The 54884-nt window shown below is 40.3% G+C and carries 60 protein-coding genes, 1 tRNA gene and 3 pseudogenes; 36 read left to right on the plus strand and 28 right to left on the minus strand.

Annotated features, from left to right (window positions below; translation table 11 throughout):
* Positions 1-58 precede the first annotated feature (58 nt).
* From HWQ43_RS27965 to HWQ43_RS27985, 5 genes and pseudogenes are all read right to left on the minus strand, one after another.
* On the minus strand, positions 59-274 hold the full coding sequence (locus tag HWQ43_RS27965) for a hypothetical protein (RefSeq protein WP_292739733.1): 216 nt from the start codon (positions 272-274) through the stop codon (positions 59-61).
* A gap of 14 nt (positions 275-288) precedes the next feature.
* Positions 289-711 (minus strand): hypothetical protein, encoded by a 423-nt coding sequence (locus HWQ43_RS27970; protein ID WP_292739734.1) that lies wholly within the window; start codon positions 709-711, stop codon positions 289-291.
* Positions 712-1233: 522 nt separating this feature from the next.
* Positions 1234-1602 carry a DUF5615 family PIN-like protein gene (locus tag HWQ43_RS27975; protein WP_292739736.1) on the minus strand — a complete coding sequence of 123 codons (369 nt, stop codon included), beginning with the start codon at positions 1600-1602 and terminating at the stop codon, positions 1234-1236.
* Complete coding sequence (locus HWQ43_RS27980; protein ID WP_292739738.1) at positions 1599-1883, minus strand: DUF433 domain-containing protein; 285 nt, start codon at positions 1881-1883, stop codon at positions 1599-1601. Before HWQ43_RS27980 ends, HWQ43_RS27975 begins: the two co-directional genes overlap by 4 nt.
* 76 nt (positions 1884-1959) lie before the next feature.
* Positions 1960-3303 (minus strand): annotated as a pseudogene (locus tag HWQ43_RS27985) (site-specific integrase); the annotation flags it as partial.
* Positions 3304-3553: 250 nt separating this feature from the next.
* On the opposite strand from HWQ43_RS27985, the gene HWQ43_RS27990 reads away from it, so the two are divergent.
* The 13 genes from HWQ43_RS27990 (at position 3554) to HWQ43_RS28050 (ending at position 12942) form a co-directional block, all read left to right on the plus strand.
* Complete coding sequence (locus HWQ43_RS27990) at positions 3554-3658, plus strand: nitrogenase molybdenum-iron protein subunit alpha (protein ID WP_084227069.1); 105 nt, start codon at positions 3554-3556, stop codon at positions 3656-3658.
* 205 nt (positions 3659-3863) lie between these two features.
* The gene (gene nifK / locus HWQ43_RS27995) at positions 3864-5399 is read left to right on the plus strand and encodes a nitrogenase molybdenum-iron protein subunit beta (protein WP_292739743.1); all 1536 of its coding nucleotides are present in this window, start codon (positions 3864-3866) and stop codon (positions 5397-5399) included.
* Positions 5400-5557: 158 nt separating this feature from the next.
* On the plus strand, positions 5558-5905 hold the full coding sequence (locus tag HWQ43_RS28000; RefSeq protein ID WP_292739745.1) for a Mo-dependent nitrogenase C-terminal domain-containing protein: 348 nt from the start codon (positions 5558-5560) through the stop codon (positions 5903-5905).
* Positions 5906-6060: 155 nt separating this feature from the next.
* A complete protein-coding gene (gene nifE / locus HWQ43_RS28005; RefSeq protein WP_292739747.1) occupies positions 6061-7443 on the plus strand; it encodes a nitrogenase iron-molybdenum cofactor biosynthesis protein NifE in 1383 nt (460 codons plus the stop codon).
* A 154-nt stretch (positions 7444-7597) separates the two neighbouring features.
* The gene (gene nifN / locus HWQ43_RS28010; RefSeq protein WP_292739749.1) at positions 7598-8935 is read left to right on the plus strand and encodes a nitrogenase iron-molybdenum cofactor biosynthesis protein NifN; all 1338 of its coding nucleotides are present in this window, start codon (positions 7598-7600) and stop codon (positions 8933-8935) included.
* Positions 8936-9234: 299 nt separating this feature from the next.
* On the plus strand, positions 9235-9648 hold the full coding sequence (nifX, locus tag HWQ43_RS28015) for a nitrogen fixation protein NifX (protein ID WP_292739751.1): 414 nt from the start codon (positions 9235-9237) through the stop codon (positions 9646-9648).
* Positions 9645-10121 carry a NifX-associated nitrogen fixation protein gene (locus HWQ43_RS28020; RefSeq protein ID WP_292739753.1) on the plus strand — a complete coding sequence of 159 codons (477 nt, stop codon included), beginning with the start codon at positions 9645-9647 and terminating at the stop codon, positions 10119-10121. The genes nifX and HWQ43_RS28020 overlap by 4 nt, the downstream gene beginning before the upstream one ends.
* A gap of 97 nt (positions 10122-10218) precedes the next feature.
* A complete protein-coding gene (locus tag HWQ43_RS28025) occupies positions 10219-10419 on the plus strand; it encodes a CCE_0567 family metalloprotein (protein ID WP_292739755.1) in 201 nt (66 codons plus the stop codon).
* Positions 10416-10733: a nitrogenase-stabilizing/protective protein NifW gene (gene nifW, locus HWQ43_RS28030; protein WP_193947837.1), complete on the plus strand. Its 318-nt coding sequence runs from the start codon at positions 10416-10418 to the stop codon at positions 10731-10733. Before HWQ43_RS28025 ends, nifW begins: the two co-directional genes overlap by 4 nt.
* A 10-nt stretch (positions 10734-10743) precedes the next feature.
* Complete coding sequence (locus tag HWQ43_RS28035; RefSeq protein WP_292739757.1) at positions 10744-11547, plus strand: HesA/MoeB/ThiF family protein; 804 nt, start codon at positions 10744-10746, stop codon at positions 11545-11547.
* Positions 11548-11672: 125 nt separating this feature from the next.
* Positions 11673-12044: an iron-sulfur cluster assembly accessory protein gene (locus HWQ43_RS28040; RefSeq protein ID WP_094327427.1), complete on the plus strand. Its 372-nt coding sequence runs from the start codon at positions 11673-11675 to the stop codon at positions 12042-12044.
* Positions 12045-12278: 234 nt separating this feature from the next.
* Complete coding sequence (locus HWQ43_RS28045; protein ID WP_185580871.1) at positions 12279-12578, plus strand: 2Fe-2S iron-sulfur cluster-binding protein; 300 nt, start codon at positions 12279-12281, stop codon at positions 12576-12578.
* 145 nt (positions 12579-12723) lie between these two features.
* Complete coding sequence (locus tag HWQ43_RS28050) at positions 12724-12942, plus strand: FeoA family protein (protein ID WP_292739762.1); 219 nt, start codon at positions 12724-12726, stop codon at positions 12940-12942.
* A gap of 234 nt (positions 12943-13176) precedes the next feature.
* Here the strand turns inward: HWQ43_RS28050 and HWQ43_RS28055 are convergent, their stop codons facing one another.
* On the minus strand, positions 13177-13386 hold the full coding sequence (locus HWQ43_RS28055; protein ID WP_292739764.1) for a molybdopterin-binding protein: 210 nt from the start codon (positions 13384-13386) through the stop codon (positions 13177-13179).
* A 323-nt stretch (positions 13387-13709) separates the two neighbouring features.
* Here HWQ43_RS28055 and HWQ43_RS28060 point away from each other — a divergent pair, with 323 nt between their 5' ends.
* The 5 genes and pseudogenes from HWQ43_RS28060 (at position 13710) to HWQ43_RS28080 (ending at position 18223) form a co-directional block, all read left to right on the plus strand.
* The gene (locus HWQ43_RS28060; RefSeq protein ID WP_292739766.1) at positions 13710-14591 is read left to right on the plus strand and encodes an AAA family ATPase; all 882 of its coding nucleotides are present in this window, start codon (positions 13710-13712) and stop codon (positions 14589-14591) included.
* 35 nt (positions 14592-14626) lie between these two features.
* Positions 14627-15766 (plus strand): homocitrate synthase, encoded by a 1140-nt coding sequence (gene lysS, locus HWQ43_RS28065; protein ID WP_292739768.1) that lies wholly within the window; start codon positions 14627-14629, stop codon positions 15764-15766.
* Between the two features lie 326 nt (positions 15767-16092).
* Entirely contained in the window at positions 16093-16581 is a 489-nt protein-coding gene (locus HWQ43_RS28070) for an ankyrin repeat domain-containing protein (RefSeq protein WP_292739770.1), read from the plus strand.
* Positions 16544-17830: pseudogene (locus HWQ43_RS28075) on the plus strand (SagB/ThcOx family dehydrogenase). The gene HWQ43_RS28070 and the pseudogene HWQ43_RS28075 overlap by 38 nt, the downstream one beginning before the upstream one ends.
* Positions 17831-17848: 18 nt before the next feature.
* Positions 17849-18223 carry a hypothetical protein gene (locus tag HWQ43_RS28080; protein WP_292739772.1) on the plus strand — a complete coding sequence of 125 codons (375 nt, stop codon included), beginning with the start codon at positions 17849-17851 and terminating at the stop codon, positions 18221-18223.
* Positions 18224-18242: 19 nt separating this feature from the next.
* Here the strand turns inward: HWQ43_RS28080 and HWQ43_RS28085 are convergent, their stop codons facing one another.
* The 4 genes from HWQ43_RS28085 to HWQ43_RS28100 all read right to left on the minus strand — a co-directional run bounded on the left by HWQ43_RS28085 (position 18243) and on the right by HWQ43_RS28100 (position 20026).
* Positions 18243-18713, minus strand: coding sequence for a hydrogenase maturation protease (locus HWQ43_RS28085; RefSeq protein WP_292739774.1), 471 nt, complete (start codon positions 18711-18713; stop codon positions 18243-18245).
* 63 nt (positions 18714-18776) lie between these two features.
* Positions 18777-19136: a DUF5615 family PIN-like protein gene (locus tag HWQ43_RS28090; protein WP_292739776.1), complete on the minus strand. Its 360-nt coding sequence runs from the start codon at positions 19134-19136 to the stop codon at positions 18777-18779.
* Positions 19137-19138: 2 nt separating this feature from the next.
* Positions 19139-19363 (minus strand): DUF433 domain-containing protein, encoded by a 225-nt coding sequence (locus HWQ43_RS28095; protein ID WP_292739778.1) that lies wholly within the window; start codon positions 19361-19363, stop codon positions 19139-19141.
* 240 nt (positions 19364-19603) lie between these two features.
* On the minus strand, positions 19604-20026 hold the full coding sequence (locus tag HWQ43_RS28100) for a hypothetical protein (RefSeq protein WP_292739780.1): 423 nt from the start codon (positions 20024-20026) through the stop codon (positions 19604-19606).
* Between the two features lie 256 nt (positions 20027-20282).
* Between HWQ43_RS28100 and HWQ43_RS28105 the strand changes: the two genes are divergently transcribed.
* Entirely contained in the window at positions 20283-20951 is a 669-nt protein-coding gene (locus tag HWQ43_RS28105) for a DUF1294 domain-containing protein (RefSeq protein WP_292739782.1), read from the plus strand.
* Between the two features lie 121 nt (positions 20952-21072).
* Entirely contained in the window at positions 21073-21246 is a 174-nt protein-coding gene (locus HWQ43_RS28110; RefSeq protein WP_292739785.1) for a type II toxin-antitoxin system HicB family antitoxin, read from the plus strand.
* 14 nt (positions 21247-21260) lie between these two features.
* Here the strand turns inward: HWQ43_RS28110 and HWQ43_RS28115 are convergent, their stop codons facing one another.
* From HWQ43_RS28115 to HWQ43_RS28135, 5 genes and pseudogenes are all read right to left on the minus strand, one after another.
* Positions 21261-21656: a PIN domain-containing protein gene (locus HWQ43_RS28115; RefSeq protein ID WP_292739787.1), complete on the minus strand. Its 396-nt coding sequence runs from the start codon at positions 21654-21656 to the stop codon at positions 21261-21263.
* On the minus strand, positions 21653-21892 hold the full coding sequence (locus HWQ43_RS28120) for an antitoxin family protein (protein WP_292739789.1): 240 nt from the start codon (positions 21890-21892) through the stop codon (positions 21653-21655). Before HWQ43_RS28120 ends, HWQ43_RS28115 begins: the two co-directional genes overlap by 4 nt.
* 119 nt (positions 21893-22011) lie before the next feature.
* Complete coding sequence (locus HWQ43_RS28125; RefSeq protein WP_292739791.1) at positions 22012-23607, minus strand: nickel-dependent hydrogenase large subunit; 1596 nt, start codon at positions 23605-23607, stop codon at positions 22012-22014.
* 94 nt (positions 23608-23701) lie between these two features.
* Positions 23702-24664, minus strand: a complete 963-nt coding sequence (locus HWQ43_RS28130) for a hydrogenase small subunit (protein WP_292739793.1) — start codon at positions 24662-24664, stop codon at positions 23702-23704.
* Between the two features lie 151 nt (positions 24665-24815).
* A pseudogene (locus HWQ43_RS28135) lies at positions 24816-25100 on the minus strand (DUF2887 domain-containing protein); the annotation flags it as partial.
* Positions 25101-25564: 464 nt separating this feature from the next.
* Here HWQ43_RS28135 and HWQ43_RS28140 point away from each other — a divergent pair.
* The 11 genes from HWQ43_RS28140 to hypB all read left to right on the plus strand — a co-directional run bounded on the left by HWQ43_RS28140 (position 25565) and on the right by hypB (position 36542).
* Positions 25565-26533, plus strand: a complete 969-nt coding sequence (locus HWQ43_RS28140) for a hypothetical protein (RefSeq protein ID WP_292739794.1) — start codon at positions 25565-25567, stop codon at positions 26531-26533.
* A gap of 96 nt (positions 26534-26629) precedes the next feature.
* The gene (locus HWQ43_RS28145; protein ID WP_292739796.1) at positions 26630-26896 is read left to right on the plus strand and encodes a hypothetical protein; all 267 of its coding nucleotides are present in this window, start codon (positions 26630-26632) and stop codon (positions 26894-26896) included.
* An 8-nt stretch (positions 26897-26904) separates the two neighbouring features.
* Positions 26905-27129: a hypothetical protein gene (locus HWQ43_RS28150; RefSeq protein WP_292739798.1), complete on the plus strand. Its 225-nt coding sequence runs from the start codon at positions 26905-26907 to the stop codon at positions 27127-27129.
* Between the two features lie 62 nt (positions 27130-27191).
* Complete coding sequence (locus HWQ43_RS28155) at positions 27192-28037, plus strand: NifU family protein (RefSeq protein WP_292739799.1); 846 nt, start codon at positions 27192-27194, stop codon at positions 28035-28037.
* Between the two features lie 772 nt (positions 28038-28809).
* A complete protein-coding gene (locus tag HWQ43_RS28160) occupies positions 28810-30036 on the plus strand; it encodes a hypothetical protein (RefSeq protein ID WP_292739801.1) in 1227 nt (408 codons plus the stop codon).
* Between the two features lie 140 nt (positions 30037-30176).
* Positions 30177-32525, plus strand: a complete 2349-nt coding sequence (hypF, locus tag HWQ43_RS28165) for a carbamoyltransferase HypF (RefSeq protein WP_292739803.1) — start codon at positions 30177-30179, stop codon at positions 32523-32525.
* Between the two features lie 81 nt (positions 32526-32606).
* The gene (locus tag HWQ43_RS28170; RefSeq protein ID WP_292739805.1) at positions 32607-32867 is read left to right on the plus strand and encodes a HypC/HybG/HupF family hydrogenase formation chaperone; all 261 of its coding nucleotides are present in this window, start codon (positions 32607-32609) and stop codon (positions 32865-32867) included.
* 94 nt (positions 32868-32961) lie between these two features.
* A complete protein-coding gene (hypD, locus tag HWQ43_RS28175) occupies positions 32962-34143 on the plus strand; it encodes a hydrogenase formation protein HypD (RefSeq protein WP_292739807.1) in 1182 nt (393 codons plus the stop codon).
* An 86-nt stretch (positions 34144-34229) separates the two neighbouring features.
* Positions 34230-35333: a hydrogenase expression/formation protein HypE gene (hypE, locus tag HWQ43_RS28180; RefSeq protein ID WP_292739808.1), complete on the plus strand. Its 1104-nt coding sequence runs from the start codon at positions 34230-34232 to the stop codon at positions 35331-35333.
* 19 nt (positions 35334-35352) lie between these two features.
* A complete protein-coding gene (gene hypA / locus HWQ43_RS28185; protein ID WP_292739810.1) occupies positions 35353-35694 on the plus strand; it encodes a hydrogenase maturation nickel metallochaperone HypA in 342 nt (113 codons plus the stop codon).
* Positions 35685-36542 (plus strand): hydrogenase nickel incorporation protein HypB, encoded by an 858-nt coding sequence (hypB, locus tag HWQ43_RS28190; RefSeq protein WP_292739811.1) that lies wholly within the window; start codon positions 35685-35687, stop codon positions 36540-36542. Before hypA ends, hypB begins: the two co-directional genes overlap by 10 nt.
* Positions 36543-36787: 245 nt before the next feature.
* Here hypB and HWQ43_RS28195 read toward each other — a convergent pair whose 3' ends face one another.
* From HWQ43_RS28195 to HWQ43_RS28220, 6 genes are all read right to left on the minus strand, one after another.
* Positions 36788-37162: a hypothetical protein gene (locus HWQ43_RS28195; RefSeq protein WP_292739813.1), complete on the minus strand. Its 375-nt coding sequence runs from the start codon at positions 37160-37162 to the stop codon at positions 36788-36790.
* Positions 37152-38159 carry an LLM class flavin-dependent oxidoreductase gene (locus HWQ43_RS28200; RefSeq protein WP_292739815.1) on the minus strand — a complete coding sequence of 336 codons (1008 nt, stop codon included), beginning with the start codon at positions 38157-38159 and terminating at the stop codon, positions 37152-37154. The genes HWQ43_RS28195 and HWQ43_RS28200 overlap by 11 nt, the downstream gene beginning before the upstream one ends.
* Positions 38160-38307: 148 nt before the next feature.
* Complete coding sequence (locus tag HWQ43_RS28205) at positions 38308-38670, minus strand: hypothetical protein (RefSeq protein WP_069068421.1); 363 nt, start codon at positions 38668-38670, stop codon at positions 38308-38310.
* 341 nt (positions 38671-39011) lie between these two features.
* Positions 39012-39323, minus strand: a complete 312-nt coding sequence (locus HWQ43_RS28210) for a hypothetical protein (protein ID WP_292739817.1) — start codon at positions 39321-39323, stop codon at positions 39012-39014.
* 2 nt (positions 39324-39325) lie between these two features.
* Entirely contained in the window at positions 39326-39613 is a 288-nt protein-coding gene (locus HWQ43_RS28215; protein WP_292739819.1) for a hypothetical protein, read from the minus strand.
* Positions 39614-39648: 35 nt separating this feature from the next.
* Complete coding sequence (locus tag HWQ43_RS28220; protein WP_292739821.1) at positions 39649-40071, minus strand: hypothetical protein; 423 nt, start codon at positions 40069-40071, stop codon at positions 39649-39651.
* Positions 40072-41092: 1021 nt separating this feature from the next.
* Between HWQ43_RS28220 and cysK the strand changes: the two genes are divergently transcribed.
* The 4 genes from cysK (at position 41093) to HWQ43_RS28240 (ending at position 45261) form a co-directional block, all read left to right on the plus strand.
* On the plus strand, positions 41093-42052 hold the full coding sequence (cysK, locus tag HWQ43_RS28225) for a cysteine synthase A (RefSeq protein WP_292739823.1): 960 nt from the start codon (positions 41093-41095) through the stop codon (positions 42050-42052).
* 592 nt (positions 42053-42644) lie between these two features.
* Complete coding sequence (locus tag HWQ43_RS28230; protein ID WP_292739825.1) at positions 42645-43340, plus strand: NYN domain-containing protein; 696 nt, start codon at positions 42645-42647, stop codon at positions 43338-43340.
* Between the two features lie 116 nt (positions 43341-43456).
* Positions 43457-44167, plus strand: a complete 711-nt coding sequence (locus HWQ43_RS28235; protein WP_094353493.1) for a response regulator transcription factor — start codon at positions 43457-43459, stop codon at positions 44165-44167.
* 5 nt (positions 44168-44172) lie between these two features.
* On the plus strand, positions 44173-45261 hold the full coding sequence (locus HWQ43_RS28240; RefSeq protein ID WP_292739827.1) for a HAMP domain-containing sensor histidine kinase: 1089 nt from the start codon (positions 44173-44175) through the stop codon (positions 45259-45261).
* 306 nt (positions 45262-45567) lie between these two features.
* Here HWQ43_RS28240 and HWQ43_RS28245 read toward each other — a convergent pair whose 3' ends face one another.
* Entirely contained in the window at positions 45568-46449 is an 882-nt protein-coding gene (locus HWQ43_RS28245; protein WP_292739829.1) for a CoA-binding protein, read from the minus strand.
* 297 nt (positions 46450-46746) lie between these two features.
* The gene (locus HWQ43_RS28250; protein WP_292739831.1) at positions 46747-47973 is read right to left on the minus strand and encodes a succinate--CoA ligase subunit beta; all 1227 of its coding nucleotides are present in this window, start codon (positions 47971-47973) and stop codon (positions 46747-46749) included.
* 645 nt (positions 47974-48618) lie between these two features.
* On the opposite strand from HWQ43_RS28250, the gene HWQ43_RS28255 reads away from it, so the two are divergent.
* Positions 48619-50367, plus strand: coding sequence for a hypothetical protein (locus tag HWQ43_RS28255; RefSeq protein ID WP_292739833.1), 1749 nt, complete (start codon positions 48619-48621; stop codon positions 50365-50367).
* A 182-nt stretch (positions 50368-50549) separates the two neighbouring features.
* On the opposite strand, the gene HWQ43_RS28260 is transcribed toward HWQ43_RS28255, so the two are convergent.
* From HWQ43_RS28260 to rsmA, 5 genes are all read right to left on the minus strand, one after another.
* Positions 50550-50621, minus strand: a tRNA-Gly gene (locus tag HWQ43_RS28260).
* Positions 50622-50792: 171 nt separating this feature from the next.
* Positions 50793-51404, minus strand: a complete 612-nt coding sequence (locus HWQ43_RS28265; protein WP_292739835.1) for a GerMN domain-containing protein — start codon at positions 51402-51404, stop codon at positions 50793-50795.
* A 396-nt stretch (positions 51405-51800) separates the two neighbouring features.
* Positions 51801-52130 (minus strand): DUF3082 domain-containing protein, encoded by a 330-nt coding sequence (locus HWQ43_RS28270; protein WP_292739837.1) that lies wholly within the window; start codon positions 52128-52130, stop codon positions 51801-51803.
* Between the two features lie 178 nt (positions 52131-52308).
* Positions 52309-53280 carry a 4-(cytidine 5'-diphospho)-2-C-methyl-D-erythritol kinase gene (gene ispE, locus HWQ43_RS28275; protein ID WP_292739839.1) on the minus strand — a complete coding sequence of 324 codons (972 nt, stop codon included), beginning with the start codon at positions 53278-53280 and terminating at the stop codon, positions 52309-52311.
* A gap of 82 nt (positions 53281-53362) precedes the next feature.
* On the minus strand, positions 53363-54187 hold the full coding sequence (gene rsmA / locus HWQ43_RS28280; RefSeq protein ID WP_292739841.1) for a 16S rRNA (adenine(1518)-N(6)/adenine(1519)-N(6))-dimethyltransferase RsmA: 825 nt from the start codon (positions 54185-54187) through the stop codon (positions 53363-53365).
* Positions 54188-54884 lie beyond the last annotated feature (697 nt).

Below are 54884 nucleotides of genomic sequence, written 5' to 3' on the forward strand. Positions count from 1 at the left end.
CCCAGCCATACACAGATACACCCCTCTCATACGAGAAGTAGATTACCATATTTCGGTATTAGTGGGATAGGTTCAAATGAATATCACCAATCAAGAAGTAATCAATTTTTCCAAATGAAGACTTTATGCGAGTAACGTACTCGTCCCTTGCCGCTTTTTTTGCTTGAATAGACACCGGAGATCCTAGAATTTTAAATTCAAGTGAGCCAAATGGTGAAGCCTCTCTTCCACCATTCGCAGCCTCCAGTGCTTTGATCAGTTCATCATCACTCATCTTTGTATTGAAAATCAATATAATTCATTAATCAGGTTTTTTAAAATGTCTAAATCTGAATAATCTATCTGCTCTAAATTAGAAGGTATATTAACAAAATTACTTAATTCTTTAATTTGTTTTAAAGCCATAGCATTTTGCTTAATAAGATTGTTGGTTATTTTCTGCTGCTCCAGAAGTTGGGTTGTGGTAGATTCTAATTCCCTTTGAAGTTTGAGTAATTGCAACTCAACATCTTGGTATTTAGAGCTAATGGGATTTGGTTCCATATCCAAATCTGGAATATAAGTAAAGATTTGTTTGATTCTTCTCCACTGTTGTTTCAGCTTATTAATTTCATTACTTCGGTTGCTGCCAAGCTTTAATTCTATGAACTTATGAGCAGCAATAGCTTCAAGAAATCCTTTACGTAATTCTTCTAAATCATCTTCTTGCATAGTTTATAATTTTGTTGGAATTTATTAAAGCTTAAACTTAAGATAGCTGACTGGCATCAGTAATTATATCAAACCTAGTCAAATGCACTTAGCTAGTAGGGTGCATTGTAGCGCAGTGCAATGCACTACATCCTCAGTAGTAAATATTATAAGTGAGTCTGCATTATGGGTGACTATTAGGGTTTTCAATCATTAATCCCTCACTTACAACTGCTGCATTCAACTCATTATCTGCGGACACAAAGGTAATAGGAGGTAATCCATTAGCAATGGATAATGGTGTTGACTACATGACCTACTGCTAGTTGGATAGCATCATAACCTCTTAAACCATAAGTTTCAGATAATACCATTCCAGAATTAATGATATTTTCTGTGATTTCAACAATTTGATAGTCTTTCTGTAAATCAATTTTGAACTGATTGCGTGTTATTGTCGCATCTGTAATGCTAATACTTCCACTGCGCGATCGCCTGGTAATTGCTGCGATAATTTCTACACTAGCGATAGTACTACTATATTTATATTTCTCCAGGATAAGTACTGAGAAATACCAATTGATTTATCATCTCTTCGGCTGACTTGGCTGCTATCAGCTTGAGTACTCTTCGCATTTGTTCACCAATCGAGTAATCCTGCGATGAAATTATAATCCCTGCATGACTACGCTTATCTTGTATGTATATACTGTGCAACTGGCAAAAATCACCAACATTGAATGTGTATAAAACTCTTTGCAGTTCAGTAGCTAAAGTCAGTTGTTCCTTATCGCTAGAGCTGATCGTTTCAACCTCACCAACACTTGTAACATCTACCCCCCTCGCTCTCAATGCTTTGATAAATCGCTGATCCATTGAGTCTTCATCAATAAATAATCGAATTTGACTCATATTGCTTGTCCCATTTCTGTAGCTAATCGCTTGTAATCTGCTCTTTCAGCAGAAATATACATCTCAATTTCTTCTCGATTAGCGTGATAATAAGTTAGAGCAGCATAGACTTGTGTAAGATTTACGTTTCCCATGCGTTCAGCAATTTCTTCTGCATTCAGCCCAAGTTTATACCAAGCTGTAATGCGTTGAACAGAAACTCTAGTACCAGCAATGCGGGGACGACCCCCTAAAGTTTCAGGTGACTTAACAATCAGTGTTCCAATGTCAGTAGCCGACATAAATATCTTAATGGGTTTATTTGGATGATTTTTCACCCATAAATCATAGCAAATTATCTAAAATTGGTATGATTTATCAGTAAATTTGGCTTTGCTTATAAACCATTTCCATTCTCAACTTTTCAACCTCCAATCTCAACTTATCATTCTCCATCCTCAACTTTGCATTCTCCTCTCTAATCAACTCAACTTCATTCCTCTTACTCAACGCCTGATTAATCGCCAATTTCCGCATATCTAGCGAAAACCAACGCTGATAAGTTTGGGTATGAACCTGCACACTATGCCCCAAATTATCCGCCGCCGCTTTAATTGGTATTCCCAAAATATGCGCCCGAATTGCCCAAGCGTGACGTAAATCATAGGGTTTAAAATCTAATCCTATCTTGCGAAACCACCAACTAACTCGCTGTGTTAACGCCGTTATCTCAGCATGATTTGTGTTATCTTTTTTAGCGATCGCACTTCTCAACATCTCTAAATATTTCGGATTTCTCAAATCAAAATCCTCAATCCATTGCCGATGTAATGGTAATGCTTGTCTCTCACCAGTCTTAGAATCTTTATGAACTTTCCATGTCAAATCTAAATTTTCTTGACTCAACCACCAATCAATATCAGGATTAATAAAAAGTTCCCGTGGACGTAAACCAAAAACTGCTAACATTCCATACGTCCAGCGCCAAATTTGCCAGCTATCTTGAACATTTTGATTAACTTGATTACCTCTATTATTTTGGTAATCTTCAAACTTAATAATTCCCTCAGATATTTCTGCATCGGTCGGTATATTCCGAGAATTACTCTCCGGCATTTTGGAATATTTCGATAAATCAATTTCGATATTGAATGTCACACAAAATGCTGCGATCGCTCTAGCTGCATTATATTTAGCCCATTCCTTATCGATTTGTTCAATTGAACTTATCAGATTTTCAGCAGTTGCCAAATCTTGAGGATTGGTAAATCTCTTGGTACGGGAAAAGTAATAAAAAAAAGTATGTTCGCTTTTAGTTGTGCGTTTGTGAGTTTTAAAATACTCTTCTTCAAATTTTTCAAGTAATTCTCCTATAGATTGAAAATCTTTTCTAATTGCCTCATTTCCCAAATATTTATCATTCCATTCAAAAGTTTTACGAGCAATTAACTTTCCTAATTCATAAGCTTCTTCCTCAGCCGTCTTGAGTCCATCCAAGTTAGCGGGAATATTCAAACTGAGATTGTATTGCTTTCTCCCAGTACCGTTGCTATCTTTGTCTCCCGGTTTAATTGGTAACGTCGCCCGTAATTGCAGACTTCCATTCGATTCTCTAATTGTCACCTTTGCTTTTGCAGACTTCAAACGCAGATTAACTTTCTCTAATCCTAGTAGTACATTCGTTCTCATGTGTTCTTTTTGCTGCTGTGCTTGCAGAGATGAGCAAAAAAATGGGCGATTTTTTAATTGCCCTGGCTCAGGACAACATTTAAATGATGCGTGAGTCCTGAACCTGATTATGCTGTGTTTTTAGCCTATATTTAGGCTAAAAATAAATGTGTTCTTAGAAAACAATGTTTAGCAGAGACATTGCTTACTGCAAACATTAAATAGTTGAAAAAAATTAAACCACAAAAAGGATTACTCCGGCCCTTATCACGGTTATGACGGCTTCGCCATCTTCGCTCGTGATATGGACTTGGCACTCAACAGCCCAACCTGGTCATTAATTGGCGCTCCTTGGAATGAAAAAGCTCAGGCTAAGAAGGCTGAAGCTAAGGCTAAGGCTGCCGTCTAGGGAAATGGGAGAGAGCGATAAGTAAGGATAACCTGGGGCTAAAACCCCAGGGGGGAGTTGGGAATCCAAAATTCAAAACTGAAAAATTAAAAATTTCTTTTGATTTTTGCATTTTGAATTTTGAATCATATTCCCATCTCCCATCCCCGCCTCAAATCCTTATTCCTCAATCAGTAAAGAATTCAGTAAGCTTGGAGATCCAGAAATGCCTCAGAATCCAGAAAAAATTCAAGACCACGTTGAGTTATTCCACCAGCCTGAGTACCAACAGCTATTTGAAAACAAAAAGCAGTTTGAAAATGGTCACGAACCCGAAGAAGTAACACGGGTTGCAGAGTGGACAAAGGGTTGGGATTATCGTGAAAAGAACTTCGCTCGTGAAGCTTTAACCGTTAACCCTGCTAAAGGTTGTCAACCATTGGGAGCAATCTTTGCTGCTGTTGGTTTTGAAGGTACTCTACCTTTCGTTCAAGGTTCTCAAGGTTGCGTTGCTTACTTCCGCACCCACTTAACCCGTCACTACAAAGAACCATTCTCTGGTGTATCTTCTTCAATGACTGAAGATGCAGCCGTGTTTGGTGGTCTGCAAAACATGATTGACGGCTTGGCGAACTCTTACCAACTCTACAAGCCCAAGATGATCGCTGTCTGCACCACCTGTATGGCAGAAGTAATTGGTGATGACTTGCAGTCTTTCATCAACAACGCCAAGGAAGCTGGTTCAGTTCCTCAAGATTTCCCAGTACCTTACGCTCACACCCCTAGCTTTGTCGGTTCCCACATCACTGGTTACGACAACATGATGAAGGGAATTCTTTCTAACTTGACCGCAGGTCATAAGAAAGAAACCAGCAATGGTAAAATCAACTTCATCCCAGGTTTTGACACCTACGTAGGCAACAACCGCGAAATCAAGCGGATTGCTTCTTTGTTCGGCTTTGACTACACAATTCTAGCCGACAACAGCGACTACCTCGATTCACCCAACACAGGTGAGTTCGATATGTACCCAGGTGGTACAAAGCTAGAAGATGCAGAAGATTCAATCAATGCGAAAGCAACGATCGCTCTGCAAGCACACTCTACACTCAAAACCCGCGAGTACATCGAAAAAGAATGGAAGCAACCAACCTCAGTTTCCCGTCCTTGGGGCATTAAGGGTACTGATGAGTTCTTGATGAAACTCAGCGAATTGAGTGGTATCCCCATTCCTGAAGAATTGGAAATCGAACGCGGTCGTGCAGTTGATGCCATGACTGACTCCCACTCATGGATTCACGGCAAGCGCTTCGCTATCTACGGCGAACCAGATTTAGTATACAGCGTAGTTGGCTTTATGCTAGAAATGGGTGCTGAACCTGTGCATGTCTTGGTTCACAACAGCAACGAAGTATTTGAAGCAGAAATCAAAGAATTGCTTGCTTCTAGCCCCTTTGGTCAACATGCAACTGTTTGGCCTGGTAAAGACTTGTGGCACATGCGTTCATTGTTGTTCACCGAACCAGTAGACTTCTTAGTTGGTAACACCTACGGTAAGTACCTGTGGCGCGACACCAAGATTCCCCTCGTGAGAATCGGCTACCCCATCATGGATCGCCACCACTTACACCGCTACGCCACCATTGGTTATCAAGGTATAATCAACCTCCTCAACTGGACTGTAAACACCCTGTTTGAAGAAATCGATCGCAACACCAACATTCCTTCTAAGACAGATATTTCCTACGACTTGATTCGTTAGAAATTGCGTAGAAACACAACGTGTTAATTAAAGGGTAAAGAAGGGGAGTAGGGAATAGGGAATAGGGAATAGGGAAATATCCAAATCCAATGCCCAATGTCCAATTCCCATCCCCAACTCCCCTTTTTCTTGATAGCATTTACCCAAGGAATTGATAAATGGAAACCATCAATCACACTCACGAACACACTCACACTCATCCTCATCCTAATTACCATCCACCTAACCAGAAAAAACGAGGGTGGTTCCACAATCTTCTTAATCCGTTGCGCCGTGTAGTGGATGGAATTCAGGTTAAAAATAATCGCTTCGCTCATCTAATTTGCCAAACAATTCCTTGTTGTTGTCCCTTTGAGCGACAAATTAAATTATTTGGGAAGTCTATTGATATTCCACCACTATGTAAACTCAATCCTTTATATGACGAATTTGTAGGATTGCGTTTCCGCGCTCTATCTTACCTCGCTGATGTATGTGGAGAGGATGTCACAAGATACATTTGTTAGTCATTGGTCATTGGTCATTAGTCATTAGTCATTAGTCATTGGTAAAGACGCGATTATACTCTGCGAGAAGCCGCTCTTCGAGCGTCTACGCGTCTGTACAATAGTCAATTCAAATGACAAATGACAAAGGACAATTAACAATTAAGAGAAGAGAGATGAAAAGCACCCAAGGCAAAATCAACGAGCTGCTGACTGAGACAGGATGCGAACATAATCAGCACAAACAAGCGGAAAAGAAAAACAAGTCTTGCGCCCAACAGGCACAACCTGGCGCGGCTCAAGGGGGCTGCGCTTTTGATGGTGCAATGATTGCTCTAGTGCCGATCGCAGATGCTGCTCATTTAGTCCACGGGCCGATCGCCTGTGCTGGTAATTCCTGGGGCAGTCGTGGTAGTCTGTCGTCTGGCCCGCAACTCTACAAAATGGGCTTTACTACTGACTTGGGTGAAAATGATGTCATCTTCGGTGGCGAAAAGAAACTCTACAAAGCAATTCTGGAACTCAAAGAGCGCTACCAACCAGCAGCAGTATTTGTCTATGCCACTTGCGTTACAGCCTTAATTGGCGATGATATGGATGCTGTCTGCAAAGCGGCGGCTGAGAAAATTGGTATTCCTGTTGTTCCCGTCATTGCCCCAGGATTCATTGGCAGTAAAAATCTCGGCAACCGTTTTGGCGGTGAAGCTTTATTAGAATATGTTGTCGGCACAGCAGAACCGGAACATACAACGCCTTATGATATTAACTTAATCGGTGAATACAATATAGCCGGTGAAATGTGGGGAGTAACACCACTGTTAGAAAAATTAGGCATCCGTATTTTGTCTAAAATTACGGGCGATGCTCGCTACGATGAAATTCGCTACGCCCACCGCGCCAAGCTCAACGTCATGATCTGCTCACGAGCGTTGCTGAATATGGCAAGAAAGATGGAGGAGCGTTACAACATCCCCTACATTGAAGAGTCTTTCTACGGCATCGATGATATGAATCGCTGTCTGCGAAACATTGCTGCTAAATTAGGCGACGCTGATTTACAGGAGCGGACAGAAAAGCTAATTGCAGAAGAAACGGCTGCTTTAGATTTGGCATTAGCTCCCTATCGCGCTCGACTCAAAGGTAAGCGAGTTGTGTTGTATACAGGTGGTGTCAAGAGTTGGTCGATTATCTCGGCTGCTAGAGACTTAGGCATTGAAGTTGTTGCTACCAGTACTCGGAAAAGTACTGAAGAAGATAAAGCCAAAATTAAGAAGTTGATTGGCAACGATGGCATCATGCTAGAGAAAGGCAACGCTCAGGAATTGCTACAACTGGTTAAAGACACTCGCGCAGATATGCTGATTGCTGGTGGACGTAACCAATATACTGCTCTGAAAGCTCGAATTCCTTTCCTTGATATCAACCAAGAACGCCATCATCCTTATGCAGGTTATGTGGGAATGATTGAGATGGCGCGGGAACTGTACGAAGCTTTGTATAGCCCGATTTGGGAACAAATACGCAAACCCGCTCCTTGGGAAGAAGAGGAGGAAGTTTAATGGCGGCTGTACCATCGTTCCCAGACTCCGGCTGGGAACGCATTCCTGAAGGGCTGCTGCCCTTCTTTGTAGAGCAGATGAGGCAGAGCCTCATTGTCAGCATTCCCCGGCGGAGCCAGGGAACGAGAAAGTCCGCCCTGGAGGAGGTAGTTTAATGGCGATCGTTACTGTTTCCAATAAATCACTGACAGTTAATCCCCTCAAGCAAAGTCAAGCTTTGGGCGCAACCTTAGCCTTTCTGGGATTGAAAGGGACGATGCCCTTATTCCACGGTTCTCAAGGTTGTACTGCTTTCGCTAAAGTTGTCCTTGTGCGGCATTTCCGGGAAGCGATTCCTTTAGCTACCACAGCGATGACAGAAGTCACGACCATTTTGGGTGGTGAAGAGAATGTGGAGCAAGCAATTCTGACTCTGGTAGAAAAGGCTAACCCAGAAATTATTGGTTTATGTAGTACTGGGTTGACTGAAACTAGAGGCGATGACATTGAGGGTTTTCTGAAAGAAATCCGCGATCGCCATCCAGAATTGAATGATTTGGCGATCGTTTTTGCACCGACCCCAGATTTTAAAGGTGCGTTGCAAGATGGTTTTGCTGTCGCTGTGGAGAGCATAGTTAAGGAAATTCCTCGCGTAGGTGGACTCAGAACTGAACAAGTCACGATTTTGGCGGGTTCTGCTTTCACACCTGGGGATGTACAGGAAATTAAAGAGATAGTGACCTCCTTTGGATTAGTGCCGATCTTTGTACCTGACCTTGGTGCTTCTCTAGATGGACATTTAGAGGATAATTATAGTGCGGTTACAGTCAGTGGAACTACCTTAAAACAGCTACGAGAAGTAGGTAGTTCTGCCTTTACCCTAGCATTGGGTGAAAGTATGCGTGGTGCTGCCAAGATTCTGGAAGAACGCTTTGGCACACCTTATGAGGTGTTTGGCGAACTGACGGGATTAGAACCAGTAGATGAATTTATCCAAGCATTGGCGATTCTGAGCGGTAATAGCGTACCCGAAAAATACCGCCGCCAACGTCGTCAGTTGCAAGATGCGATGCTGGACACCCACTTTTACTTCGGTGCAAAACGAGTTTCCCTCGCGCTGGAACCAGACTTGTTGTGGTCAACAGTGCATTTTCTGCAATCGATGGGAGCGCAGATTCATGCTGTGGTGACAACCACGCGATCGCACTTACTAGAACAACTCCCGGTAAAAAGTATCACCATCGGCGATTTAGAAGACTTTGAGAGTCTAGCGGGCGGTTCTGATTTGCTGATTGGTAACTCAAATGTTGGTGCGATCGCAAAACGCCTCTCAATTCCTCTTTATCGTCTAGGATTGCCCATTTATGACCGCTTAGGTAATGGTCAATTTACCAAAGTTGGCTATCGAGGCACGATGGAGCTTTTATTTGGTATCGGCAACCTGTTTTTAGAGGCAGAAGAAGCGAGAGTTAAACAGTTCCAAGAGTTCGGAATTGTGAGCGCAGAGTTTTGAATTCACACTTGAAATTCAAAACAGTTCAGTTAAGAATTGATCCTCCCTAACCCTCTTTTTTAAGGCGTGTATACACAAGTCGAATTACCCCCCTTAATCCCCCCTTATAAAGGGGGGAAATAAATCAAATCTAGTTCCCTCCCCTTTATAAGGGGAGGGTTAGGGTGGGGTAAAAGCTTGGTTAATCAGCTATTTCAGACTTGTGTATCGTAGCTTTTTAACGGTGAGCTTCCGAGGCTAAATATTACTAACTGAACCGTATTGCTTCAAAATTCAAAACTTTAGAGAGGAGAATTACAATGAAAATAGCCTTCACGACGAGTGACCGAGTTCATATTAATGCTCACTTCGGATGGGCAAAAATGATTGACGTTTACGAAATTACCGATGAGGGATATCACTTCGTAGAAACCCTCACCTTTGAAGGCGAACTCAAAGAAGATGGTAATGAAGACAAAATCACCCCAAAACTTGACGCGATCGTTGACTGTACGATTGTTTACGTAACAGCAATTGGTGGTAGCGCCGCCGCTAAGTTAATCAAGAAAGGTGTCACCCCAGTGAAGGCGCGATCGGAAGAAGAAGAAATTAGTGAAGTGCTAAACAAGCTAGTGAAAACCCTCAAAGGTAATCCTCCACCTTGGTTGCGTAAAGCTTTACAGCCCAAAACCACAAACTTTGCCGATGAAATTGAAGACGAAGCAACAGTATGACCGCAAATAATAGTGTTAACGGAACCGCTACAACTGAAGTCTTGAACTCACCTTTTCTTAAGGTATTAATTAAACAAATCCGTGGTCAAGACAGCTATGGAGTTTATCGTACTTGGTCGGATGAGTTGATTCTCAAACCCTTTATTGTCACCAAACACAAGAAACGGGAAATTTCCGTTGAGGGCGAAGTTGATGCGGTAACTCAAGCTCGGATTATGGCATTTTTTCGAGCTGTAGCGGCTGGGATTGAACAAGAAACAGGTTTGATATCCCAGGTTGTAGTTGATTTGAGTCATGAAGGATTTGGCTGGGCGCTAGTTTTTTCTGGTCGTCTTTTGCTAACTGTGAAAACCCTGCGAGATGCTCATCGTTTTGGCTTTGACTCGCTAGAGAAATTAGCAGAAGAGGGAGAAAACTACGTCAAAAAAGGCCTTGATTTGGCGAAGCGCTTTCCTGAAGTTGGCAAAATTTAATTAGTCATTAGTCATTGGTCATTAGTAAAAGACAAATGACTAATGACATAGACGCGCCAGCGGCTTCCCGCAGGGTAGGACAAAGGACGAAGGACAAATGACAATTGAGGAACTACAAGCAAAAATCAGACGCCTCAACAGCAAAGCAGGTCAAATGAAAATGGATCTGCATGATTTAGCTGAAGGTCTGCCAACAGATTATACACAACTTATGGATGTTGCCGCTGCAACTTATGAAATCTATCGCCAGTTAGATGAACTTAAGCAACATCTGAAACAATTGGAGAATGCTAAATGACTGGAACTATTGATGAATTCAAGAAGCTCGTAGATGCAGAAGAATTTTTTCAATTCTTTAATATGTCCTACGACTTAGAAGTTGTGAATGTGCATCGTCTACATATTCTGAAAAAGTTTTCTCAACACATGCAGGAAATTGATGATAATTCTCCTGACTTGAGTCAAGAAGAGAAATTAAATCAATATTCTTTGGCTTTGCAAAAAGCTTATCAGTTATTTACCGAATCGACAGCTTACGAACAAAAGCTGTTCAAAGTGTTTAACGACAAGCCGAAAAATGTAGTCACACTGACAGAAATCACTTCTGATTAGGAGGTATAAATTGGTTAACCTGACGCCTACCGAATTAGAACGCTATCGTCGCCAAATGATGCTTCCGAATTTTGGCGAAACAGCACAGAAACGCCTGAAGTCAGCGACAGTTTTGGTTACAGGTGTGGGAGGATTAGGCGGTACGGCGGCGCTTTACTTAGCAGTAGCAGGCGTTGGGCGGCTAATCCTAGTCCGGGGTGGTGACTTACGGCTAGATGATATGAATCGTCAGGTTCTCATGACTGATGATTGGGTAGGTAAGCCAAGGGTATTCAAAGCTAAAGAAACTCTGGATGCGATTAATCCTGATGTCCAAGTGGAAGCTGTTCATGATTACATCACCCCGGAAAATGTAGATTCGTTAGTGCAGTCGGCTGATATGGCTCTTGATTGCGCCCACAACTTTACAGAGCGCAATTTGTTAAATGAAGCCTGTGTGCGATCGCGTAAGCCAATGGTGGAAGCCGCAATGAATGGGATGGAGGCTTACCTGACGACGATTATTCCTGGTGTGACTCCTTGTTTATCTTGTCTGTTTCCAGAAAAGCCTGAGTGGGATCAGCGCGGCTTTTCAGTTCTAGGCGCTGTTTCTGGGACACTAGCTTGTTTAACAGCTTTGGAAGCTATCAAGCTGATCACCGGGTTTAGTCAGCCTCTATTGTCGCAATTGCTGACAATCGACTTAAATCGGATGGAATTTGCTAAACGCCGTTCTCACCGCGATCGCTCTTGTCCAGTATGCGGCAATAGTGCGCCTTGGAGACACGCGCAATCCAATTCGATGGAACCCACAGGTATTGCACAAAATACTTAATTTTGTCATTGGTCATTAGTCATTGGTCATTAGTGAATAACAAAAAACAACTGACAAAAGACAAAGGACAAATGACAACCCCACCTGAAATCAGAACAACTAATCGCTACAAATCAGGAGACTTAATGGCTGTTATTTTATCAGAAAAAGCAGAATTTCATCTGCGGGCATTCCTCAAAGGTTCCGCACCCGATGCTAATGGCGCAACTAAAGGTGTCCGCATCTCGGTAAAAGATGGTGGTTGCAGTGGCTATGAATATGCGATCGATATCACCAGCAAACCCCAACCAGATGATTTAGTAAGTCAGCAAGGCAAAGTACTGGTTTACGTTGATGCCAAAAGTGCGCCGTTATTAGACGGAGTTATCGTTGACTTCGTTGAAGGTGTGATGGAAAGCGGTTTTAAATTTATCAACCCCAATGCAACTGATACCTGCGGTTGTGGAAAGTCCTTTAAAACAGACGACGGTACGCCTACTGGTGTACCTTGCAGCTAAAGCTAACATCATTTCGTTAGTGCTAAGTCAATTGTAGAGATTTCCCATAGACACACTCCGCAGAGTTTCAATGCTCTTGAGGTAGGTTCTAGTTCGCTTTGCATCCCTTACCCCTATAGAGAAGCTGACTAAACTTAGCATCTCTGTAAGAAGAAGGGAAGCAAAAAGTAGGATAGGTTGCTCAAAAACTTCAGAAATTACACCAACTGTATAACGTTTGAGGAGAATCGGAAAATGGCTTCCTACCAAGTTAGATTAATCAACAAAAAAGAAGACCTCGACACCACAATTGAAGTTGAAGAAGATACCACCATCTTAGAAGCAGCAGAAGAAAATGGGATTGAGTTGCCCTTTTCATGTCATGCAGGATCTTGCTCTAGCTGTGTAGGTAAGGTTGTTGAAGGTGAAGTTAATCAAGAAGATCAAAACTTCCTGGATGACGATCAGGTTTCTAAAGGATATGCTCTACTTTGTGTAACTTATCCTCGTTCTAATTGCACAATTAAGACACATCAAGAAGCATATCTAGTCTAAACTAGACTTTGGTTGCTGCCTTAAGTAACCAAAGAAAAAATGAAGGATGAAGGATGAAAATATACTTCCTTCTTCCTTTCACAATTTCTAATTTATAATTAAAATGTTTACAAACTTTAGTGTTACTGGCTGTTCATTATAATTATTGAGAACGGGAGAGCGAGGAATCGTAGCTTTCTGTAAAAGCCAGGATAAAATCATTTTGGAAAAGCTTATATCAATGGGAATAGTAACAGGAACTCATATCACTTTAAAACAACGCGTTCCCTCTATAATTATCAATATTGAAAACATAGATTTTTTCCTAGACTTAGAAAGTGCCCGAACTATTTATGTTCGCATTACTGATAGTTCCATTAATTAATCTTGATGTATAGCCTTACCTAATTATTTCTGAAAAATAAAATATCCGAATTTTTAAATAAGTCGGGTATCTATGATTTTCAATTTGTAAAAATCTAATATGATTGCTATAATTACGCTGCATTAAGCTACTGCACTCTTTTTATAACTACTTATAGGAGTTAGTCACTAAATTATATAAGTGCAATTTGATATGAACAATAGAGTGGCTTGCAAAAGAAGCCAACTCTATTTTTTAATCAATAGCCACTATCACATCTGATGATTTAATCACAGCATAAGCCTGCTTACCTTCTGCAAGTGATAGCTTTTCTGCTGATGATTTTGTGATGATTGACACTAGCTCTACTCCTGGCGCTAGTTCTAAAGTTATTTCAGTATTAACTGAACCATGTACAACTTTTTTGACAGTACCTTTAAGAGAATTACGAGCGCTAATTTCCATGTTTTTACTTCGCTAATTTGAACTATTTATACTTTAGTAAGTTAGCAACTTTTGATTTTAAAAACACCTTTTTTTAAGATATCTTAATAATTGTGAAATAATCCTCATTTACTTAACAGTGTTACATCTGCTTTAAGAGCATTACAAAAATGGGTGGGGCGGTCATTTTCTGCAAAAAGTAATATAAAACAATATAAGACAACTAACTATTGATGGATATTATCATCAATTTAATATTTAATAAGCTATTTGCTTATGTGTAAATACTGAGATTATAACATATTTACGTATTTATAATAACTAAAATAAAAGAGGTTCATATTGTGTACGATCGAGTTAATACAACAAGGCCAAATCTATTTTTTGAACAATTAAGTCCCGTTGTAGGTGTAGGATTTCCTGTTCCTAAAGACTGGTTGCCAATAACAAGTTTTCCCTTGCTAATTATAGTAGGTATGACTGGCGTGGGAAAAAGCACAATCACAAAAGCGTTGGTTGAAGAAGGCTTGGATTTCACACTTTTACCTAATCGTCGTATTTTAACCGAACGCATAATAATTGCGCCAATGTTAAAAATACAAGAGAAACTCGTGCAACCTCATTGCCGGATTAAACGCCTAACTTATACTCGCCTTTATCGAGAATACTTTCCTGGTGGAATGGGTCATATTTTAGCTTCGCTACACCTTAATCCACAAGAAGTCAACTCTATGTTAGTTTTCGATAGTTTGCGTGGTGAAAATGAGGTTCGCTATGCAGCTAGAGCTTTAAAAAATGCTAAATTTGTAATGTTGACTGCACCAAATACAGTGCGTTTAGAGAGACTTTTGAAACGTCATGATTCTTTTGATTGGATTGCTAGTCAAGAGTTAGATGATAATAGGCAAACTGTCCCAGAAGCACTGACAAACTTTGCTAGCTTGGGCGTACCAGAGGCTTCTGCTTATTTTACTGCTAAAGAAGAACAAGAAATCTTAGAACTTGTAAAAAAACAAGTTGTTACAGGTGTAGAATTGCGGGACAAACTAAAAATATTTGTCGAAGAGAGTCAGAACTATGATTCGGTTCCTACGAAACAGGTTTTAGAAGCGATGGATACAAGCGATCGCTCTCTTATAATTGATACTATAACCAGTCCCCAAGAATCAGCCAAAGCAATTATTTCTCGATTATACAAATCTGTTAATATAAAAACTAATAAGTAAATATAACTAGTAAGGGTTAGCACAAGGGTTGCTCAATGTCGCTATCTGAATTTGCAATTGTAGAAAGTACTCTCCGTGAAGGCGAACAATTCGTCAAGGCCAATTTTTCTTCAGATGATAAAGTCGAAATCGCTGAGGCCCTTGCTGCATTTGGAGTGGAATATATAGAGTTAACGTCACCAATCGCTTCACCTCAATCTAGACAAGACTGTGAACGATTAGCTAGGTTAGGCTTGCCATCAAAAATATTAACTCACATTCGCTGTCACTTAGAAGATGCTAAAGTCGCTTTAGCCACAGGCGTCGCTGGGATTAATTTAACTATTGGTAGTTCTTCTTTGATGCGTCAGTTCAGTCATGGTAAAAATATTAATCAAATTATTGATTTAGCATCTGAAGTTTTAACTTTTATTCATCAACAAGCCCCCGATATTGAGTTACGGTTTTCGGCTGAGGATTCGTCACGCACTTCCATAGAAGATTTAATTACAATTTATTCGGAGATTGAAAAGTTAGGAGTTGTCAAACGCATAGGAATTGCCGATACAGTAGGAATTATTACGCCAATGCAAGTATTTGAATTAGTGAAGACTTTGCGCCAATTCACTAATTTAGATATTGAGTTTCATGGTCATAATGATACAGAATGTGCAAATGCTAACAGTTATACAGCACTGGAAGCGGGAGCAACTCATATTGATACTTGTGTTCTGGGTATTGGTGAACGCAATGGTATTACCTCACTAGCTGGATTTATTGCGAGATTATATGCTACAAATCCAGAGCAGATTAAGTCTAAATATCGCTTGGAAGAACTTGGTTACTTACATGAATTAGTTGCGAGAAAAGTTGGAGTTTCTATTCCTTTTAACCACTGTGTTTTTGGTGAAAGTGCTTTTAGTCATAAAGCTGGCATTCATACTAAAGCTATGCTCAATAACTCGGAGACTTATGAGGCTATTAATCCCCGGAGTTTTGGTGTAACGCGCTCAATTTTAATCAATCATAAATTGGCTGGAAAACAGGCGGTTAATCACCGAGCTAATGAATTAGGACTTTCCTTTAATTTATCGCAGCTTAAAGATATTACCCATAGATTGAAAGCTTTAGCTGATAACCAAAGTCTTACCATCGAAGATGTAGATAATATTTTATATTCTTATCATTGTCAGTAAATTTGAAAATATACACACTTACTGTCCAAGTGCAGATCCCCGACTTCTTGAAGAAGTCGGGGATCTAAATCCATCTATATCTGCTATTAATGTATCTTATGGAAGAAAACTGTAAAAATTACTGCTTTTCCATTATTTTTCAAGCTTTTTTAAGAAGAATATTTGCTGTTCTTTATAAATCATTCATAATTTAAACTTATAAAGTTGATAGCATATATGTAAGTTAAAAGGATTTAAATAACATTTTTGCAAAAATGGTGAGTATTGCTCACCATTCTATTTGCCAAGCAAATTTATATTAGTAAAAAATTAACTAAGGAGTAGTGATGAATCGAATCAACAGTCAAATTTTGAGTGAAGCAACAACTCAATGGCTAATAGCAAAAGGCTATAATCCTGGTGATTTAAATCAGACAGGTGAAAATGGTGATACAGCTTTAATGAAAGCGACAAGAGAAGGAGTTTATACAGTCGTCAAAGAACTAATTGATGCTGGTGCGGATATCAATGCTCGAAATAGCGATCGCAACAATGCTTTGTGGTTTGCTTGTTTTGGTAATCACTACGATTTAATTAATTTACTGTTGTCTGTCAACATTAACATTGACAATCAAAATGATAATGGTGCAACTGTTTTAATGTATGCAGCATCAGCCGGAAAGACAGAAGTAGTTAAGTTACTTTTACAACATCAGCCTAATTTATATTTAAAAAACTTAGACGATTATAAAGCGATAGATTTTGCTAGCAATGTAGAAGTCTTAAGGATAATTAAAAATGCCATCAAGTCAGATATCGGGCAAAGCTTATCATGACGCTACCAAGCATTCTTACTTATCGGTACAACTCGATCCAAATTATGTAGATGCCTCAACCCAGCCATCTGCATTTAAAGTTTATCCCAAGTTTTATCGGAGAGTGAAATTAAATCTCAATAATCCTGTTCACTCTTTTATCTCATTAACCAGTGCAATAACACTGGAAAAAGTATATAAAGATGGCCCTTATAAACTGCGGGTGAATCCATCAGCAGGCGCTCTGTATCCTACGGAAGTTTACGTACAGGTTCGCGGGATTGAGGGAATGATAAATGGTATATACCATTTAGAAGTTGAGAATAATTGTCTAACTCTCATCTATGAATTAATTGATGATGGGTTAGAGAATTATATTATACCTGGTAAATGTATCAACGGATTCATCTTTTTAATTAGTTGTGTTTATTATAGGTCTAGCTGGAAATATCAAAACAGAAGCATAAGATATTGCTTCTTAGATAGCGGACACCATTTAGGTGCGTTCGCCTCTGGCGTGGCGGAGCCTCTCGCAGCTTCAGCTTATCTCTACAACCGAGATATACAACTAATTTTCGACTTTGATAAACTTGCTCTCAATTCAGATTTGGGATTTGAGAATAAAGAGTTTATTACTGCTTGTGCGGTGTCAGGAGAAATACAAGACAAGAAAATCAGACGCTTAAGGCTGAAAGTTCCTTTTGTCTCTGGTACTGATTATTTTGAATCGAATCAATTTATTGAAGATGCTTATCAAGCAACTACTCTACAAAAGAGTCGCCAGCAGAAATTAGAGTATCCTCAATTTGATTTTGATCGGGATAGACGTTCTATTAGACGTTTCCGGAAAGAGGCTATTTCTCAAGAAGATTATTTATATGTAGTGCAACAACTTCAGCAGTCAATACCGACAGAAAACTATGAGGAAATATAAATTTACTCAGTGGCGCATCGAGTAAAAGGAATGACACCTGGATTATATAAAGGTACGTATCTGGTTAAAGCGGGTAACTTTAGTGAAAAGACAGGTTACTTATGTATTAATCAAGCTATTGCTAGAGATGGCGCTGTAACTTTATTTTTTGTGTCAGATTATTTAAATTATCAAACTGCTATGCAAATAGCTGCTTTTCTGGGACAGAGACTTTATTTAACTAGTAATTATTTGGGAATTCAGTGTAGTGGAATTGCTGCGTATTATGATGACGAAACCCAAGAATTATTAGAAACAAATAAAGATGTACTTTATGGAATGGTGATTGGAATATAAGCAGGAAGCTGAAGAAAGATGGCTAGAAAGATGTATTACTTCAATGGTGATGACTCACATCCGATGCAACCGACATCTGCGGATATTATACTGCGGCAACAGCTAGAGGATTCTATTAGCAGATACTTTTATGATGCGTGCGATCGCACCATTCAAAATCTGCTGTCTGATTGTCGGTGGTATGTCACAACCCACGCCAATGCTCTGACATTGGTAATTGAATGTCCCGAGCAAGTTATTAATTGGCGTGTTTTACAAAAAATTGTGCCAATGGGGACATTGCTATATGGAATTGTTAACAGTGCTAAAATCCGTGTTTGTCCCCCAGAAAGTCAAGGCATACCTTTTGAAATGAGGGTAGATGAACTTTCTGTTTATCGGGATTGGGCGTGATTCGATTTTGGATTTTGTATTAGTTAATATTCTGTTTGATAAGTGCAGCTACCTCTTCAAAAACCAAATCAGCAGAATGTTTGACAACAGGACTTAACTCTAGTCCCAAACCAAGATTTGCCGCTTCAATTAAATAAACTATGACATCTTCGGGAAAGTCATTTTGAAAGATTTTCCGTCCGGCGGCTAAAGCATTATCCCAACGAAAATCGTGCAAGTTATAACTAGGTTCTGGTAAAGCTTCCAGTTCTTTTCCTGGAACTTTAAATACAGCACCCGGTTCAGAACCAGTTGAACTTGCATCAATAATTACTAATTGTTTACTACCTCTAGCTTGAAACATTACTTCCATCCCTGCGGTGCCACAGTCATAAACATGCACATGAGGATGAGGATTTTCAGCTAGATATTTTTGTAAGCGTTGGGCAATGATTACACCTACTGCGTCGTCATTGCGATTGAGATTGCCGCAACCGATAATAGTTAGCATGGGATGAGATATCTAACCTCACTTTCGACATCTACAATCATTAAAATAATGCACTTTAAACTTTTATAAAGATACTTTTCTAAACCTGTGCCCATCTGGTTGTACAACTACAAATGCCCCTACTAATTCGACTTCAGAGTAAGTTTCTATAACTCGTACCAGCTCGTTATGAACTTTATTTACAGTTGTAGGTAGGATTCGGAGATAAATGACTCCAGATCCCATTGCTCTCACAAAAACAAGATTTCCATAGTCTCTATCTCGCGTGATAAGAATACGGTTCTGTTCCTGTGCTGTTCTAAGTATTTCTTCATCACTTGCTTGCGAAAGACCAATCTGAGCAACAAGAACTACATCATGTCCGCTATCAACTAGAAATCTTGCTGTCACAGCATACACATCTTGATCTAGTAATAATCTCATACTCAAATAGATACTAGGCGTATGTCTTCAGCTGCCACTAGAGCGATCGCATATCCTAAGCAGGCACGAATGTCTTCGATTTTTAGGTCTGGATAGTAGTCTCGGATAATTTCTTCAAATGAAAGTCCGTCATTAAGTAGTTCAAGAATACTCTGCACAGTGATGCGTGTTCCTGCGATGCAAGGTTTACCGAAATGAATGTGAGAGTTAACTACGATTCTGTCCATTTAACTATAAACTAATAATATGTTTCTTAAATTATAAAATAAGAAGCCGTACTGTATCTATAAATGCAGTGAAACTTACTTTAAAGCTTAAGGTCATAGTAAAGGTATAAGATTAAGAACAACTCATTATCAAGCTTCTGCTGATTGTGATTATTTCGAGTTTGTGCCATAATCTGCAAAATACGAGGCTCTGACTGATGGGACAGACAAAGCCTCTGAGAATAAATTATCAGTAAGAAACTATAAAGCTACACCATGTTTCTTGGCAACTTCAGTCAGTTTTTCATACTGATGTTGTGATGCTTGAGTTAATATCTCTTCAGCCTGTTCTTTAGTACTTCCCTCTTTAGGAATTAAATACTTGACATAAAGAGATACAAAATCGGCAGCGATCGCTAAACCGGATAAAGCGTGTTGGTCTGCTTCCTTGCCTGCGATCGCAGCTACCAAACCGGCCTTAATTGGGTCTGGTTTAACTTTCATGAACTGCTCGACAAGTTTAGGAACGTAGTCTTCTGGTGGCAAATTATTTAACTTACTTCTATCAGGAGTAAAGTTACATTCTGCGGCTTGAGCTTGCTCTAAAACACACCATTCTATGTATTCTTGCAATGCTGCATCGGGAACGCGAGGGAGATAATTATGTAGCGCTAAATCAGACACAAGCTTACCGTGTAAATTGCTGTTTTATGCAAATGCATTAACGCAAGCCTAACCCACTATTTCTATAAGTTTTAGTGTGGTATGCTACGAGTTTTGAATATCAGACATTAGGAATAGTCCGTTAGTTATCACCAGATTTTTACTCAGTTAAAAGAGTTGGTGGAGCGATGTCTTCGACGAGCTACGCCTACGCATTTTTTATGTTGTTTATTTGTGTAAATAAGGGCACACTATAAGATAAATATATGATTTGTTCATGAAACTTTCTTTTCACAAAGGGCAGCTAACCATCTGGAAGGACGATCGCGGGTTTGGTTTCATACAACCCGATGATGGTAGCCAAGAAGTCTTTCTACACATTACAGCATTGAAAGACGTTAACCGTCGTCCCCAAGTTGGTGATTTTGTTTGTTATCAACTGACAGCTAGTAAAGATGGCAAAGTACGGGCTTGTAATGCTTTCATCGAAGAAGTTAAATCAAAATCTTTATCTTCTGCCGCACCAAATAAGTCTATATCCAGAACTGTAGATAAATCTTTATCATTAGCATTAAATACATTACTTCTATCTTTACTACCAGGGTTAGGTTCAATCCATCTTGCACTAACAACTGGCAACCCAATTCCGCTAATTCTTTATCCTGTCATGAGTTTCATTACTTTTAGGCTATATGCCGATGATAAGTCTCGCGCACAACAAGGACGATGGAGAAGGCAAGAAAATACTTTGCATCTGTGCGAATTTATGGGTGGTTGGTTAGGTGGATTTGTTGCTCAACAGAAACTACGTCACAAAAGCAGCAAAGTTTCTTATCAAATTGTATTTTGGTTGATAGCAACTCTTCACATTGTATTTTGGTTGGATTGGCTATTTTTTGGTAAAGCGTTGATAAATATGTTTTTTGCTATTGTTTCTAGGGGATAAGTAAGTTTAGTCTGATTGTCATAATGATACAAAGGCGATGTCTACGACGGGCTATTCGGCGTCGCTCAGTTAGATGTCTAATCGAGTAAGCTGTAAAGTAAGCCTTGTCGATGATTGTGATATGAAAACTTTTACTGCGCTCGTTGAAAGAGATCCTGATACTAAGTTCTATGTTGGCTATGTCCCTGGCTTTCCTGGAGCGCATTCTCAAGGTGAAACCTTGGATGAATTGCAGGAAAATTTGCGTGAAGTTATTGAAATGCTTCTAGAGGAGCTATCACTTCAGACACGCTAGGCGATCGCACAACTTCAAGGTACAACATTCACGAACCCAAATTGACGAAAATGATGATCAAAGGTGAATGCCTGAGTTAAGTGGAATTTATTCATCACAACCCGACTGGCGCAGTCCGTGAAACTCCAGTTTTTATCTGAGAACTGACGAAAAATCTGCCAAGTTTGTCGAATATTCTCTTCTGTCAGGTAATAAATGGTCGTCAGATTATCTGAAAAGAATGCCTCTCCTAAGCTGATTGCCCTCAACGTTTCCCCACGGGTCCTCAAAAGGGTCAAGGTTTCATCGACAACGTAATCTGTTGTTAGCAATGGCTGAATATTTTGATTAACCCATAAAGACGCTGCCTGATGCTCAGTATCGGAAGGAACAATACTAGCAAACCAGGCGCTGGTATCTACAAAGCTCATGTTGCACTATGAGGAGGATAAAGAATAGTGTCATGATCTCGACCAGAAAATTTATCATTGCTAACTTCTAAAGGCATGGCTGCAATTTGTGCCAAAATCTCTCTAGGAGTTTTGTTTTGAGGTTTAGCCTCAGTTGAAATCACAGTGACTTCAACACGAGTTCCCTCGGCTAATGGAATCGGCTGTGATAACCTCAGTACCCCTTGTTCATAAACAGCTTCTATAGTTATAGTCATAAACTTTTTCCTCATGCCATAGCTATTTCTAATCATGGCATAATATCTACATAGTAAAAAACACAGCTAATGACTAACTAAAAAATAATTAGCCATTAGCTATTAGAAATTAGCATCTTTTAAGCAGTCCGAAAACGCGCTAACTCCTCACCAGTTTTCGCATCATGGGCGTGGACTGTACACACCAAACATGAATCAAACGATCGCGCCACATGACCAACTTCTACTGGATCGCTAGAATCGTAAATGGGTGTGCCAATTAAAGCTTCTTCAATGGGGCCGCGGATTCCATCGCCATCACGAGGGCCAATATTCCAAGTACCTGGGGCAATCACTTGGTAGTTTTTAATCTTACCGCCCTCTATTTCCACCCAGTGAGATAAAGAACCGCGTGCTGCTTCTGTTGCACCCCAACCCTTGCCATCTTTTTCTGTGGGTTTGATATACCAGGGGTCGTTTAATTTGAATTCGCGCAAACAGTGTTCAGCTTGCCGATATAACTTGACAAGTTCGTGAACTCGTGCCAACTGGCGCACATGAATACTAGCACCACCCATTTCCTTAAATACATCTAGAATCAAGCCGTCGTAGTGTTGCCAAGATTCGCCATGTTTACCACCAGCTACTAATTGACGCGCTAAGGGGCCAGTTTCCAAGCGTCCGAAGTCTTTGTGAAGAACTGCACTCGACCAAGAGTAGGCGTTATCGAAGTCTTTGGTATTGATTGCAGTAGGTTTAGTGGTGCGATCGCTAGGGTGAATATCTGCCGTTCCCTCATCGTACCAAGAGTGAGTTGTATTCTCGCGGGTAAATGACTGATCCATTAAAACGTGAGTGTCTGCGAAGCTGTCGTACACTCCACTTTTCATAATCATCGCCTCATTTCGTCCTTCGATAGTCGGCTTTTGGTATTTATCTTCATGGGCTAAATATCCCCAAGTGACATATTTACCAACACCAGCGCCATATCTATCTAAACCGATGTCTAAACCCATGCGCCAATAAAAACCTAAGTCGGAATCTCGATGATTTCGGTCTTCATCTAACCAATCTCTAAAGTCATCATAAGTTTGGATTTGTTCGTAGCGTTCTAAAGAACAACCCAACCACACTGGTTCTAACCAATTGGTACGAAAGTATTCGAGAATTGCCCAAGCGCGGGTGATGTCTGTTAAAGTGGGGGCGCACATCACGCCACCGGGAACCATGTAGCTGGAATGGGGCCATTGTCCGCCCAATAGTGCATAAATTTCTACGGGTTTAGCGGAAATTGTTATGCCGAGTTCATAAGATTTGCCTGTGAAGGCGGCAAAGCGTCTCACAGCTTCGTCATAATAGCGACTATGGCGGTATTTTTTATTGGTTAAATCAATGGCAAACAAACCATAAAAGTAGCGGGGAATGCTTTGAATGGTCTCGACAATTTGACCGAGATTTCTCGCCAAAATTGCATTGCGGGGAACTTCTGTTTCCCAAGCTGTATCTAATGCCCAAGATGCAGAAGTCAGGTGAGAACCGCCGCAAATGCCGCAAATGCGAGGTGTGACAATTAATCCGGCTTGGGGGTCTTTACCGCGGAGGATAACTTCAAATCCGCGAAATAATTCAGCGTGTGTCCAGGCGTTGACTACTCTTCCATGTTCAATATCAACTCGGACATCTAAATCGCCTTCAACTCTACCGACGGGCGAAATGTCTAATGATTGAATTCCCATTTGTTATTTGTCCTTTGTCATTGGTCACTTGTCATTGGTCATTAGTCATTGGTCATTGGTTTTTCACAAATGACAAAGGACTAATGACTAATGACTAAACTGTAAAAAAGTCTTCTTCTGCCCAAGGTGGTGCTGCATCTTTGGCGACCATTGTCAGTAAGGCGTAGTCTTTTTTGTTCACCCCTGGCGGTAATTCTTTAGGAACTCCCATTACTGTTTGGGTTTTGAATACGGTTCCTGGTTTAAGGTCAAAGAAGGGAAATTCTGGTTCGGTACAACCTAAACAAGGCATTCCAGCACGAGTTTTGGAAGATACGCGGTTCCATAGGATGCGGTTGCAGGAAGAATGAGTCATGGGGCCGCGACAACCCAAGTCATAAAATAAGCAGCCTTTGCGCTGACCAAATTCGGCGGTTGATGCTTTGTAGGCAAAGTGGATGTTGCGCGTACAACCTGTTTGAGTATAGGTGTTGAAGAAGGTTTGGGGACGATTTAGTTCATCGAAAGCAATGTCTGCTATGCGTCCAGTAGCGATCGCAACTAATATCTGCGTAATCCAGTCGGGATGTGCGGGACATCCAGGTATATTGATTACAGGTAATCCGGCTTGAGACACGAAGTCTTTACCTAAAAAGCCGCCTTCTTGACGCTTGAGAAATTGCAAACCTTCCGATTCGCTGGGATTAGGTGACATGGCGGGAATTCCTCCCCATGTGGCACAATCTCCCACAGCGACGATAAATTTAGCAACTTTGGCGAGGTCTAATAACCAATCTTTCATGGCGCGATCGGCAAACCGATTCCATTCGCCAGTACCGTTGGGAGCATTAACAACGCTGCCTTCAAATACCAAGATATCTAAAGGAATTGTGCCAGAAATACAATTTCGTAGCAGTGTTTGCAAATCGTTGCCTAGTTCCAGCCCCAAGGAAGGATGCCAAAGTATATTGATACCAAAGTCGGCAATTAAATCGCAGACTGTCGGTTCTTCGGCGTTGAGGAATGACATGGTGTTACCTGAACAAGCACCACCCTGTAGCCATAGTATGTTAGTCATCGGCTATGCGTTTTTCTATTGTTTCCCATGCATGATGTAGGTGATAATGCTTGTAAAGTCTCACCTGCTTATCAATATTTATTTTTCAATACTAAGATATTTTTTGATTTAATTCTCTTTCATTAAAAAAGAATTAATCATTAAAAATAGCTAACAGTTTTACAAGATTATTTTCAATTTTGTCGAGATAGTTAAAAATTTCGGTAAATAAACGCGAGTAGAACTTTTTGTCTGGTTGAAATTGCACTTCGGCAAAATAAATAGGTAGTTCTGCTACATTTGGGAGGAAAACACCATCGATTCTAAAGGCTAGTTGTTTGACTTCTACTGAAGAAAATTGGTAAACACTAGCTAGTTGGGGCGGTTGGTTAATCAGTTCAAAGAAAGTAGTGGGGATACTCTGAAAGATCCGATAGAAAATGCTGTCTGTTTTCAAGGGAACTTGTTTTACAGTTGATGAATATATTTTACACTTCGACGATCCCGTGGCGAATCTTTGGAGTATACAAAAATTAGCTGGTAAGATAGTGCATATATGTATGTCAACAATCCAAGAAAGAATATTTGGATTGTGTCGAGTGATGATACAAAAAGTATTTTAAAAATATTAGGTGTTTAAAGCTGACATTAATATTAGCAATTTCCCCCTAGAATTTTAGAAATAGGGTGTTTTATAGTAAAAAAATTGATTGGGCATGGGGTATTGGATATTGGACATGGGATCAACTCTTTCCCTAGTCCTTAATCATTAGCCCTAGTCTCAGACAAAAAAGGGGAATTCCGCCTAAAGGACTCGAAGCCTGCGTAAATCAGTATGGCCCGTGATGAAATGCGATCGCGTGTTTCGATCATTCATGGGTGTTGGACTCAATTCCCAATTGGCTAGAGTACGGCAGAGTTATGACCCCCAGCATTACAGATTCAGCAGTGAAGGCTGCGATCGCAGCTGTTGCATCGGAGTCAGCTTCAGCAGAGGAAAAAATCCAAATGCTGATTGAGATCGCACAGGGTTTTCAAAAAAAGCCCAAAACAGCCCAAGACTTGCGGAATGCAGTTGGCTTATATTACCGGGCCTACGAGATGTGTGGTGAGGAGTATCCCTTGTTGAAAGCCAGGGCCAAAGTGGGCATGGCAGGGACATTACAGGCAATACCGGATGCTGATTACCAACTGTTGATGCAAGCTAAAGTCGGTTATGAAGAGGCATTACCGATTTTACAACAATTAGCTTTGCCAGAGGAAGTGGCAGAAACGCAGATGAATTTTGGGCTGGTGTTGCAGTCGCTAGTACCGTTCAATTTGGCGCGGATAACCGACAGCATCCAGGCTTATCATGAGGCGTTGCGGGTGTTTACTTGGGAAGATTACCCCCAAGAATACGCGATTTTGTATAACAATATTGCGATCGCTTACCTTTCTATGCCCTTAGCATCAGAACGGGAATATTTGCGTCAAGGGTTAGCTGTGCAATCATTTGAGGTGGCGCTAAAGCATATTAATCTGATCGATCATCCCAGAGAATATGCCATGTTGCAAAACAACTTAGGCAACGCTTTGCAATATTTAGTGAGTTCCCATCCTGTCGAGAATAACTTACGTGCGATCGCAGCTTATGACGAAGCGCTAAAAGTGCGTAATCCCAAAGATACACCTTTAGAGTACGCTAACACAATTTCCAACAAAGCCAACGCCCTATTCAACTTACCAGACGACCCCGAAAAACCAGAAGCTGGTAATCCTCAAAATCTTTTGCAAGCCCGTATCTACTATCAAACTGCTTTAGAAATTTTTACGGAATATCAACAAGTTGCACAAGCAGAGGTAGTAGTCCAAGCATTACAAGATGTAGAAGCAGAAATGAAGGGTTAGGAGTTATGGGTTCAATACAGTTCAGATAAGACCAAAACCCTTGTAGAGACGGCGATTTATCGCGTCTCAAAAACTTAAACAATCAGGAAAAACAGCATGAGAGACATTTTAACAACGCCAAATCTGATAAATTTTCTCACAAGTTTAGCAGATGGCGATCTTAACATAGCAACAGAATTGGTGTGGCTAATTATAGCAACAGCCTTAGCTATGGTTGGCGGTGCAATTGGTGGAATGCTATTAGCTGGTAAAGATATAGGATATGAACTTTCAGCAATGCTTGGTGCATTATTTGCCCCTGCGGGTGTAATTCCTGCCATCTTCTTAGGGCTTGTTGCTTTAAATTTATTGACAAATTATTAGGAGAAAATATGTTAGAGCTAGGATGGTTATCTGCCAAGTTATTTTTTAAAGGAAAGCTAATACGCAATCCAATATTTTTTCTCAAGCAAACTACTATTGGTATTGCTGTAGGTTTTTTACTGCTAGTGTTACTTGCACAAGCCCCCATTCCCTTCTACTTACCAATCATATTATCTAGCTTAGTGACGGGCATGATTATGCCGTTTCTCTTCAAGGATTTTAAAACGAAGTGAATTGTCATTGATAAACAACCAATCCTTAATGCCAATACTTAATGCCCAATGACAAATGACAAATGACAAATCTTGAAGAATTAATTCAGGAAATTAATCGTTTTGAGGCAATTATATCCGAGTGGGATGAAAGCCAACGGTGTGTAGCAGTAGGTCTAAAAAGAGCAATTGAAGCTTTGCATAAAGCTGCATTGACTAATTTGATTAAAAGCCTCAAACAAGAATCAATGCCAGCTTTGCGTCATGCTGTTGCGGATGAATTAGTATATGCAGTGCTACTGTATCACGAGTTAGTCAAACCACCAAAACCACCATTAGCACAGCGAATTGAAACAGCCCTTGAAGAAGTTCGCCCAGGTTTAAAAAGGCATAATGGGGATGTAGAATTAGTGGCAATTAAGTCACCAGATACAGTAGAAGTTAGATTAATCGGAACTTGCAGCAGTTGTCCGGCTTCTACTTTAACTTTATCTCAGGGAGTAGAACAGGCAATAAAAAACCATTGTCCTGAAATTACTAAAGTTGTTGCAGTCAATAATAGCCCTGCTGTTAACAACGCTAATTCTAATCTAATCAGTCCATTCTCTTCAAAAATAACTTGTACTTGGATGAAAGTAGCTACCCTTGATGAAGTTCCTGAATTTAGTGTAGTCGCAGTACAACTTGCTGGTACTTCACTAATTTTACATCGCCAAGGCGTTACAGTTAAATGTTACCGTAATGCTTGTACCCATCTAGGATCTCCCTTAGAAAAGGGTAAAGTTGAAAATGGTATTATTACCTGTCCTGCCCACGGATTCCAGTACAAATTAGAGACAGGTAAATGCTTAACCGTGCCTGATGTTTCGCTTCAGTCGTATCCAGTCAAGGTTAAAGAAGATAAGGTTTTTGTGAAACTACAAAAATGATAACGCGAAGGTAAGAGTTCAGCAAATATACTTGGCGATTAGTCAATCACGGCTAATTTGCTTTTTCATTTCAGTAGTTCGCGCATTTATTCTAGTGTTTTGTACAAGCAAAATGCCTGAGTGCTTTCTCAATATCCCTAAATTCATTCTCATTTGTGTAATTCAGGTATTGATTTTAGTGTTTTGAGAAAGTAAAAAGGCATATTACTTTCTCAAAAGGTCATTTGACTTATTCAAACCCCAGTTTGCTTATTCATTTTAGTGTTTTCCGCAAGCAAAATGAGCTTTTACTTATTCAAACTCCAGTTTGCTTACTCATTTTGGTATTTTCCGCAAGCAAAAGGTCATTTGACTTACTCATTTTAGTGTTTTCCGCAAGTAAAATAAGCTTTTACTTTCTCAAACCCCAGTTTGCTTTCTCATTTCAGTAAATCGCGCACTCATACCAAAGATTCGCTATGTAGTAAAAATTACTAAAGGTTAGATAGATTTTTTAAAATTTAGGGCTTACGCAAAATATCTCTCAAACTCTCATTTCTCTGTGTTGCGCCAGTTGCTACAAGTCGGGGAACCCGTCCAACGCACTGGCTTCTCTGCGCCTCTGTGGTTCGTTATTCCCTAACTCATGCGTAAATCATAAAATTGATTAATATTGAAGTTGATTAAAGGTTTTAACTGAATTTTAAAAAAGCATAATGCAAAACCGTTACTGTTGTTACATGCTAATCAAGATTAATGTTTTTAAATAATTATCAGCGCCTATTTGCGGTTCATGGATATCCCAATCATAATTAATCCCATATCACAATTACCGCTAAAAGCAATAGAAAATCCTCAAGATTTACCTCTATCACCTCAAGGTGCGGAGGTAATTTTAGGCAACATTATTGAACCCGAACAATTAGTTATACCTGTAGCACCCAATGCCACAACAATGTTTGGCCCTCGTAGTGCTTGTTTGTTATCAGAAACCGGCCCATTATGGGTATCAGATACAGGACATCATCGATTATTAGGATGGCAAAATTTACCCACGAGAGATAGTCAACCGGCTGATTGGGTAATTGGACAACCTGACTTTTATCATGAAGGACAAAATGCTAAAACTACACCGGGAAGTGCAAGCTTAAGTGTACCAACAGGGATTTGTGCTTGCGGCGAAGGATTAGCTGTCGCAGATGCTTGGAATCATCGAGTTTTGATTTGGAAAAACTTACCAGAAGATAATAATGTTCCAGCAGATTTGGTGTTAGGGCAAGTTAATTTTACTGATAATGAACCAAATCGAGGCAATCAGCAAGCATCTGCTAGTACAATGCACTGGCCCTATGGTGTTTTCTATCATCAAGGACGGCTATTTATTGCTGACACTGGTAATCGAAGACTATTAATTTGGCATCAGTTACCAACAGAAAATGGTCAACCTGCTGATTTAGTTTTGGGACAACCGGATATGATATCTCGCAATGAAAACGGTGGTGATTCTCCAACCGCAGCGAGTATGCGTTGGTGTCACGACATCGCTTTTTGGGGAGAAAATTTGGTTGTCAGCGATGCAGGTAATCACCGAGTGATGATTTGGCAGGGAATGCCAACAGAAAATAATACTCCTTGTGCTGTGGTTTTAGGGCAAAAAAGCTTTGATTTTGTGGAAATGAATCAAGGAGTTTATTTGCCTAGCGCTAGTAGTTTGAGTATGCCTTATGGTGTGGCGGTGGCTGGCGATTGGTTAGTAGTTGCAGATACAGCTAATTCTCGTTTGTTAGGATGGAAAAAGCCAGAATCAATTTTATCGCTGCAAGGGGTAATGGCAGATGGGTTGGCAGGACAAATAAATTTTCAAAGTAAAGGTGAAAATCGTAATTTCGGGCTGTCTAAACGAGATAGTTTAAATTGGTGTTATGGGATAAAAATTTGTGGCAATACGGCGGTAATAGCTGATTCTGGAAATAACCGAATATTGCTGTGGCAGTTTAATTATGGGATTTCTAAGAAATAAATTAGCTAAATAAACGTAGACGCATTCGCGGAGCGTCTCGTAGAGAAGCGGCTTGCCGCAGGCTACCACAGAGAGACAGAGAACACAGAGGAATGAGGAGAAGAGAGTTTTATTGGGTATTTTTTTATTTGGAAGTCCCTATGCCGACTGAAGAAATTAGAGTTCGCGGTACTGTTCAGGGAGTAGGATTTCGCCCTACTGTATATCGTCTTGCTAAAGCCTGTGGTTTGTATGGAGATGTTTGTAATGATGGGCAAGGTGTATTAATTCGGGTATCTGGTAGTGAGGAAGCATTAACAGAGTTTGTTGCCAGATTGCAAACAGAATGTCCACCATTAGCAAAAATTAATCAGCTAACTAGAATTGCTTGCGAAGGTGAATTTAACTTTAACAATTTTGTGATTTCTAATAGCGTTAATAGTGCCATTAAAACAGAAATTGTCCCTGATGCAGCTACTTGTCCACAGTGTCAACAAGAAATATTTGACCCCTTTAGCCGCTTTTTTCGCTACCCCTTTACCAATTGCACTCATTGCGGCCCTCGCCTGAGTATTATTCGTGCGATTCCTTATGACAGATGCAATACCAGTATGTCTGCGTTTGTTATATGTCCCGAATGTGCAAAGGAATACCACGATGTTGAAAATCGCCGTTTTCACGCCCAACCTGTAGCTTGTCATGTTTGCGGCCCCACAGCTTGGTTAGAACGCGCTGATGGTAAATCGGTTACTGCTTCCATGTTTTCCATGCTAGATGATGTGGATGCCGTTTGTACCTTGTTGCAAAAGGGTGAGATTGTCGCAATTAAAGGCTTAAGTGGTATTCATTTAGCTTGTGATGCAACTCAGGAAACCGTTGTCCAAAAACTGCGTCAGCGCAAAAGGCGCTATCACAAACCATTTGCTTTAATGGCGCGAGATATTGAAATAATTGAACAATATTGTACTGTCAACGCTAAAGAAAAAGAATTATTGACAAGTTCTGCTGCACCAATTGTTTTATTACAAGCGACAGGTAAAAAACTTGTAGCACCATCGGTAGCATCGGGGCAAAATACTCTTGGGTTTATGCTACCTTATACGCCCTTACATCATTTAATTCTGCGGCGGATGAATCGCCCAATTATTTTAACAAGTGGTAATCTTGCCGATGAACCACAATGTATTGATAATGACGAAGCAAAAGAAAAATTAGGGACAATCGCTGATTATTTTCTCTTTCACAATCGAGAGATTATTAATCGGGTAGATGATTCGGTTGTGCGTGTTATCGGCGATAAAGTCCAAATAATTCGCCGTGCTAGAGGATATGCACCAGCATCGATTAGCTTACCGCCGGGATTTGACAATGTGCCGCAAATTTTAGCAATGGGTAGTGAGTTAAAAAATACTTTTTGCTTATTGCGTGAAGGAGAAGCGATTCTATCTCAACATCTGGGAGATTTAGAAAATGCTGCGGCTTTCAATGCTTACCAAGAGACTTTAAACTTATACTTAAATTTATTTGAACATACACCAGAAGTAATCGCCATTGATAAACATCCTGAATATCTTTCCAGCAAACTTGGTAAAGAACTAGCAGATACAAATCAAATTTCAATTCATCAAATCCAACATCATCACGCCCATATTGCTGCTTGTATGGCAGAAAATGGGATTCCTTTAAACTCACCTCCAGTATTAGGTATTGCTTTAGATGGTTTAGGTTACGGTGATGACAGTACACTCTGGGGCGGAGAATTTCTTTTAGCAGATTATCAGAAATTTCAGCGACTAGCAACATTTAAACCAGTTCCAATGATTGGTGCTGAACAAGCAATTTATCAGCCTTGGCGTAATACCTACGCCCAATTAATAGCTGCTAACCTTTGGGATAATTGCCAACAACAGTATGCTGATTTAGGAATCGTAAAATTGCTGAATAAAAAACCATTAAAGCTACTAAATCAACTTATAGAGAAAAAAATTAACTCTCCTCCAGCTTCTTCAGTGGGGCGGTTGTTCGATGCAGTGGGGGCGGCTATCGGTATTTGCCCTGAAGAATGTAGTTATGAAGGACAAGCTGCGATCGCAATGGAAGCTATAGTAGATGTTAGCAGCTTAAATAATGATAAAGAAACGCTAATATACCCTTTTAGTTTTAGCTTTTCAGATAGTATTTACTGTATAGACTCATGCCCAATGTGGCAAGCCTTACTCTATGACTTGCAACAGCAGATTCCCCAACCAGTTATAGCTGCCAAATTTCACAAAGGTTTAGCTAATGCGATTGTGGAAATGGTTAAGCACCTTCGTCAAAAAAATCCGATTCATCAGGTAGCTTTAACAGGAGGAGTCTTTCAAAATTGTATATTGTTACAGCAAGTTAGCAAACGATTAGAAACATTGGGGATAAAAGTACTAACTCATAGCTTAGTTCCAGCTAATGACGGCGGATTATCTCTAGGACAAGCAGTAATTGCAGCCGCAAAATTAATACATAAGTATTGATATTTGACAACCCTTTTCTGACAAATAATTCTCTCTGTGTTCTCCGCGCCTCTGCGGTTAGTTTATCTTCAAAATAAAAAAATGTGCTTAGGAATCCCCGGACAAATTATAGAAATTACCAACGTTAACCATAAACTAGCCCTAGTTAACATTGGTGGTGTGAAGCGCGAAGTAAATATTGCCTGCATCGTAGATGAACAACATCCCCCCGAAGCTTGTATTGGCGATTGGGTGTTAGTTCATGTTGGCTTTGCCATGAATCGAATTAACGAACAAGAAGCAGCAGAAACATTACAACTCCTTCAAGAATTAGCAGCAGCACAAGTAAAAATTAGTACTTAACTTAACGAACCGCAGAGGCGCGGAGGGCACAAAGAGTAAAAAGAAATACTTAACTCAGCCGTATTGACATAAAGCTTACTATTCCCAAATCCTTATGAAATATGTTGACGAATTCCGCGAACCGGAAAAAGCAGAAGCCATACTCCGCGAAATCACCAAATTAAGCCACCAGCTAGAAAAACCCATCAAAATCATGGAAGTATGCGGCGGACATACCCACTCCATTTTTAAATACGGTATCGAAGAAATATTGCCCCAAACCATCGAACTAATTCATGGGCCTGGTTGTCCAGTATGCGTTATGCCAAAAGGGAGATTAGATGATGCGATCGCAATCTCTCAAAATCATAACGTCATTTTTGCCACCTTTGGCGATGCCATGCGAGTTCCCGGTTCCAACACCACATTACTGCAAGCCAGGGCACAAGGTGCAGACATCCGTATGGTGTACTCTCCCCTAGATAGCCTGCAAATTGCTAGAGATAACCCCGACAAAGAAGTAGTCTTCTTCGCATTAGGCTTTGAAACCACAGCCCCTAGCACCGCCTTCACTATTCTGCAAGCAGCAGCCGAAGAAATTCATAACTTTAGTATGTTTTCCAATCACGTCCTCGTGATTCCCGCCCTCAAAGCACTATTAGATAATCCCGACTTACAACTGGATGGATTTGTTGGGCCTGGTCATGTCAGCATGGTAATTGGCAGTGACCCATACCAATTTATTTCCCAACAATATAATAAGCCGATAGTCGTCTCAGGATTTGAACCCTTAGATATTCTGCAATCAATTTGGATGTTGTTGCAACAGCTAATAGAAAATCGTTGTGAAGTTGAAAATCAATATAACCGAATTGTCCAAAAATCTGGAAATACAGTAGCCCTACAAGCCATAAACAAAGTTTTCGCCGTGCGAGATAGCTTTGATTGGCGCGGCTTAGGTGACATCCCCTATTCAGGATTAAAAATTCAACCTGAATATGCCCAATTTGATGCCGAACTTAAATTTACCATTCCTAATCTCAAAGTAGCCGACCATAAAGCTTGTAAATGTGGAGAAATTCTCAAAGGAGTCTTAAAGCCTTGGGAGTGTAAAGTATTCGGTACAGCTTGCACCCCAGAAACCCCCATTGGTACTTGTATGGTATCTTCCGAAGGCGCTTGTGCAGCCTATTACAAATATGGACGACTCTCCACCATTGCCAAAAGAACAATCACCCAAAAACCAAAAATAACTCAAGAACCCCTCCCCGCCTGCGGCTTCTCCTCAGACTTATAATACTCCGCGTACCTCTGCGCTTCCCAGCCTGCGGCAAGCCGCAAAAGCGTCTACTGCGTCCCTTTGCGTTTAAAAAAAATTTTAATATGAACATTTCCCCCACAAACCCAATCCAAAATCCCCTATTCCAAAAAATAGAACAAGTCCGCCGTCGCCAAAGTAAAGTGCAAGACACTCATATAACTCTCGCACATGGTAGCGGTGGTAAAGCCATGCGTAATTTAATAGATGATATCTTTGTCAGCAATTTTGATAACCCAATTCTCTCACAACTAGAAGACCAAGCCAGCTTCAACCTAACCCCTCTCCTCCAACAAGGAGACAGACTCGCATTTACAACAGATTCTTATGTTGTAGACCCGTTATTTTTCCCCGGTAGTGATATAGGAGAATTAGCCATAAACGGTACAGTTAATGATTTAGCTGTCAGTGGTGCTAAACCTTTATATCTAACTTGCAGCGTAATTTTAGAAGAAGGATTACCTGTAGAAACCTTACGCCGTGTTGCAAACAGTATGAAAGCAGCCGCAGAAAAAGCGGGTGTTCAAATTGTCACTGGTGACACAAAAGTTGTACATCGTGGTGCAGCCGATAAACTCTTTATTAATACTGCTGGTATTGGTATCATCCCACGAGGAGTTAATATTTCTGCTCACAATATTAAACCTGGAGATGCCGTAATAATTAATGGTGAAATAGGCAATCATGGGACAGCAATTTTAATCGCCCGTGGAGAATTAGCCTTAGATACTAATATTGAAAGTGACTGTCAGCCGTTGCATAGTTTAGTAGAAACTATTCTCCATATATGTCCACAAATTCATGCTATGCGAGATGCCACACGTGGAGGTTTAGCCACAGTACTAAATGAATTCGCCCTCAGTTCCGATGTGGGAATTCGTCTCTTTGAAGAATCTATTCCAGTGCGTGAAGAAGTCAACGGAGTTTGCGAAATTCTTGGTTTAGACCCATTGTATTTAGCTAATGAAGGTAAGTTAGTTGTGGTGGTTCCAAAAAAGAATGCTGAAAATGTTTTATCAGCTATGAAATCCCACCCAGCAGGCAAAGATGCTTGTATTATTGGCGAAGTTATTACCTCGCCCCCAGGTATCGTACTATTAAAAACAGCTTTTGGTGCTGAAAGAATTGTTGATATGTTAGTAGGCGACCAATTACCACGAATTTGTTAATCTTTAATAAATTTATAGTATGCACGAATTTGGAATTACCCAAAATATTGTGGCAATTGTGACTGAACACGCCAAAGGCGCAAAAGTGCAGCGAGTTTTATTAGAAATTGGCAAACTTTCAGCCATTATGCCCGACGCTATCCGATTTTGTTTTGATATTTGCACTCAAGGCACAGTTTTAGAAGGGGCGACATTAGAAATTTTAGAAATTCCAGGCTTAGGGAGATGTCGCCAATGTAGTGCAGAAATTTATTTAGACAAACCATTTGGAATCTGTAATTGCGGTAGCGTGCAATTAGATTTAATTGCTGGTGAAGAACTTAAAATTAAAGAAATAGAAATCGAGGAATTATGTGTGTAACCTGCGGTTGTTCTGATGATGGCGAAATAAAAATTACAAATTTAGAAACAGATAAAGCGGAACATAATCATACTCACACTTTACCAGATGGAACTGTCATCACTCACTCTCACAGTCATGACACTCATATAGAAGCGCCTCAAATTCATGCCAAAATACACAACACAACAATATCTTTAGAACAGGATATATTAGCAAAAAATAACCTGCTAGCTGCCCAAAATCGGGGATGGTTTAAAGGTCGAAATATTCTCGCTTTAAATTTAATGAGTTCTCCCGGTGCTGGGAAAACAACTCTTTTGACGCGAACAATCAATGATTTAAAGCATCAATTATCTATTAGTGTCATTGAAGGCGACCAAGAAACTGCTAACGATGCCAAAAAAATTAAAGAAACTGGTTCTAAAGTCATCCAAATCAATACCGGAACAGGCTGTCATTTAGATGCATCAATGATAGACAGAGGTTTACAACAACTGAATCCACCAATAGACTCAGTTGTGATGATTGAAAATGTGGGAAATTTAGTTTGTCCAGCCTTATTTGATTTGGGAGAACAGGCAAAAGTCGTGATTCTCTCAGTCACGGAGGGAGAAGATAAGCCGCTAAAATACCCACATATGTTTCGTGCTAGTGATGTAATGATTCTCACTAAAATTGATTTACTGCCTTATGTAGATTTTGATGTTAAAAAATGCATAGAATATGCTAAACAAGTAAATCCCAAAATTCAGATTTTTCAGGTTTCTGCAACTACTGGTGCTGGGTTAGAAAATTGGTATAAATGGGTAACTGAAAAGGTAACGAATTTGCCAGCACTAATTTCTTCTCCCTTGAAGGATAGGTAATTTTTTTAACGAACCGCATTCGCGTAGCGTCTCGTTAGAGAAGGACGCAAAGGAAGAGAAAGATAATTTTAAAAACCTATTATCACAAAATTAAGTCATTGATTTACTGACTACCTCTATTGAATTCTATTCTGTAACGCTGATATTTTTAGAATTGGCTTTGATAAAAATTGCAACACCCTGCACTTTAGGAGTACAGGGTGTGAAACAGCTATATTTACTCTGATTCCCAGTTTCTATTTACCTCAAAGCCAATCTCGATAAGCTGATATTTCATTTACGCTGATTTCAAACGGCGTCCCTTTGCCAAATGGCGGATAAACGCGGATTTTACCATTGCTAGCAAACCGCTCTAACCTATTACCTAACTGGGGAATATTGCTGACAATATGCCAGTAAGAAACTAAGTCAGGGCAATCAATAATTAATGTGAGGATGCTAGCATTTGTTGTGAGATACCACTGACAATTAGATAATAGGACTCGCGTAATGCGATCGCAGGCTAGATAAAAGCATCTGCCAGTAGACTGTTCTAGCTCCATTTGCAGCATTCCATCCTGTTTCGTTACCTCAGTGGGAGGTAAATCATCGGGAGGAAGCAAGTATAGTTTAGAAGACATAATTTCGCACCTCTTGGTTGTAGCGCGTCAAACTGTCCAGGTTTTTTTGCAAATCCGCAGACGAGGGTTTGAGTGCTAGCGTACCTAAATTTAATTCGTCCTGAAATTTCTTGATTCTGTCTCGACAAGTCTCCACATCACCGATAATTGAATTCTCAATCAAATAATCTTCATCGAAACAAATATTTGTGCGGTCGAATGGTTTTTGGTTGGGATTCGCACTGTTTTGCAATACTTCAGCCGAATTAGCTTTCATTTTCTGGCTAAATTTGCGAACGAAAGGTAACGCTTCACTCACCGCCTCGTCGTATGTTTTGCCAACAAAAAAGAAGCGTGCCAGCACTAATTTTTCCGCACCACTAGAATTTAAGGCTCGATATTTGGTAACAGTATCCTTCAATCTCTCTAGGGAAAATGGCGGCCCACCCATCAAGCTGAAGGAATATTTAGCAGCAAGCTCAATACCGTCATCACCACCAGTGGCAACATACACTGGTATTTGACTTTGCAATGGTTTCGGGTAAATCGTTAAGCGATCGCATTGATAATATCGCCCATTAAATGATACATCAGTTTCATATAAGAGCTTTTGAATCAGTGCGATCGCCTCTAGCATCTTGGGACGGGATTCACTTGGTAGGGTCGCAAAATGCTTGTTTTGTTGGGGAAAGGGGCCGCCTTTAGCAACTCCAAATAATAATCGTCCATTGCACAAGTTATCCAAAGTGGCAATATCTTCCGCCACCCTAATGGGGTTATGGAATGGCAGCAACACCGCCGCCGTGCCTAATTGGATAGTTGAAGTTAATCCCGCCAAATGTGCCATTAACACCAACATGGAAGGGCTGAGATTAGATTCACTAAAATGGTGTTCACTCACCCACGCTTCCTCAAAACCTAAGCTTTCTGCCTGTTTTACCAGTGCAACTTGCTCAAAGATGGCACGACGAGCATCTTGGTGAAAATTATCGTAATTGCAGAAAATTCCAGTTTTCATTACTTGCGTTGATACTTTGTATTCACCGTAGGTGCTGATTATTCTAGTGGTCGATAGGTTTGTAGTAAGCACTAAAGTGCTTAAATATTTGAGGAATAAAGTCCTCTCTACAAAAGCATTTACCCCTCTCAATTAATGCGATGAATCACTAAGTCGCAACCCACTGCAACTCCAACCATAGGCGTGGGTTGTTCTCTTTGACCTTCGACATCGGATCGCGCAACAATCGCTTGGCATTCATGCAAACAACCTGGATTAGACCCATATTGTCTGCTACTTCTCTGAGTATTTCTTTTTGAGCTTGCACACAGGAAATCATTTCGTCAGAGCAATAAATTCCTATATATTGCAAACGTCTAGCAGGTCGTCCCCAAAAACAGGTGATGACTTTCACATAACACCCATCCAGCAATTCTCCAACTTGCGGGTAGTAATGGTTGACGACTCTTGTGAATTCTTTGGCTAAGATATCTTCAGCAATCATTGGAACTGATATTTCTGTAGCGTCCATCACGCTATTTAATATAACATAATTTTATCAATTAAGTATGACAAAATAGTGTATTAAGTTTGAATAAAATATTAAATATTACATAAAAAAAGAGGCGTACCTTATTCGGTATCACCTCATATTTGCGTAAAGCATCTTTATATTCAAAATCCAAAATCCAAAATTCGTAATTCGTAATAATATTCGCAAGCTCGCCAAGGTAATTATGTTATATATAGATTGGGTTTAAACCCTACCCATAATAAATACTACGACTTTTAGAAGTCGTAGACTCTAGGTCTTGATTTAATTACGAATTACAAATTATTCTTGAATTCTAACTTTTGAATTTTTAATTATTATTAGCGAGCATTGCGTTCACAAACTAAAACCTCTGCGATGATATCCGGCAAATTTACAAAGTCTGTAAATCCTTCAGAACCACGGATTGGTGAAATAAATGTATAGTTTGGATCGCACACTCCATTGTCATATACTTGAATAAACCACCTATCGGGAAATCCTTCTATACCTAGTTCCACAGTGTACCAACTCTCGCCAATTAGACGAGAGCTAAAGATTGTGAACCACTCTCTGTTCTCTTCTGAAATATTCCAGTCTGCCATGAGCAGTTCTAAAGCTATTTGTCCCGCATCTGTTGAAGTCAACAACATTTTTACTCCTTATTTGCAACTTCAGGATTTGCAACTTCAGTATTGGGAACTTCCGGGTATAAACCTAATTCTTTAGCTAGCTCACGTGCCACAAAAAATAAAAATTGGGCACCATCTTGATTGCCTTCATGGGCAAACATAGTAGCTACTTGTAACATTGTTTCTACTAAACCGGAATCAATCAATTCGGGTTTAGATTCCAAAATTTCTGGTTCTTGACCATTAGGACATCTAAGTAACTCATCAATCAGATTAAAATACAAGCTTTGGCGTTGTTCTTGGTCTGTCATGGTAATTTTCTTGATTTTAGTAAATTGTGAATAAGTTACTGTTCGATACTTTGGTGCCACAGTCTTTCCAACATTTCAACTTGTTCTTTTAAAACAGCAGCACGATGAACTAGATATCTGTCGTAAAAAAGAATCCCTAACCCAACACAAATCGGGGTTAACAAGAAGAACCATTGCAGGATAGTGGCAAATTTATATTGTTCCGCAACAGCAAGCATTTGATGAACCACATTACGATCGGAGGATTGAATGCTAGTCTGAGGGGAATGTGTACCCTCTGTCTGGGGAGCCAAGGCGGGAGCATCTGTAGTTGTGTTGTTAACTTCGTAAGCTAAATTCTGAGATTTTACTAACTCCAGATGTCGCTCCCAAATTATGCCAAATACTACTAGTCCTGGTGAAAGCATTACTAAAGTAACGACGCAAACTGTAAGAACATTTAAAAGTTTGGCTTTCATCTTGGCTCTCCCTTGCTAGGTAGTATGCACCCAGTAAGAAAATATCTTTTGCTGTTTATCTAAAGTAGTTATATAATTTCTACCTCTCAAACAGTTTTGATATTAAAATATGTGTAATCGGTAATTTTTACAATCATTAGTTGCCAGTTATTTTTCTCGTCACTACTGACTACTGACTAATAAAAAGTTACCACCCTTTTCACAAAACATAGGATTATTCAGTCAGAAAGAACGCACTTGATTCGGGAATCTGCTTTCATCCTACTCTCAAAAGGGAGATTAAGAAGTCCCCCCTAGTTCACTCAGCTTGCGCTCAGGAATGTTGGGGGGTAGAGGGGAATCTCTGCGTAAATCCTATACGATTTATATCAGCCACTCTCCACAAAACAGTTTACCCCAGCCCTGTTAAGATTATTAAATTCATTAAAATAGTACTCAAAGTCTGTAATCCTTACCTGATAATAATTTTAAAAAATTATTGGGGTATGGGTGCTAGTGTTTTTCGGATGGGGTTCTAGTATTTTCGAGGTGGGGTTCTGGCGTTTTTGCACTCAATCTCAAAGCAATGTAGGCAATGGTTAAAGGCTGTTTTAGATGCAAATTTAGACTGGTCAAATCTGCACTCAACAGAAAATATCAATGTCTCTTGATAAAGATAGACTAACAAATTAGGAAAAGCAATTAAATGTTTTAAAAGTAAATTCTATTTTCATAACAAATAGAAAATTATGGCAAAAGCTATTCATATATACAGAATTAAAAAAGTTGAATTTTCACCGAAGAGGCAATAGTCAGCAATTCCAAATGGTAAAATAGAAGAATGGTAAGCTAGCCCTCTGTTGAAGTGGCAATCATTGGGAACATCTAATAAAGGTTCTTTCTAAACTTTCATCTTTTGTGGTTCAGTTAGAATACATAGTATATGCATTCACTGGCATTGAACTGCAAAATAAATACATCAAAGCTTATTGTTATCAGTAAATACTCTGTACTTAAGATTTAGGATTTTAGGGGTTAAATAATGCGGATTGCTCAAGACGTAACAGAACTCATTGGACGAACTCCTTTAGTTCAATTGAACAAGATTCCTCAAGCTGAGGGAGTAGTTGCAAGAATAGTTGTTAAATTAGAAGGCATGAACCCAGCGGCTTCGGTGAAAGACCGCATTGGGTTAAGTATGGTACTCTCAGCAGAAGCCGCTGGCTCAATTTATCCGGGAAAGACCATTTTAGTAGAGCCTACTTCCGGTAATACCGGAATTGCTCTAGCAATGGTAGCAGCAGCACGTGGCTACCGTTTGATTTTGACTATGCCAGAAACAATGAGTCAAGAACGACGGGCTATGCTCAGGGCTTATGGTGCTTCTTTAGAGTTGACACCAGGCGCTGAGGGAATGCGGGGAGCAATTCGCAAAGCCGAAGAAATTGTGGCTAATACTCCTAATGCTTTTATGCTGCAACAGTTCCGCAACCCTGCTAATCCCAAAGTTCACCAAGAAACTACCGCCGAAGAAATTTGGGCAGATACAGACGGGGAAGTAGATATCGTCATTGCTGGGGTAGGTACTGGTGGAACGATTACTGGGATTGCAGAAGTACTCAAACAGCGCAAGAAGACTTTTAAAGCGATCGCAGTTGAACCCAGCAACAGCCCAGTACTCTCTGGTGGTGAAGCCGGGCCACATAAAATTCAAGGTATTGGGGCCGGATTTATCCCAGATGTTCTCCGTCTGGAATTGGTTGATGAAGTAATTAGAGTCAGCGATGAACAAGCGATCGCTTATGGGCGACGTTTGGCAAAAGAAGAAGGCTTATTATCTGGGATATCATCTGGTGCAGCTTTGTGTGCCGCAATTCAAGTCGGTAAACGTCCAGAAAATGCCGGACGTTTAATTGTGATGATTCAGCCTTCCTTTGGCGAACGTTATCTCAGCACACCCATGTTTCAAGATTTGTCTTTAGAAACTGCTGGCGTGCGTTAAGCAAATAGGGGGACAAGAGAGCAACGAATCATCTCTGTCCTTCTCATTTGGCTCTTATATAAATTAATACAACTTACTTTTTGAGTTACCTTTTGAGGTGCGATCGCATCCCATATTACGTTATTAGTGCTTCTAACTCTTTGGCGCTCACATAGTTGAGTAAATATTGCTACGCTCATTCCCCCTAAAAACAGTGGGATTCTTGTGCGGAATTTGCTTATGTCGGGTTGCCCCGATTACAGGTCTTACAGTTCATGCCTACCCATTTATAGATATAGTGCTTCTGGGTTGAGTGCAATACAGACCTAAGAAAAACAGCCCTTACCCTGACAAAAAGATTTATTTTATCGAAACTCTTGCTGTCTCCGTGGGTAAAGATTAACATATCTGTGGGCAGAAGCAATATCTCGTTAAATCAACCACAACAATAGTGAAAACCTTGCGCTGTCTATTTTAAATCTTGTTTAGCACCAGCTAACCTTATCTGCATATAGTGACTTAAGACCATTACCTGCTAGGTTATAAATCAGTACAGACTATACTATAGAAAATTTAGTCAAAATTCTTTACAGCTTTAAAATCAGAGGTATCAATGATTATAACTAATTTTAGCAAACAAAGAAATGAATTTAAGGAATCTAAAGTACTCAAAGCGAAACCACATTGGCAAGGGCAAAATTTGAGCGATGCTGCTGTAAAAGGTAAAGATACCAAGATGCGAGATCCTGCACCTGATAGTTTGATTTTGAATAACTTAAATCGTGGTCGAGTTGCTATTTTTATTGATGGCTTAAGCCTGTTCCATACAGCCTTACAACTCGGCATAGAAATTGACTACGTTAAATTGCTTTGTCATTTAACCAGCGGTTCCAGACTCTTGCGTGCTTTCTTTTATACTGGAGTTGATATAAGTAATGAAAAGCAACAGGGTTTTCTATTGTGGATGCGTCGTAATGGCTATCGCGTAGTGGCAAAGGATCTTGTTGCGCCAGCAGAGAATTTCAAAAAATCAAATCTGAATGTAGAAATTGCTGTAGACATGATAACTTTAGCTCCTTACTATGACACAGCGGTTTTAGTCAGTGGCGATGGAGATTTAGCTTATGCAGTGAACGCTGTCAGCAGAATGGGCGTTCGGGTAGAAGTAGTCAGTCTACAAACAACGACTAGTGAAAGTTTGATTGATGTTGCTGACTGCTTCATTGACCTCGATAGTATTAAAACACACATTCAAAAAGATTCTAATCTTGGCTATAGTTATCGCACGTCGTCAAATTCAAACCTCTAATTAACAAGAGGTGGAGAGTGGGAGACGCGGGGACGCAGTGAAAGATATCTTTGTGTCTCCTTTTCCCCGTGACTTCGTGACCTGCTTTGCCCATTTTGCTCGACTTTATATTTCAGATGGATATTTTAATAGTTGAAGATGAACCAGAAATTGCTCATTTAATTGAACTCTCTTTAGAAAAAGAAGGATTTTTTTGTCGCACTAGCCGCGATGGCATGAATGCTTTGCGGATGTTTCAAGAGCAACCACCGGATTTAATCATTTTAGATTTAATGATTCCTGGCTTGGATGGGTTGGAAGTTTGTGCCCGAATTCGCCAGAAACCAGGTGCAAAAGATCCTTACATTCTAATGCTCACGGCTAAGGGTGAGGAAATCGATCGCGTCATTGGTCTATCTACTGGTGCTGATGATTATATGGTCAAACCCTTTAGCCCCAGAGAGTTGGTAGCTAGGGTGCGGGCACTATTACGGCGTAGCCTCCGCCAAGGGGGACAACATCAAGTCAATCGTACCCAACACTTTATTGTCGATGTAGACCAGCGCACTGCCAGTCGCCAGATAAATTCTCAAGAAGTTGAAATTTTGGACTTAACTACCCTAGAATTTAACTTGCTAACCACCTTTGTCAGCAATCCGGGTCGAGTTTGGAACCGCACTCAACTAATTGATAAACTTTGGGGAGATAATTTTTTTGGCGATGAACGAGTGGTAGATACTCATGTAGCTCGGTTGCGAAAAAAGATTGAACCCGATCCGGCAAATCCTACTTTTATAAAAACTGTTGTTGGGGTGGGCTATAAATTTGAAGATCCTCTGGTAGCGTAAATGTTATGAAGATGGGGCTGAGAGGACGCCTATTTTTCTCCCATTTAGTAGTAATGATCGTGGGGGTAGCTAGTCTGGTGAGCATCAGCAAAATCTCTTCCCCCCGCTTATTTGTCTTGCATTTGGAAGGATTAGAAAATCAGGGGTTCGACTTAATTGATGTCCGTGCTGAATTGGTTACAGGATTTGAACTTGCTTGGCAACGAAGCACTCTTTGGTCAGTCTTAGTCGGCACTACTGCTGCCGGAGGATTGAGTTACTGGGTGTCGAGACGGATTATGCAGCGATTGACCGAGATGGAACAAATCACCCAAAAATTTGCTGCTGGTCAGATGGATGCACGACTACCTGTATCTGACATTCCAGAACTTAGTGGATTGAGTAGTAGTTTCAACCGAATGGCAGCCAGTTTAGAAGGAGTAGAAGCACGGCGGCGAGAAGTAATTGGAGATATGACCCATGAACTACGTACACCATTAACTGTGGTGCGCGGTTACTTGGAAGAACTGGCTGATGGGGAAATTGAAGCGTCTCCTGAAATCTATCGACGTTTAGCGAAAGAAACTCGACGCTTAGAGCGGTTAGTGAACGATTTACAAGAATTATCTAAGGCAGAAGCTGGTTATTTGCCAATTAATATCCAACGGGTAAATCTGCGTCCGTTGTTAGAGTCATTAGTGGAAAAATTTACCGACCAACTATTGGAAGATGGGCCAGTTCTGCTCTTGCAATATCCATCTGTGCTACCTCCTGTATTGGCAGATATTGACCGCACGGAACAGGTGCTAGTTAATTTGCTAGGTAATGCAGTACGTTATACTAACGAAGGTTCAATTACCATTACTGTTGGGACTGAAGCATCTCAACTCTGGATTGCGGTTAGTGATACAGGCATTGGTATCGCTCCAGAAAATTTGCCTCATGTGTTTGAGCGCTTCTGGCGAGCTGACCAATCACGCGATCGCCATTCGGGAGGTACTGGTATTGGTTTAACTATTTCCCGCCGTTTGATTGAATTACAAGGCGGTCAAATTCAGGTAGAAAGCGAATTGGGAGTTGGCAGTACGTTTCGGTTTTTTCTGCCTTTGGCTTGAGTTGAGTCATGACTACCTTGAAATCCGAGGGATTGACACAAGGTAGTCATGGCTGTGTCATACCCAATTGCTAATTTGAAAGTATCCAAAATTCTAGCTTGTTGATGAATGCCCAGGTTTTGGAAGTGCATAGAGTATAATATTATGTCTACTTTTGTTCTGGCTGCTTTCTTGGTTAGTTTACTCAGTCTTTCGGGTTACGCTGCGATCGCCTATCTGTTTCCTCAAAATCGTTCTTAAGAGTGACCAATTAAAATAATTCGTAATTCGTAATTCGTAGTTAAGAATTGAATTACGAATTAGTAATTAGTTAATTTCCTTTCTCAATAATTCTGGAATCTGAGAAGGGCGTTCAGCTACTGTCACTTCCGCTTCTTTTAAAGCGGCTAATTTACTTTGGGCTGTGCCAAAGTTAGGATCGCGTCCGATAACCGTTGCTAAAGTCCCGGTTTGTCGCCAAGTTTTTCCTGGTGGTGCAAGTCTACCTGCAATGTAGGCAATTACTGGTTTATCAATTGCCTCAGCAATGTACCGCGCTGCTGCTTCTTCACTACCACCACCAGGTTGACCAACTAAAACGATCGCTTGTGTGGTTTCATCCTCATCGAGAATTTGCAGCCATTGCAAAAATGAGGAACCGACGATCGCATCACTACCAATACTGACGCTAATCGACTGCCCTAAACCTGCTTTTGTTAATTCGTAGGCGATTTCGTAGGTGAGGGTGCTGCTACGACTAACGATCCCCACTGTTCCAGGGGTATAAAATTCGCTGGGTTGAGTCCCTAAGAGAATTTTTCCCGGTACAATGATCCCCGGACTATTTGGCCCGATTACCAAAGTTTCACAAGCTTCGGCTTTGCGGAGTAATTGCACCATATCCAAAGGCGGCACACCAGCAGTAATAATAATAATCTGGCGAATCTTAGATGCGATCGCTTCTAATGCTGCATCTAACACGTCGTAAGGATCTACACAAATAATTGTCGTGTCAATTGCCCCAAATTGTTCTATTACTTCCTCTACTAAATCAAATACTGGCAGTCCATGCAGTTCCTGTCCGCCGCATCCAGGATTGACACCAGCTACTAAATTCGTGCCATAATCTTTCATTTGAGCAACATGAGTGCTTGATATAAATTCACAAAAGCCTTGAATTAAGACTTTACTTTCTGGCGTTAGGTTCATAAAAAATTACCGTAAGTTTGATAACCCAGCGTTTTGAACTACTGGGCATAGAAACAACACATTTACAGTGTCGGATTGATTTAATTTTTACTGAAATTCCAAAAATTAGTCTGGAAGCTGAGTGTTCCAAAAGTGAGAAAACGCGCCCCTAGCTAGGAATATCCAGTTTGAATCCACTATATAATTTAGTTCCAGAAAGCAAAGCTTTACTTGATTTGAGCATCAAATTCAATAATTTATACCCGACGGTAAAAACTAATAATTTTTGATTTTTGAATTGGAACAAAATGACATTCACTATCTTTTATTAGCCGTTGGTTTAGCAAGGAGAACTGCTGCTGCCACTGCCTCATCTAAATTTTCTACCACGACAAGCGCATCGGTGTGGGTTTTTAGTGTTGTCAAATATTTTCTCACAGTGTTAAATTCAGAACCAGCAAGACGGACAACTAAGGATGGAAAATTAAGCTCTCGCCGAACTTTACTACCATTAGAACGTACAACCTGTGATTGAAGTTCGCTGTTGTCTTGCTGCACAACCCTAGCTATAACTTCAGCCACTTCCTCAATTTGCGGAATGCTACCCAGAAAGTTAATTAGTATTACCTGAATACTTTTATCAGCCTCCAGCATTTTCAAACCTATTTCTAGGCGATCGCGGAAGGTAGTTGGTGTAGTATCTGTAAGGAAAGCATGACGTAGATTCAAACAAACACCTGGATTGCCACCAGCATTCGCAACTAAATCTAAAGTTGCCATCACTGAACCAGTACCATTACCTAAAATGCCGATTTTTCCATGCATTTGCACACCATCCCAATCGCCCAAAATACCGTTGATTTCAGTACTGGTATGACGACTGATAATTTTTGCTGCCATCTCAGCGAGATCGGGATGACGCTTGATCGCCCGTTCGTTGACCCTGACTTTACCATTAAGAGCCATAACTTGACTAGTAGTACTGACTGCCAAGGGATTAATTTCGACTAAATCCAGGTCTTTTTGGACAAATAAGTGGTACATCTTCTCCACAACGCTGCTTACCGACTGCATCAGCGTTCCTTGCAAACCCATTTTCAAAGCCAATCGTCGCGCATAAAATGGCGAGAATTCCTGCTCCACGACAACGTAGTGCATTCTTTCCCCAGCCGATTCCCAATCGATGTCTGCTTCTTTGCAACCTAAAAGTACCGGTCGGCAGACAGCAGTATCTAAAACCACTGCTAGATAAAATTCTTGGTTGGCGTCGTATTTAGATTCTGCCAGTACAACTTCCGGCAATTCGCCCCATATTGGTAAACTAAAGATATTTTGAGCTGCTGCGATCGCATCGATAGTCGTTTGGGCAAACCTAACTCCACCCGCTTTTGCCCGTTCCGCTCCGTGGACTTGAGATTTCAGTACAATTGGAAAGCGAATTTTTAACCGTTTCAAATCTGTAGGATGGTCAATTCGTTGGGAAGGCAATACTGGAATGCCTATCTTCGCAAACCATTCTTTAACCTGGTACTCTAATAAATCCATTGATACACCTTGTATTGACACTTTCCAAGATTTTGGTTAGTCCTGTTTTAATATTTTGCAGCACCTTTATTGCAGAATTAACCTTTTTGCAGCTATAAAAACTTATTTTTCACGGATCAATTTTATCGAATTCAGCAAATGAAGCATATTAATTTCGATAGTCAACTTGTTTGTGGCAGAGCCACAACACATAATTAATCTTCTCTGCAAGTTTCCCAGCATAGAAGATAACTAGCATTTTTGTCAAAACCCTCTGACATAGCATCGTTTTCTTAACCTTTAGATAATTTGGTAACAATTGGCAACTAGAATTTCGCACAGCAGTAGCTTTTGTGAATTTAATTATCGCAAAGCAATGCAGTGAAAATACCCAAATTTTTTATTATTCCCATTTTTTATTTGTAATTTATATCTGAAGACAGATTATTTAATTTTGTATCTAGTAGTGTAAAAATGTAGCGCCGCGAACAATAATTACTTTTTTTATTTTTGGTGAAAAGTCAGAATTTGTGTTAGAAAGTTGGTCGTTCAGATTCTCAGGCTGTGGTTGGTTAAACTGTGCATTTGCATTCAACAAACCTAAAAAGTTCATTTCATCCCCTTAAAGATAATCAAAACAATATAGAAATTCAGCGGGAAAGCTCTATGAAAGTAGCAGTCCAGCAGGAAGATTTACAGCTTTTAGCCAAAACTTTGCAAGAACAATTACTTGTAGAAGTCTCAACGGCTGAAGTCTTCGAGGTGAAGTGCGTTGTCAATAAAGGCGAGCTAATGATTTTAACGCAACACGCGTCAGATGTAATAGTTGACGCTCAACTAATTTTTGCAGTTATTGAGGAGGTACTTCAGTCTCTAGCACCCCAGAAAGAGCAGCGGGTGCAATGTTTTCTCAGAGTTTTTGGCGAACAACTCCCTTATACTAAATGTTTCTTGGCGCTGAAGCAGACGGGGGGATGGGTAGCAGAGGAAGATAAGGAAGCACAAGAAGAGAAGGAAGTAATATCCCCCTCATCATCTCTGACATATTCTCCATCAATCAATGAGACTGAAGAAGAAGAACTGTTTGACCCGTTTGCAGATGTGCCGAATTTCTCGGCTTCAAAGCCAGGATTCCAGGTCAAACCTATCCTACTGGGTGCGGTGTTGGTGGGAATTATAGTTTTAGGCGGTGGTGCTTACTTATTGACTCGCCCTTGTGTGATGTCTGAGTGTCAAGAAATACAAAAGGCCAAGCAATTAAAAACAAAATCTCCGCAACTGATGCGCCGCGCCAAATCTGAAAAAGAATTAGTTGCTGTACAAGAGCAACTTGCAGCAGCCAGTACAGATATGAATGTAATTCCTAGTTGGTCGCCTCGTTACCAGCTGTCAGAGGAACTAAAAGCAAGTTTATCTGGGCGAGCAGAAAAAATCAATCAGGTGGTCAAAGCTTTGCAGACAGCATCTTTGGCGACACAAAAAGTTCAAACTCCTGCATCTAGCCTAGAGGAATTACAAACTAGGCAACACTTATGGCGACAGGCTATAGCGCCACTAGAAAGTATAAGTTCCAGTAGTGAACTCTATGGGCTGGTGCAGGGTAAATTACTGAATTATCGTGTCCGTTTGCACGCTGTAAATCAACAGATATTTACTGAGGAAAAATGGCTGAAAAAACTAACAGTGGCAAAAGGTGTAGCCGTTGCAGCCGAGAAGCGGGAAGCTACTGCTAAATCTTTGAATGACTGGCAAAAGGCGCAGTCTACTTGGCTGGTGGTAATTAATGCCTTGAATACCATTCCCCGAAATAGCGTTGGATACCAAGAAGCTCAAAAGCTGTTGGTAGATTATAAACCTAAGTTAGTATTAGTACGCGATCGCGCTACTAAAGAACAATTAGCTGTTAAAACCTACCAACAGGCCCTTAGCACTGCCAAGCAAGCCAAAGTTTATGAACAACAAAACCAATGGCAAGCAGCTGCGATATATTGGGAGCAGGCTTTGCAAACGGCTAAAAAAGTTCCCCAAGATAGCTTGTACTACACTCAAGCTAAGTCTCTCATCGAACCTTATTCAGCTGCGCTCAAACAAGCACAAGAAAAACTACAAGTTGTTAGTAGTTTGCAACAAACCCGCACTGACTTGGATAAGACCTGTACTAATGGAATTCGGATTTGCACCTTTAGCATAGACAATGCAGAAATTATTGTCCGACTAACCCCTGAGTATGACCAAATAAGGCAAAATAACTTGGCTAATCCTTATTCTAAGAATTCGGATACTGCTGTTGATGTTACCAATCACTTGCAAATCTTACGCGAAGCCCTAGCCGTAATTGGTGAAAATGCCAATCTATCCCTTTTTCTTTATGATTCCCAAGGTCAGATAATTTATACGCGGACTTTAGGCGGGTAAGTAGAATCCCCAGTGAAGTATAAAGGATGAATTGTACATTAACTAATTATTTGTCAATTTAACAAAATATTGTCAAAGTATTTCAAATATCTAAAACCCTGACATAGTAAGGATTATGTCAGGGTTTTAGATATTTAAGGAAAATAGCGATCGCACTACTGCCTAAAATTTACAGATTTTAAAGCGGGCGATGGGACTCGAACCCACGACGTTCACCATGGGAAGGTGACATTCTACCACTGAATTACACCCGCAAGTTGCTAAGATAAACTTAGTAGTTAAATAAAATATACCACTATTTGTAGTTGTTTTCAATTGCCTAGAACATACACTACTCTGGCCAATACTGATGCATGAGTCATGCCGCTTTTCAGATTGGAAAATCTTTTTAGCTAGCTGATGACGGCACTTACTAACATATTTAACTAAAGAACAATGTCCTCGCCTCGCTCCGTGAAGCGAACCTCTTTAATATTCCATTGAGCATTACTCGTTAAGGTTTTGCGGAGACTGCCAAACAGAGCAAACTGCTCACAACTAGAAAGAGAAGTTATTTGCCGCTTTGATTCAGGAGATATGCGTAAATCAACTGTAGCAATGCCATTTTTAATGTTGACACGATACCCAGACAAGCTAAAGTCGCTTGTATCTCGTTTTTCTAAAATTTTACTCACTACATTTGTCACTGGTTCTTCAACTGGTACTGAAACCTTTTCTGGAATTAGTTTTTGACACTGAGTATCACTTATGTAGAGCGTTACGCTAGTCGTTTTGGCAGTGGCAACCTTAGAAGTTGGTGAGGAAGGCGTATTTTCCTTAGAAGATTTTTGATTAGGAGATTTTTCTCTCAACTGAGCTACGCTAGGAATTTGGCTGGGAGACTGAGAAGGTAGGCTATTCGTCGGTGCTGGTGCTGTGGTAGGGTATGACGTTGCGCTGTCAATATTACCTGCGGTGGTATTAGAACTACAACTACTGAGGTTCACAACCATTGTCACAAAAATAAGGGGTAAAAAATATCTCTTGATTGTGTTCATAAATTTTGCTTATAAATTATGTTGTTGTTATCGATTTCAGTGTCGCTGGTATCAATTCCGTATAAATTCGTGAATATTGAGCCAGTTTATAAAGTGTCAACCCAAAATCTGTTAAAGTCAAATTTTATACTATATATCCAAATTACAACATCTGCTATTCAAGGAGTCATATCTGACAACAAGCCACTTTGTGTCTACGTCAATCCCAAAAAGCTTGACTAAAACAATTAGGGAACAATAAACCAGAGAATTACTACAACCAGTAGCACTGCATCTGCGCCTGCTGCTTGTGCTAAATAAATTTGGTAAGAGTAAAATCAACTCCTTGCAGAGTAAGGGTAGTCATGCTGCCTGAGAAAAACTTGTGCTTTTAGATTACTGATTAAAAGCAAATTACTAGTTTTCACTACTTTTTTGCTTAGTCAATTGCTGCACTAATAATTGTACTCCCAAAGCCAATAAACCAATTGCCACTATACCAAAAATCCCGCTACCTAAAGCAACTACACCAACAACCAGAGTGCGGACAGCAGAAGAAATCTTCACCACCAATGGATTGATTGAATGGATCGGTTTACTAGCAAAGTTTGTCGCGATCGCAATCATTAGCGAATACGCTGCAAATCCCATTCCTCCAGAAATCACCGCCCCAGTAAAACAGCGTAACGGACTAGCTGTCACCGATTCTTTAGCATCTGTTTGCGGCGTTAGATTTTGGTCATTCATAATATTTTAGACTTTAGACTTATTTGTGAGCGCTCAATTGAACGATTTTAGATTTTAGATTGGAGCATTCAGAACAATTCTTGTTCTCAGCTAATCGTTATTAAAATTGCATCTTTGCGTTTTTTAGTGATTTGAACTATGCAACTTAAAAGCTCATCAGCTTATTCCCCATACTCCATTAACGATAAAGATTTTTTTTAATTGAAGATGCCACCTGAATACCATGTGTAATTGTCCGAGTCACAAACAATTCTAAGTCTTCATCAAGAATTGCTTCCCTGACTTGCACCTTAACTTGCTCTGCCTGCTGTTGAGACTCAAAAAGAGCAAATACTGTTGGCCCAGAACCAGACATCATTGTTCCTAAAACGCCTTCTTGATTAGCAAACACTTCTCGCAACTGTAAAACTTGGGGATAGGCTGGCAATACCACGCGTTCTAAATCATTATGCAATTTTTGGGCAATTTCTCTCGTATTTTTATCCAGGATCGCTTTTACTATTGCTCCTGAATGAACTGCATTAGCACGCGCTGCCAAGTTGTTGCTATCTTTAATATAAGAATGACCAAACTGCTGTCGATAGGTTTTATATGCCCAAGGGGTGGAAACTTCCAGACTGCGGTATTTCCCCAATACTATATATATGTTATCTAAACTCGGCAGGGGAGAAAGTTGCTCACCTCTACCTGTGGCGATCGCAGTTCCACCCGCCACACAGAATGGTACATCTGAACCGAGTGTACCTCCCAACTCTTCTAATTCTGACTGAGTTAGTCCCAACTTCCACAGTAAATCTATCCCTACCAACACAGCAGCTGCATTCGTCGAACCCCCAGCCAACCCAGCAGCTACAGGAATCTGCTTGTTAACGGTAATCTCCACACCCCCATATTTAGCAAAGGCTTCGGGAAATTGCCTTACCATTAATTCTGCTGCCCGGTATGCCAGATTACTTTTATCTGTCGGTACTTGTGGGTGGTTGCAATGAACCCTAATGGTATCAGTGCTAATGGAACGCACCTCAATCTGGTCTGCAAGCCCGATACTTTGAAGTATCATGGCTAACTCGTGATAGCCATTAGGGCGAGCGCCAATGATTTCCAGATACAAGTTGATTTTAGCAGGGGCAATTAGGCTGTAAGAACGCATTTTCTGGGAGTGGGGAATGGGGAATGGGGAATGGGGAATGGGGAATGAAGAAAGGGGAATGGAAAAAAATCTACCTTGTTCCCTATTCTCTACTCCCTACTCCCAATTCATTTGCTAGAATCACCCATTGCTGAACGCTGAGGTCTTCGGCTCTAGCTTGGGGATTTATTTTTAATTGTTCCAGTAAGTGGCTCAAGCGATCGCGTTCTATAACTGATTGCAAATTATTTCGTAACATTTTGCGCTTGGCACCAAACCCCAATTTTAAGAAATTCTCTAATTGTCGGGGATTAAGCGCTGGTATTTCTATTTTTCGTGGGCGCAATCGCACCAATGCTGAATCGACTTTTGGTGGTGGATGGAATGCGGCCGCTGGGACTGTGCTGATTAACTCACACTCAGCCAAATATTGTACCCGCACACTCAACGCCCCAAAAGCTTTTGAGCCTGATTTAGCATATAACCTTTCTGCTACTTCTTTTTGTACCAGCAACACTATTGAGTCAAATGGTTCAGGGTTGGGGTTGGCGATCGTACCCAGTAGTTTCTCAATGATTGGCCCTGTAATGTTGTAGGGAATATTGGCTACTACCTTATTTGGCGTTTGGAAATTGGGAAAGGCTGCTAGATAAGATGGTAAATCTAGAGTGAGAAAATCCCCTTGCAGGAGTAAAAAATTTTCAGTCTTACCAAGCTGTTTTGACAGCAGTTGGCATAAATCGCGGTCTATTTCTACTGCAACCAGAGATTGCACTAAGGGTAATAAACGACGAGTCAGAATGCCTGTTCCAGGGCCAATTTCCAGGACGCGATCGCTTTCTATACACTCTGCTGCTTGAATAATTGCGTTGAGCGCCTTTTCACTTTTAAGCCAATGTTGAGCAAAGACCTTACGCGGTCGGATCATCTGTATTTATTGCCTAGTCTAGTTTTTAGCTTATTCTCAAAAATTCATTATAAATTTTTAAGCCCCTTTATAGCGCTAGACTCACTGTAACGCCTATCTTCTCTTCCAAACGTTCCGCGAAGGTAGCAGTGGCGATCGCGTACATGCGGATACAAGCTTCACTTATCAAATGGGAGTCTTAAATCACAAGCTTCGCAACAATGCTGCTCTTTTATATAGTTAGCTCAGGCATAAGGATTCAGGATAAATCCCTCCAGTAAGACTACCTCCTGCCTTTTTCCATAATCAATTGATCGCTCAACCTGGATTCTGATCCCATTTAGAGACAAGCAACGTGCATTATTCACACAGTCAGGTTTAGGCACTTCGTTCTTGCCTCCCTTCTGTTGCTTGGCCCTTTTAGAAAAAAAATAAATTTACCCCTTGACAAACTAGGGAATGACTAGTTACTCTAGTTAAGTGGAAAGGCGACAGACGCCAAACACCGCTGAACCTAAAAAACATAATACTTTGAAAGCTTAAGAAAAAACCAATCCTCGTCAAGAGATTTTACTTTTGGGATTTCCCAAAAAGATAATAATCAAAATTGTAACTAGGATTCCGGAAAATATTTTTTTTCGGAGCCACAAACTCGAAACACAACAAAACGGAGAGTTTGATCCTGGCTCAGGATGAACGCTGGCGGTATGCTTAACAC

Source organism: Nostoc sp. JL31, assembly GCF_017114965.1.
GTDB lineage: Bacteria > Cyanobacteriota > Cyanobacteriia > Cyanobacteriales > Nostocaceae > Nostoc > Nostoc punctiforme_A.

Bases quoted from the DNA above. Each gene is read 5' to 3' on its own strand.
- HWQ43_RS27965 (WP_292739733.1), bottom strand. From the start codon at position 274: ATGAGTGATGATGAACTGATCAAAGCACTGGAGGCTGCGAATGGTGGA.
- HWQ43_RS27970 (WP_292739734.1), bottom strand. From the start codon at position 711: ATGCAAGAAGATGATTTAGAAGAATTACGTAAAGGATTTCTTGAAGCT.
- HWQ43_RS27975 (WP_292739736.1), bottom strand. From the start codon at position 1,602: ATGAGTCAAATTCGATTATTTATTGATGAAGACTCAATGGATCAGCGA.
- HWQ43_RS27980 (WP_292739738.1), bottom strand. From the start codon at position 1,883: ATGTCGGCTACTGACATTGGAACACTGATTGTTAAGTCACCTGAAACT.
- HWQ43_RS27990 (WP_084227069.1), top strand. From the start codon at position 3,554: ATGGACTTGGCACTCAACAGCCCAACCTGGTCATTAATTGGCGCTCCT.
- nifK (WP_292739743.1), top strand. From the start codon at position 3,864: ATGCCTCAGAATCCAGAAAAAATTCAAGACCACGTTGAGTTATTCCAC.
- HWQ43_RS28000 (WP_292739745.1), top strand. From the start codon at position 5,558: ATGGAAACCATCAATCACACTCACGAACACACTCACACTCATCCTCAT.
- nifE (WP_292739747.1), top strand. From the start codon at position 6,061: ATGAAAAGCACCCAAGGCAAAATCAACGAGCTGCTGACTGAGACAGGA.
- nifN (WP_292739749.1), top strand. From the start codon at position 7,598: ATGGCGATCGTTACTGTTTCCAATAAATCACTGACAGTTAATCCCCTC.
- nifX (WP_292739751.1), top strand. From the start codon at position 9,235: ATGAAAATAGCCTTCACGACGAGTGACCGAGTTCATATTAATGCTCAC.
- HWQ43_RS28020 (WP_292739753.1), top strand. From the start codon at position 9,645: ATGACCGCAAATAATAGTGTTAACGGAACCGCTACAACTGAAGTCTTG.
- HWQ43_RS28025 (WP_292739755.1), top strand. From the start codon at position 10,219: ATGACAATTGAGGAACTACAAGCAAAAATCAGACGCCTCAACAGCAAA.
- nifW (WP_193947837.1), top strand. From the start codon at position 10,416: ATGACTGGAACTATTGATGAATTCAAGAAGCTCGTAGATGCAGAAGAA.
- HWQ43_RS28040 (WP_094327427.1), top strand. From the start codon at position 11,673: ATGGCTGTTATTTTATCAGAAAAAGCAGAATTTCATCTGCGGGCATTC.
- HWQ43_RS28045 (WP_185580871.1), top strand. From the start codon at position 12,279: ATGGCTTCCTACCAAGTTAGATTAATCAACAAAAAAGAAGACCTCGAC.
- HWQ43_RS28055 (WP_292739764.1), bottom strand. From the start codon at position 13,386: ATGGAAATTAGCGCTCGTAATTCTCTTAAAGGTACTGTCAAAAAAGTT.
- lysS (WP_292739768.1), top strand. From the start codon at position 14,627: ATGTCGCTATCTGAATTTGCAATTGTAGAAAGTACTCTCCGTGAAGGC.
- HWQ43_RS28070 (WP_292739770.1), top strand. From the start codon at position 16,093: ATGAATCGAATCAACAGTCAAATTTTGAGTGAAGCAACAACTCAATGG.
- HWQ43_RS28080 (WP_292739772.1), top strand. From the start codon at position 17,849: ATGGCTAGAAAGATGTATTACTTCAATGGTGATGACTCACATCCGATG.
- HWQ43_RS28085 (WP_292739774.1), bottom strand. From the start codon at position 18,713: ATGCTAACTATTATCGGTTGCGGCAATCTCAATCGCAATGACGACGCA.
- HWQ43_RS28090 (WP_292739776.1), bottom strand. From the start codon at position 19,136: ATGAGATTATTACTAGATCAAGATGTGTATGCTGTGACAGCAAGATTT.
- HWQ43_RS28095 (WP_292739778.1), bottom strand. From the start codon at position 19,363: ATGGACAGAATCGTAGTTAACTCTCACATTCATTTCGGTAAACCTTGC.
- HWQ43_RS28105 (WP_292739782.1), top strand. From the start codon at position 20,283: ATGAAACTTTCTTTTCACAAAGGGCAGCTAACCATCTGGAAGGACGAT.
- HWQ43_RS28110 (WP_292739785.1), top strand. From the start codon at position 21,073: ATGAAAACTTTTACTGCGCTCGTTGAAAGAGATCCTGATACTAAGTTC.
- HWQ43_RS28115 (WP_292739787.1), bottom strand. From the start codon at position 21,656: ATGAGCTTTGTAGATACCAGCGCCTGGTTTGCTAGTATTGTTCCTTCC.
- HWQ43_RS28120 (WP_292739789.1), bottom strand. From the start codon at position 21,892: ATGACTATAACTATAGAAGCTGTTTATGAACAAGGGGTACTGAGGTTA.
- HWQ43_RS28125 (WP_292739791.1), bottom strand. From the start codon at position 23,607: ATGGGAATTCAATCATTAGACATTTCGCCCGTCGGTAGAGTTGAAGGC.
- HWQ43_RS28130 (WP_292739793.1), bottom strand. From the start codon at position 24,664: ATGACTAACATACTATGGCTACAGGGTGGTGCTTGTTCAGGTAACACC.
- HWQ43_RS28140 (WP_292739794.1), top strand. From the start codon at position 25,565: ATGACCCCCAGCATTACAGATTCAGCAGTGAAGGCTGCGATCGCAGCT.
- HWQ43_RS28145 (WP_292739796.1), top strand. From the start codon at position 26,630: ATGAGAGACATTTTAACAACGCCAAATCTGATAAATTTTCTCACAAGT.
- HWQ43_RS28150 (WP_292739798.1), top strand. From the start codon at position 26,905: ATGTTAGAGCTAGGATGGTTATCTGCCAAGTTATTTTTTAAAGGAAAG.
- HWQ43_RS28155 (WP_292739799.1), top strand. From the start codon at position 27,192: ATGACAAATCTTGAAGAATTAATTCAGGAAATTAATCGTTTTGAGGCA.
- HWQ43_RS28160 (WP_292739801.1), top strand. From the start codon at position 28,810: ATGGATATCCCAATCATAATTAATCCCATATCACAATTACCGCTAAAA.
- hypF (WP_292739803.1), top strand. From the start codon at position 30,177: ATGCCGACTGAAGAAATTAGAGTTCGCGGTACTGTTCAGGGAGTAGGA.
- HWQ43_RS28170 (WP_292739805.1), top strand. From the start codon at position 32,607: ATGTGCTTAGGAATCCCCGGACAAATTATAGAAATTACCAACGTTAAC.
- hypD (WP_292739807.1), top strand. From the start codon at position 32,962: ATGAAATATGTTGACGAATTCCGCGAACCGGAAAAAGCAGAAGCCATA.
- hypE (WP_292739808.1), top strand. From the start codon at position 34,230: ATGAACATTTCCCCCACAAACCCAATCCAAAATCCCCTATTCCAAAAA.
- hypA (WP_292739810.1), top strand. From the start codon at position 35,353: ATGCACGAATTTGGAATTACCCAAAATATTGTGGCAATTGTGACTGAA.
- hypB (WP_292739811.1), top strand. From the start codon at position 35,685: ATGTGTGTAACCTGCGGTTGTTCTGATGATGGCGAAATAAAAATTACA.
- HWQ43_RS28195 (WP_292739813.1), bottom strand. From the start codon at position 37,162: ATGTCTTCTAAACTATACTTGCTTCCTCCCGATGATTTACCTCCCACT.
- HWQ43_RS28200 (WP_292739815.1), bottom strand. From the start codon at position 38,159: ATGAAAACTGGAATTTTCTGCAATTACGATAATTTTCACCAAGATGCT.
- HWQ43_RS28205 (WP_069068421.1), bottom strand. From the start codon at position 38,670: ATGGACGCTACAGAAATATCAGTTCCAATGATTGCTGAAGATATCTTA.
- HWQ43_RS28210 (WP_292739817.1), bottom strand. From the start codon at position 39,323: ATGTTGTTGACTTCAACAGATGCGGGACAAATAGCTTTAGAACTGCTC.
- HWQ43_RS28215 (WP_292739819.1), bottom strand. From the start codon at position 39,613: ATGACAGACCAAGAACAACGCCAAAGCTTGTATTTTAATCTGATTGAT.
- HWQ43_RS28220 (WP_292739821.1), bottom strand. From the start codon at position 40,071: ATGAAAGCCAAACTTTTAAATGTTCTTACAGTTTGCGTCGTTACTTTA.
- cysK (WP_292739823.1), top strand. From the start codon at position 41,093: ATGCGGATTGCTCAAGACGTAACAGAACTCATTGGACGAACTCCTTTA.
- HWQ43_RS28230 (WP_292739825.1), top strand. From the start codon at position 42,645: ATGATTATAACTAATTTTAGCAAACAAAGAAATGAATTTAAGGAATCT.
- HWQ43_RS28235 (WP_094353493.1), top strand. From the start codon at position 43,457: ATGGATATTTTAATAGTTGAAGATGAACCAGAAATTGCTCATTTAATT.
- HWQ43_RS28240 (WP_292739827.1), top strand. From the start codon at position 44,173: ATGAAGATGGGGCTGAGAGGACGCCTATTTTTCTCCCATTTAGTAGTA.
- HWQ43_RS28245 (WP_292739829.1), bottom strand. From the start codon at position 46,449: ATGAACCTAACGCCAGAAAGTAAAGTCTTAATTCAAGGCTTTTGTGAA.
- HWQ43_RS28250 (WP_292739831.1), bottom strand. From the start codon at position 47,973: ATGGATTTATTAGAGTACCAGGTTAAAGAATGGTTTGCGAAGATAGGC.
- HWQ43_RS28255 (WP_292739833.1), top strand. From the start codon at position 48,619: ATGAAAGTAGCAGTCCAGCAGGAAGATTTACAGCTTTTAGCCAAAACT.
- HWQ43_RS28265 (WP_292739835.1), bottom strand. From the start codon at position 51,404: ATGAACACAATCAAGAGATATTTTTTACCCCTTATTTTTGTGACAATG.
- HWQ43_RS28270 (WP_292739837.1), bottom strand. From the start codon at position 52,130: ATGAATGACCAAAATCTAACGCCGCAAACAGATGCTAAAGAATCGGTG.
- ispE (WP_292739839.1), bottom strand. From the start codon at position 53,280: ATGCGTTCTTACAGCCTAATTGCCCCTGCTAAAATCAACTTGTATCTG.
- rsmA (WP_292739841.1), bottom strand. From the start codon at position 54,187: ATGATCCGACCGCGTAAGGTCTTTGCTCAACATTGGCTTAAAAGTGAA.